This window comes from Actinomadura formosensis NBRC 14204 (assembly GCF_001552155.1).
In the GTDB taxonomy this organism is placed as follows: Bacteria; Actinomycetota; Actinomycetes; order Streptosporangiales; family Streptosporangiaceae; genus Spirillospora; species Spirillospora formosensis.
Genome location: NZ_BCQQ01000016.1, coordinates 1 through 57,671, shown reverse-complemented (window position 1 = coordinate 57,671; position 57,671 = coordinate 1). Strand labels below are relative to the sequence as shown.

The following is a 57,671-nucleotide window of genomic DNA, read 5'->3' as shown; positions in this document are numbered from 1 at the left end:
TGTTGTAGGCGATCACCAGCGCGCGGCCCGAGTCGACCACCATCGAGATGATCCGCAGGTCCTGCTCGGCGAGCGGCTGGTCGGCGTCCACCAGCACCACCGCGACCTCGGCGCGCTCCAGCGCCGACTGCGTGCGCAGCGTCGCGTAGAAGTCGGCGCCCTGGTTCTCCCGGTGCCGCCGCCTGATCCCGGCCGTGTCGATGAACCGCCACGTCCTGCCGCCCAGCTCGATCAGCTCGTCCACCGGGTCGCGGGTCGTCCCGGCCACCGAGTCCACGACCGCGCGGGCCTCCCCCGCGAGCTTGTTCAGCAGGCTCGACTTGCCGACGTTCGGACGCCCCAGCAGCGCGATCCGGCGCGGGCCGCCCTCCGCGCCGAACGTCTCCGGCGGGGCCTGCTCCGGCAGCGCCTCCAGCACCGCGTCGAGCAGATCACCGCTGCCGCGCCCGTGCAGGGCGCTGACCGGGTGCGGCTCGCCGATGCCGAGCGACCACAGCAGCGCCGCGTCCGACTCGGCGCCCGCGTCGTCGACCTTGTTGGCGACCAGCACCACCGGCTTCCCGGACCGGCGCAGGATCTCCACCACGGCCTCGTCCACGTCGGTGGCGCCCACGGTCGCGTCCACCACGAACATGACCACGTCGGCCAGGTCGACCGCCAGGCGCGCCTGCTCGGCGATCGCCGCGGCCAGGCCGGAGGAGTCGGGCAGCCATCCGCCGGTGTCGACGACGGTGAACCGGCGCCCGCTCCATGTCGCGTCGTAGGCGACCCGGTCGCGGGTCACGCCCGGGACGTCCTCCACGACGGCCTCGCGGCGGCCGAGGATCCGGTTGACGAGGGTGGACTTGCCGACGTTCGGCCGCCCCACCACCGCCACCACCGGCGCCGGTCCCGCGTCCCCGGCGGCGTCCTCGGCGACGTCCGCCGTCTCGATCTCGTATTCGCTCAAATGCTCACTCATGCTCTTTGGCGAGGCGGACTACCGCCTCGATGACCTCGGCGAGGCTCAGCTCCGTCGAGTCGATCTCGTGCGCGCCGGCCGCCTTCGCCAGCGGCGACGCCTTCCGGGTGGAGTCGAGCCGGTCCCGGCGCGCCTGCTCGGCCTGCGTGACCGACACCGACGCGCCCGGGTCGGCCGCGAGGTCCTTCGCACGGCGCGCGGCGCGCGCCTCCTCGCTGGCCGTCAGGTACACCTTCACGGGCGCGTCCGGCACGACGACCGTGCCGATGTCGCGGCCCTCCACCACGATCCCGCCGGCGCCGATGATCTCGCGCTGCAACTCGACCAGCCGGGCCCGGACGGCCGGGACGGCGCTGACCGCGCTGACCGCGTTCGTCACCTCGCGGGTGCGGATCGGGCCGGACACGTCCGTCCCGTCCACCGTGATCGCGGGCGCGTCCGGGTCGGTGCCGCACGCGATCTCCGGGTCGAGGGCGCGGGCCGCGACGGCGGCGCCGTCCTCGACCGGGACGCCGTTCTCCAGCATCCACCACGTCATGGCCCGGTACATCGCGCCGGTGTCGAGGTACCGCAGCCCGAGCGCACGGGCGACCCCCTTGGACGCGCTTGACTTGCCCGAACCGGAGGGTCCGTCCATGGCGATGACGAGCGGCACGATCGCTCCCTCTCTGTTTCGTTGGAGCGCCCGCCTGCGAAGGGCGGGCGAAGCGGGCGGCGCTCGTCGCCGCACCGGCGCAGGAATCCCCCCGGACAAGCCCCGGCGAACCAGGCTACCGGTCCCGCAGACTAGCCGGGGACCGACCAGCCGCGGGCGCGCAGCTCGGCGGCGAGCCGTTCGGCGGCCTCCGGCACCACCGACAGCTCCAGCACCCCCACCGGGCGGCCCGGCGAATGCTCGATCGTCACATCCTCGATGTTGACCTGCGCGATCCCCGCCGCCTGGAAGATCATCGCCAGCTCGCCCGGACGGTCCGGGATGACCACCTGGACGGTCGCGTAGGCGGGCTGGCGGCCGCCGTGCTTGCCGGGGATGCGGGACCGGCCCGCGTTCCCGCGCAGCAGCAGGTCCGCGACGTGCGCGGCGGCCTCCTCGCTGCCGTCGCGCAGCAGCGAGGAGGCCACCGCCAGATCGGTGGCGACGGCCTCCAGGACGTCCGCGACCGGCGCGGAGTTCGCCGACAGGATGCCGATCCACAGCCGCGGGTCGCTCGCCGCGATCCGCGTCACGTCCCGGACGCCCTGCCCGGCCAGGCCCAGCGCCACATCGTCCGCGCCGGTCAGCCGGGCCGCGACCGCGGCCGACACCACGTGCGGGGCGTGCGACACCAGCGCCACGGCCCGGTCGTGCTCGGCGGCGTCCACCTCGACCGGCATCGCCCCGCACGCCCGCACCAGCCCCGTGACGATCCGGACCGTCTCCGGCGTCGCCTCCGGGGGCGCGCACAGCGCCCACGGGCGGCCGAGGAACAGGTCGGCGCGCGCGGCGCCCGGCCCCGACCGCTCGCTTCCGGCGAGCGGATGGCCCGCCACGAACGTCGTCAGGTCGCAGCCCAGCTCGGCGGCCTGCGCCAGCGGCAGCGCCTTCACGCTCGCCACGTCGGTGTAGGCGGTCGCGAGGCCGCGCTTCTGCGCGTCCAGCAGCGTCACCGCCACCGCCGCGGGCGGCACCGCCAGCACCGCCAGGTCGGCGGGCTCCTCGTGCGCCCCGTCCGGCAGCGCCTCACCGGCGCCCAGCTCCACGGCAAGGCCCAGCGCCGCCGTGTCCCGGTCGGTCAGCAGCACCTCGGCGCCGCGCTCCCGCATGGCCAGGGCGATCGACGTGCCGATCAGCCCCGTCCCGACCACGACGATGCGCCGCGCCACCACGTCCTCACTCACGCCGCAACCCTACTGCGCCCCATGCCCTGCCTCGCTCCGCCCGGGCGCCACCGCGCCCCGCACCCTGCCTCGCTCCGCGAGGGCGCTACTGCGCGATGTCGAGCCGCAGCGCCGTGGCGCCGCGCAGGTACACGTGCTGGACGTCCGAGCGGGGGCGGTCCGTCTCGATGTGCGCCATCAGCCGGATCACCCGCGGCAGCGAACCGGGAACCCCGATCTCGGTCGCGCACAGCAGCGGCACCTCGTGGAAGCCGAGCTTGCGGGCGGCGAGCGCCGGGAACTCCGCCGTCAGGTCCGGTGTCACCGTGAAGATGACGCTGATCACGTCGTCGGTGCTCAGCCCGTTGCGGGCCATCACCTCCGAGACCAGCTCCGTCGTCGCCTCCAGGATCTGGTCCCGGTCATCGGCGTCGATCTGCGTCGCCCCGCGGACCGCGCGTACCGCCACAGTCGTCTCCTCCTCGTCTCCGGTGCCGCTACAGCCCCACGGCCTTGTACAGCTCGCCGACCTCCCGCACGGTCAGCGCCCGCATCGTGCCCGGTTTCAGCGACCCCAGCCTGATCGGCCCGAACTCTATGCGGGCCAACTGCTGGACGGGGAACCCGGCCTCCTTCAGCAGCCGCCGCACGATGTGCTTGCGTCCCTCGTGCAGCGTGATCTCCACCAGGACGCGGCGGCCGACCTGGTCGAAGATGCGGAACCCGTCGGCCTTGGCGGGCCCGTCGTCCAGCACCACCCCGGCCTTCAGCCGCCTGCCGAGGTCACGCGGAACCGGGCCGTGGATCTCCGCCAGGTACGTCTTGGACACCCCGTAGGACGGGTGGGTCAGCCGGTGCGACAGCTCCCCGTCGTTGGTGAGCAGGATCAGGCCCTCGGTGTCGGTGTCGAGCCGGCCGACGTGGAACAGCCGCTCGGGCACCTCCACATAGTCGGCGAGGGACTTGCGGCCCCGCTCGTCCGACATCGTGGACACCACCCCGCGCGGCTTGTTGATCGCGTAGTACCGCATCTCGGCGCGGGTCTCGACGCGCTTGCCGTCCACGTGGATGACGGCGGTCCGCGGGTCGACGCGCTCGCCGAACCGGAACACCTTCTTCCCGTTGACGGTGACGCGGCCCTCGCCGATCAGCTCCTCGCAGTGGCGGCGGCTGCCGACCCCGGCCTCGGCCAGAACCTTCTGCAGCCGCACGCCCTCGTTGTCGCTCACGAATCCTCAACTATGTCTTCTGGCAGGTCATCGGGAAGATAGGGGGCGAGCTCCGGCAGCTCGTCGAGATCGCGCAGACCGAGCCGTTCCAGGAAGTACCCCGTCGTCCGGTACAGGTGCGCCTGCGACTCCGGGTCCTGCCCGGCGTCCTCGATCAGGCCGCGCAGCGTCAGCGTCCGCATGACGCCGTCGCTGTTGACGCCGCGGATCGCCGACACACGGGCACGGCTCACCGGCTGCCGGTAGGCGACGACGGCGAGCGTCTCCAGCGCGGCCTGGGTCAGCCGCGCCTGCTGCCCGTCGGTGACGAACCGCTCCACGACCGGGGCGCACACGTCCCGGGTGTAGAACCGCCATCCGCCGGCGACCTCCCTGAGATCGAACCCGCGGCCCTGCCCGGTGTATTCCGCGGCCAGTTCCCGCAGCGCCCCGGCGACCTCGTCACGGGGACGCTCCAGCAGCTGCGCGAGCGTCAGCACCGTGATCGGCTCGTCCGCCACCAGCAGAAGCGCCTCGATCGAGGCGCGCAGCCCCGGAAGCTCCGGCACACCCGCGCCGGATTGCTCACTCATCGTCGTCCTCGTCCTTCGTCTGGGCCTCGTCCTTCTTCGGGGCCCCCTCGTAGTCGTCGCCGACCTCGACGTCGCCCTCGTCGGTGCCGGTCCAGATCACGTGCAGCTCACCGAGGGGCTCGTCCTGCTCGAACGTGACGGCCCGCTCCCGGTACAGCTCCAGCAGCGCCAGGAACCGCGCGACGACCTCGAAGGTGCCCTCCGCGTCGGAGGCGAGAACGCGGAACGTCGTGCGGCGCAGCCGGCGGAGCCGCTCCACGACGATCGCTGCCTGCTCCTTGACGCTCGCCTTCGGCTGGTACATGTGCTCGACCGACACCGCGGGCGGCGCCTTCGGCGCGAGGGCCCTGGCGGCGAGCCGCGCGAACTCGTCCGGGCCGAGGCCGAGCAGCACCTCCGGCAGCAGGTTCGCGAATCTCGGCTCCATCGGCACCAGGCGCGGGAACCGGCGGCTCGCCTCCGCGATCCGGCCGGCGAGCACCTGCGCGACCTCCTTGTAGGCGCGGTACTGCAGCAGCCGCGCGAACAGCAGGTCGCGGGCCTCCAGCAGCGCCAGGTCCTCCTCGTCGTCGACCTCGCCGGACGGCAGCAGCCGCGCGGCCTTGAGGTCGAGCAGCGTCGCGGCGACCAGCAGGAAGTGGCTGGCCTGGTCGAGGTCCCACTCCCTGCCGTAGGAGCGGATGTGCGCGATGAAGTCGTCGGTGACCTTGTGCAGCGACACCTCGGTGATGTCGAGCTTGTGCTTGGAGATCAGGCCGAGCAGCAGGTCGAACGGGCCCTCGAAGTTGTCCAGGTGGACGCGGAACCCGTGCTCCTCCTCGGCCTCCCGCTCCGGCTCCGGCGACGTCTCGTCCACGTCGCTCACGGTAGCGGAGAACTCCTCCCGCGCTGTGCTCACCGGCCCCATCGTCCCATGCCCGGCGCGTGCTCGCACCACGGACGATCACGAGCGGTGACGGGGGCGTCCGGCCGCTACCGCCCGGTCAGCCGGCGGGTGAGAAGCTCCGCCTCGCTGCGGGTGCCGGACCCGGCCGCCCCACCGTAGATCTCCATCGCACCTCCCGGGATGGCGCTCATCACCTGCGGGGGCTCGGAGAGGAGCGTCCCGCCGACGAGCATCCCCATCCGGCCGCTCGGCAGCCCGTCAGCGGACGCCTGGGCGGCCCTGCCGGTCAGCGCGGCCAACCCGGACCTGTCCGCCGGCGCCAGCGTCACCGACACGCTCCAGCCGGTGCGGCCGGTCGCGGGGTCGGGCGCGAGCGTCCCGACCTTCTCCAGTCTCCGCACGGTCAGCCGGTCCGCGCCGAACGTGTAGCAGGAGGACGCCCCGGCGACCGTGACCGCCGGGGCGGAGCACGGCGGGTCGGAGACCTGCTCGACCAGCGCGAACGTCAGCGGTTCCCGCAGCTCGACCGGGCCGACCGAGACGAGCGGCGCGGGGTCGCCGTCGGCGGCGGTGACGACGAGGTAGCCGACGGCGCCGCCGATCACGAGGAGGACGGTGAGGAACGCGGCGAACAGCACGACGACCATCGCGCCCCCGCTCCGCCTGGGGGCGGGCGAAGGGACGCCTGGCGGCGGATCGTACGGAAGTGGCGGGGGGTGCCCCATAGGTGCGCTCCGTGGGGGGTCAGGAGCCGCCGGACGACCTCACCCGGCGCTCATTCGGCATCGTCGGCCCATCGCACCAGGACCTCCCGCGCAAGGCTCCGGTACGCGTTCGCACCCATCGAACTGGGGTCGAAGAACGTGATCGGCTCCCCGGCGACGGTCGCGTCGGGGAAACGCACCGTCCGGTTGATGACGGTATGGAAGACCTTGTCGCCGAACGCCTCGACGATGCGGCCGAGAACCTCACGGGTGTGCAGCGTCCGCGAGTCGTACATGGTGCCGAGGACCCCGTCGATGACGAGGTCCGGGTTGATGCGGCCCTGCACCTTGTCGATGGTCTCCATCAGCAGCGCGACGCCGCGCATCGCGAAGTACTCGCACTCCAGCGGGATCAGCACGCCCTCGCTGGCCGCCAGCGCGTTCACCGTCAGCAGGCCGAGCGACGGCTGGCAGTCGATGAGGATGCAGTCGTAGTGCGGGACGGCCGACTTCAGCACCTGCTGCAGGATGTACTCCCGCCCGACCTCGTGGACGAGCTGGACCTCCGCGCCGGACAGGTCGATGTTGCTCGGCAGCAGGTCCATCCCGTCGACACCGGTCTCGATGACGACGTCCTCCCACTCGGTGTCGTGTTCGAGCAGCAGGTTGTGGATCGTCACGTCGAGCTGGCGCGGATCTCCTTTGCCGAGACCGACCGACAGGGCGCCCTGGGGGTCGAAGTCGACGAGCAGGACCCGGCGGCCGTACTCGGCGAGCGCCGCGCCCAGATTGATCGTCGTGGTGGTCTTGCCCACGCCGCCCTTCTGGTTGCAGACGGCCACGATCCGCGCGGGCCCGTGCTCGGCCGGCGGCTCCGGCTCCGGGAACACCGGAACGGGTCGCTGAGTGGGTCCGAGGGCCCGGCTCGGATCGGTCTCTATGGTGGCGGAGGAAAGGACTCCATCCGCACGGTTGGTGCTGGTCACCAGATCCCTCCCCGGCGGCCCGGAAATGCCATCCAGAACGGGGACTCTAGGGCCGTCCGTCCCCGGGCCACAAGCCGACGCGCGCCGAACGTCGCGATTTGTCAGTGTGCCGGTCCGTCCGGTTCGTCCCCTGGTGCGCCTCTCGGCGGGCCGCTCCGGGCGCGCGGATGCGACGTCGCGTAGACCTCGCGCAGCAACTGGACCGTCACCAGCGTGTACACCTGCGTGGTGGTCACGGACGCGTGCCCGAGCAGTTCCTGGACGACGCGGACGTCGGCTCCGCCGTCCAGCAGATGGGTCGCGAAGGAATGCCGCAGCGTGTGCGGGGACACCTGCGACAGCCGCGCCCGGTCGGCGGCGGCGCGCAGCACCATCCAGGCGCCCTGCCGCGACAGCCGCCCGCCGCGCGCGTTCAGGAACAGCGCCGGGCCGCCCCGTCCCGCCCCGGCGAGTTCCGGCCGCGCCCGCACCAGGTAGGCGTCCACGGCCTCGCGGGCGTAGTCGCCGATCGGCACCACCCGGGCCTTGCCGCCCTTCCCCGCGACGCGGGCGAACCCGTCCCGCAGGTCGAGGTCGTCGACGTCCAGGCCGACGGCCTCCGAGATGCGCGCCCCCGACCCGTAGAGCAGTTCCAGCAGCGCGCGGTCGCGGAGCCCGCGCGCGGTGCCGGCATCGCCGGGCGGGCCGGCCGCCGCGGCGAGCAGCCGCTCCACGTCCGCCAGGGAGATCGCCTTCGGCAGCCGGCGCGGCGGCGCCGGCGGCTTGACATCGTGGGCGGGATCCCCGGCGGCCAGGCCCTCCCGCAGCGCGAACCGGTGCAGGCCCCGGACGGCGACGAGCGCGCGCGCCGCCGAACCCGCCGACAGCGGCGGATGGTCGTCGTCGCCCTCCCGCAGCCCCATCAGGAACGCGCGGACGTCGTCCTCGGTGATCTCGCCGATCGCCGCGCGGCCCCGCGCGTCCTGCATCTCGACGTAGCGGCGCAGGTCACGCCGGTAGGAGCTGAGCGTGTTGGCGGCCAGGCCCCGCTCGACGGCCAGATGCCCCAGATAGGCGCGCACCGCCGAGCCGAGCGCGGGACCCGCGCCCTGCGCGGTGCTCCGGGGGGACGGGGTCGGGGACAGTGCGCCACCTCTTCCGGCCGTGGACTCCGGGGACCCGCCCATCATGCCCCCTCCGGCGACCGGAGGGGGATCTCATCCGGCTCAGTCCTCGGGCGCGTCGGCGGGCCGCAGGCCCCGGAAACCGGAGTCGCGCGCCGCCCGCACCGCCAGCACCCCCATACAGGCGATCATGTTGTGCAGCTCGCCCGCCAGCACCTTGCGGACCGCCTCGTCCAGCGGCACCCACACGACCGGCATGTCGGCCTCCTCGTGGACGCGCTCGAAGCCGATCTGGTCGGCGGGCACCTCGGTGAGGCCGCGGGCCAGGAAGATCCGGACGCGTTCGTCGGTCATGCCGGGCGAGGGGAACACGTCGAGCAGCGTGTCCCAGCGCTCGGCGCGGTATCCGGCCTCCTCCAGCAACTCCCGCGCGGCGAGTTCGTGCAGCGGCTCGCCGTCCACGTCCCGCAGCCCGGCGGGCGTCTCCCACAGCAGCCGCCCCACCGCGTGCCGGTACTGGCGCAGCAGCAGCACCCGGTCGCGGTCGTCGAGGGCGAGGACGCCGACGGCGCCGATGTGCTCGACCACGTCCCGGCCGACGACCTCGGTGCCGTCGCCGTTCGGCAGCTCGACCTGGTCGCGGCGGACCCCGAACACCGGTCCCCGGAACACCGGGGACGACTCCACGACGGGACGGCGTTCGGGACGGTCGCGGACGTCGTCCACGCCGAGGCCGCCGCTCACGACGCGGTCACCGTCCCGCCCTCGCCCGCGCGGGCCTCGGCGTAGTCGAGGGCGGCGGCGATCAGGCCGGTGAACAGCGGGTGCGGGCGCGTCGGCCGGGACCGGAACTCCGGGTGCGCCTGGGTGCCGACGAAGAACGGATGCACCTCGCGGGGCAGCTCGACGTACTCGACGAGCCGGCCGTCCGGGGACAGGCCGGAGAACCGCAGCCCGGCCCGCTCCAACTGCTCGCGGTAGGCGTTGTTGACCTCGTAGCGGTGCCGGTGCCGCTCGGAGACCTTCGCCTCCCCGTACAGCTCCCGCACGACCGACCCCTCGGCCAGGTCGGCGGGGTACAGGCCGAGCCGCATCGTCCCGCCCATGTCGCGTTCGCCGGCGACGACGTCGAGCTGGTCGGTCATCGTCGCGACGACCGGGTGCGCGGTGGTGGCGTCGAACTCGGCGCTGCCGGCGTCGGCGAGCCCGGCGAGCGTCCGCGCCGCCTCGATGACCATGCACTGCAGGCCGAGGCAGATGCCGAGCAGCGGGATCCGGTTCTCCCGGGCGTGCCGGACGGCGCCGAGCTTGCCCTCGATGCCGCGCACCCCGAACCCGCCCGGGACCAGGACGCCGTCCACGCCGTCCAGCTCCCGCTCGGCGCCCTCGGGCGTCTCGCAGTCGTCGCTCTTCACCCAGCGGATGTGCACCTTGGCGTCGTTGCCGAACCCGCCGTGCCGCAGCGCCTCGGTGACCGACAGGTACGCGTCCGGCAGGTCGATGTACTTGCCGACCAGCGCGATCGTGACCTCGCGGGCGGGCTTGTGGACGCGCCGCAGCAGCTCGTCCCAGGCGCCCCAGTCGACGTCGCGGAACGGCAGGTCGAGCCGCCGCACCACGTACGCGTCCAGCCCTTCGGAGTGCAGCACCTTCGGGATGTCGTAGATGGACGCGGCGTCCACCGCCGACACGACGGCCTCGCGGTCGACGTCGCACATCAGGCTGATCTTGTGCTTGAGCCCGTCGGTGATCGGCCGGTCCGACCGGCACACGATCGCGTCGGGCTGGATGCCGATGGAGCGCAGCGCGGCGACCGAGTGCTGCGTCGGCTTGGTCTTCAGCTCCCCGGACGGGCCGATGTAGGGCAGCAGCGACACGTGCAGGAAGAAGCAGTTCTCCCGGCCGATCTCGTGCCGGATCTGCCGGACCGACTCCAGGAACGGCAGCGACTCGATGTCGCCGACCGTCCCGCCCACCTCGGTGATGACGATGTCGACGTCGCCGTCCTCGGCCCAGTCATTGCGGGGGGAGGACCCCCCGGCCCCCCCGGCGACCGCCATCGCCCGGATCCGGTCCTTGATCTCGTTGGTGATGTGCGGGATCACCTGGACGGTGTCGCCGAGGTACTCGCCGCGCCGCTCCTTGGCGATCACGTTGGAGTAGACCTGCCCGGTGGTGACGTTCGCGGATCCGTGCAGCTCGGTGTCGAGGAAACGCTCGTAGTGCCCGATGTCCAGGTCCGTCTCGGCGCCGTCGTCGGTGACGAACACCTCTCCGTGCTGGAACGGGTTCATCGTGCCGGGGTCGACGTTGAGGTAGGGGTCGAGCTTCTGCATGGTGACCCGGAGGCCGCGGAGGGTGAGAAGCCGTCCCAGGCTGGACGCCGTCAGCCCCTTGCCGAGGCTGGAGGCGACACCGCCGGTGACGAAGAGATGCTTGGTAGGACGCGCCCTACCAGTGGCTGCCGAAGGCAAGAAGATGCTCCCGTGGTCGTTGCGAGGCGGACGAGGCTCACTGTCCACGGGCCACCAGAATAACAAGTGCGCCGACCTAAAGAGACGTCACCGGCAGTCCCGCGCCGGGTTCACCGCCGTTTCGTCCCCGGACCCGGGCCCCGGGCCCGATCGCGGCGCCGGGGGCGCCGCGTGGGCGCGGCGACGGCCGAGGCCGCCGCGCCCAGGGTGGCACCGGACGTCCGAGACGGCGCCGCCGGCCGCTACAGGCGGGGTGTGGCGGCGGAGGGCATGATCGTGCGGAGCTGGCGGGTGAGCTCGTCGATCAGGGAGCGGGCCTGGTCGGCGGCCTGGCGGGCGGCGTCGCGCTCCTGGGAGAGCTCGGCGATCTGGGCGCGCTGCTCGGTGACGGCCTGGGCGAGCTGGTCGACCCACTGGTCGCGTTCGGCGAGCTTCTCGGCGATGGCGTCGCGTTCGGCGGCCATCTGCCGCATGCCGGTCACCGCATTGTCGCGTTCGCGGCCGGCCTGGTCGGCGCGGCCGCGGGCGAGGGTGAGCTCGGACTCGGCGCGGGCCTGGGCCTGGACGGCGGCCTCGCGGGTCCGCTCGGCGGCCTCCCTGGCCTTGGCGCCGGCGTCGCGTTCCCGTTCGGCCTTCTTGGCGGCCTCCAGGGACTGGGCGGCGGTGTCCAGGGCCTGCTGGCGCTCGGCCTCGGCGACGTCGGCGCGGGCCACCGCCTCCTGGGCGCGGCGCTCGGCGTCCTGCGCGCGGCGCTCGGCCTCCTGCGCGCGGCGCTCGTTCTCCTGGGCACGGCGTTCGGCGACCTCGGCGCGGCGGCGTTGGTCGTCGGCCTCCTTGCCGGCGGCGACGACGGCGTGCTGGAGGTTCTGCGCGGTCATCTCGGCGTCGGTGACCTTGGCGCGCAATGCCGCCAGCTCGCCGTGCGCGGTCTCCAGCGCGCGGGACAGCTCCGCTGCCTGCTCGGCGAGGCGGTCGCGATCGGCCTCGGCGGAGCGGCGGGCGCCGGCGGCGTCCTCGACGGCGCGCAGCGCGTCGTCACGGGCCTCGCTCATGGCGTCGCGCTGCTGGATCGCCTGGCGGACGGTGGCCTCGGCCTCGGCGACCCGGCGCTCGGCCTGCTCGACCTGGGCCTGCAACTGTTCCATCTGCGCGCGCGCCTGGTCGGCTTGAGCCCGTGCCTGGTCGGCCTGGGCTCGTGCCTGGTCGGCCTGGACGCGTCCCTGCTGGGCCTGGTTCCAGGCGGCGGCGGCGTCGCGCTGCGCGTTCTCCTTCTCGGTCTGGAGCGCGCCGATCTGCGCGACGGCGTCGTTCTGGACCTCGGTGGCGCGGCGTTCGGCGTCGGCGGCCTGCCGTTCGGCCTCGACCGCACGGCGCTCGGCCTGCTCGGCCTGGCCGCGGGAACGCTGCACCTCACCCCAGGCGGCGGCCGCGTCGCGCTGCGCCGACTCCTTCTCCTGCTGGATGGCCGCGACCTGCGCGGCCGTCTCGGTCTGCGCCTCGGTGAGGCGGCGCTCGGCCTCGACGGCGCGCCGGTCGGCCTGCTCGGTCTGGCCGCGGGCGCGCTGCACCTCACCCCAGGCGGCGGCCGCGTCGCGCTGCGCCGACTCCTTCTCCTGCTGGATGGCCGCGACCTGCGCGGCGGTCTCGGTCTGCGCCTCGGTGACCTTGCGCTCCCCGGCGGCGAGCGCGTCACCGATGAGGTCGGCCATCTGGCGGAGCCGCTCGACGATGTCCCAGGGCTGGGCCTCGGGCTGCTCGACGTCGGGGCGCACCATCTCGCCTGTCGGGCCGTGCCCGCCCTGCCCCGGTTTGGCCATCTGGATGGGCTGCTGGGCGGCCGGCAGAGTGCCCTCGGGCGCGCGGCCCGGGTCGCGTCCCATCGCGGGCCAGGGCTGGGCCGCGTCCGGGATGCCGCGGTTGCCGCCCGATCCGTTCAGCTCGCTCACCGTTCTCCTCGCCTCACGGCCGGGAGCCCGGTGACCGGCGTGACACCGCTCGTTCCGCCGGCCCTGCGGCTCCTCGCTTCGCTCACTGAAGGCACTCTAGTCCCGACCAGCGGAGCGTTTGCCCTGTTTGGGGTTTACTTTCTTCTCTCTCGTGCGGTGTTCTCGCACGCAGGGTGCCGGTTGGCGGCCGATGAGGAGCGCCGCACGGTGCCATGGGTCACATCCGCGCGCGGGGCGGAACAAGTGGGACAATCGCGCCTCATGGAGCTTCGCACCCTGTATCCGCCGATCGAGCCGCATGAATCCGGGCTGCTCGACGTCGGCGACGGCAATCGGATCTACTGGGAGGTCTGCGGGAACCCCGCCGGCAAGCCCGTGGTCATGGTGCACGGCGGGCCGGGCGCCGGATGCGGCCCGGCGCACCGCCGGCAGTTCGACCCGGACGCGTACCGGATCGTCCTGTTCGACCAGCGCAACTGCGGGCGCAGCCTGCCGCACGCGAAGGACCCGGGGGTGTCGCTGGAGGCGAACACCACCTGGCATCTGGTCGCCGACATGGAGCGGCTGCGGGAGCACCTGGGCATCGAGCGGTGGCAGGTGTTCGGCGGGAGCTGGGGCAGCGCGCTGTCGCTGGCGTACGCGCAGACCCATCCGGAGCGGGTGACCGAACTGGTGCTGCGCGGCATCTTCATGATGCGGCCGTTCGAGCTGTACTGGTTCTACCAGGAGGGCGCCTCGCTGCTGTTCCCCGATCTGTGGGAGAAGTACGTCGAGCCGATCCCCGAGGACGAGCGGGAGGACCTCATCTCGGCGTTCCGCGAGCGGCTCGACTCCCCCGACCGGGACGTACGGATCGCGGCGGCGAAGGCGTGGTCGACCTGGGAGGGGTCGACGATCACACTGCGGCCGGACCCGGAACTGGCGGCCGGGTACGCCGACCCGGACTACGCGGTGGCGTTCGCCCGCATCGAGAATCACTACTTCATCAACGAAGGGTTCTTCGAGGAGGACCAGCTACTCAGGAACGTTGACAAGATCCGCCACATTCCGGCGGTGATCGTGCAGGGCCGCTATGACGTCTGCACGCCGGCGGCGACGGCGTGGGATCTGCACCGCGCGTGGCCGGAGGCGGAGTTCCACATCGTCGACGACGCGGGCCACGCATTCACCGAGCCGGGCATATTGCATCACCTGATCGAGGCGACCGACCGCTTCGCCGCGGCAAAGAACCAGTAAGCAGAGCCTCATAATTCGGTCGCACCACAACACGGTCATCAGTGCGGCCGTAATGTGGCCGGGGTTCGGCGGTAACGCCGGGCCCCGGCCGGCTCGTCCGCAGCTCCGATCCGCCCCGGAGCGCGCGCGAGCGGACGACCTCGCACAACGCGACGTGACGCCCATCGCACCGGTCACGTTGACACCAAATCTGAGTGACTTACCTCACACAACCGATACACAAAAGCCCTCCTTCCCCGGCACCGGAACATTAAGCTGACATTCAGGAAGCGTCCTGTCAGGCTCTCCGGCGCACCCGGCCGTACCTCCTGCTTATCAGCGGGAAAGGCGGATCGCCGCCCGCATGGGGCTCATTCAAATTGCACCGAATTCAGCAAAGCAATTAACCCTACCCAGCTGACCGCGCCACTAAACATCCCGTAGATAACATTCCTCTGCGATCACGGCGCGCGATTCGCTAAGTTGCCTGGACATGGCAGCGCAATCCCTGGAAACACCGACTCGACGCCCCGACACGCACGAGACGAACGCGGAAGTGCAACTCCAGGAGCCGAGCCTGACCGATGGCCCAGGGCTGTGGCGGCTCGCCCGGGACTCACAGGTCCTGGACGTCAACTCGCCGTACAGCTACACCCTTTGGTGCCGCGATTTCGCGGAAACGTCCGTGGTGGCGCGCGATGCCGCCGGCGCGTGCGGTTTCATCACCGGCTACGTCCGGCCCGGTCGTTCGGACACGTTCTTCGTGTGGCAGGTCGCCGTCGACCACGACCACCGCGGCCAGGGCCTCGCCCGCCGCATGCTCGACCACCTCGCCGACCGGCTCGCCCCCCGCGGGCACCGGTACATGGAGGCCACGGTCACGCCGGACAACACCGCTTCCACCGCGATGTTCGAATCGTTCGCCCGGGACCGCGGGTGCGAGCTCGTCCGCAGCCCGCTGTTCGGCGCGGAGCACTTCCCCGAGGGGGGACACGAGCCCGAGGTGCTCTTCAGGATCGGCCCGATCGCCGACGCGAACTGATCCCGCCCACTCCCCCATCCGCTCCATCCCGACCTGTCTGGAGGCAGACATGGACGTTTTCGCCAGTCTGGAATCGGAAGTCCGCGGCTACTGCAGGGGCTGGCCCACGGTGTTCACCACCGCGCGGGGCAGCCACATGACCGACGAGAACGGTAAAACCTATCTTGATTTCTTCGCCGGTGCCGGGACGCTCAACTACGGGCACAACAACCCGCAGCTGAAACGCCGGCTGCTGGACTACCTCGCCGGCGACGCGATCGTGCACAGCCTGGACATGTACACCGCGGCCAAACGCGAGTTCCTGGAACGCTTCAAGGAGTACGTGCTGCGTCCGCGGGAGCTCGACTACAAGGTGCAGTTCCCAGGCCCCGCGGGCAACCACTCGGTCGAGGCGGCGCTGAAACTCGCCCGCAAGTACACCGGCCGGGAGACCGTCGTCAGCTTCACCAACGCCTTTCACGGGATGACGCTCGGCGCGCTCGCGGTGACCGGTAATTCGATGAAGCGCACCGGCGCCGGCGTCCCGCTCGGCCACGGGGTCGCGATGCCCTACGACAACTACCTCGACGGCCGGACGCCCGACTTCCTGCTGTTCGAGACGATGCTGGACGACAGCGGCAGCGGCCTGGACAAGCCCGCCGCCGTCATCGTGGAGACCGTGCAGGGCGAGGGCGGCATCAACGTCGCCACCGCCGAGTGGCTGCGCCACCTGCAGGACCTGTGCCGCCGGCACCACATCCTGCTCATCGTCGACGACGTGCAGATGGGCTGCGGCCGCACCGGGCGGTTCTTCAGCTTCGAGGAGGCCGGGATCGTCCCGGACATCGTCTGCCTGTCCAAGTCCCTCAGCGGCTACGGGCTGCCGTTCGCGGTCACGCTGATGAAGCGCGAGCTGGACGTGTGGGACCCGGGCGAGCACAACGGCACCTTCCGCGGCTTCAACCCCGCGTTCGTCACCGCCGTCGCCGCGCTGGAGCGCTACTGGACCGGCGACGACATGGAGAAGCAGACGCTCTCCAAGGGCCAGCAGGTCCAGGCGGCGCTGGAGGAGATCGCGCTCGCGCACGCCGGCGCGATCAGCACGATCCGGGGCCGCGGCCTCGCCTGGGGCCTGGTGATGAACGACCCGGAGATGGCGTCGAAGGTGTGCGCCGAGGCGTTCGACCGCGGCCTGCTGATGGAGACGTCCGGCCCCGAGGGAGAGGTCGTCAAGCTGCTGCCGCCGCTCACCACGACCGAGGCCGAACTGGCCCACGGCCTTGAGATCATCGCGGACTCGGTCGAGGCCGTCCGCGAGAAAGTCACCGTCTGAGCCGCCGCCGGTACACCTGGAAAGAGGAGATTCATGATCGTTCGTTCCCTTGACGAGATCGTCGGCTCGGAGCGCGACGTACAGGCGCCGACCTGGTGCAGCCGCAGGTTCGTGCTGGCCAAGGAGGGCGTCGGCTTCTCCCTGCACGAGACGATCCTGTACGCGGGGACCGAGACGAAGATGTGGTACGCGAACCACATCGAGGCCGTCTACTGCATCGAGGGCCACGGGGAGCTCACCAACGACGAGACCGGGGAGAAGCACGAGATCCGGCCCGGCGTGATGTACCTGCTGGACGGCCACGAGCACCACACCTTGCGCGCGCACACGGACGTGAAGACCGTGTGCGTCTTCAACCCGCCCTGCACCGGCCGGGAGGTCCATGACGAGAACGGTGTCTACCCCCTGCTGACCGAGGAGGACGCATGAGCATCATCGAGTCCCATCCGACGCTCGACGACGCCTACCCCACCCGGAAGGCCGTCGAGGCGGCGCTGCTGTACCGGCAGGACCCGGTCGTGTACGGCGGGCCGCAGGACGGGCCGATCGACGAGGCCACCCTCGACTCGTTCGAGGCCGGCGGCTTCCTGACCGTCGACCAGCTGCTCGCGCCGGAGGAGGTCGAGGACTACCGCGCCGAGCTGCGCCGGCTGTCGTCCGACCCGGAGATCCTGGCCGACGAGCGCACGGTCACCGAGCGCGGCTCGGACGAGGTCCGCTCCATCTTCGAGGTCCACAAGATCAGTGAGGTCTTCGCCGAACTCGTCCGCGACCCGCGCGTCGTCGGACGGGCCCGGCAGATCCTCGGCTCGGAGGTGTACGTGCACCAGAGCCGGGTCAACTACAAGCCGGGGTTCACCGGCAAGGACTTCTACTGGCACTCCGACTTCGAGACCTGGCACGCCGAGGACGGCATGCCGCGGATGCGCGCGGTGAGCATATCCATCGCGCTCACCGAGAACTTCGTGCACAATGGCGGGCTAATGATTATGCCTGGTTCGCACAAGACCTTCGTGGCGTGCGTGGGAGAGACCCCGGCCGACCACTATAAGGAGTCTCTGCGGGGGCAAGAGATCGGCACCCCCGATCCCAACAGCCTCTCGATTCTGGCTGACAAGCACGGGATCGAGCTGTTCACGGGACCGGCGGGCTCCGCGACCATGTTCGACTGCAACTGCATGCACGGCTCAAATGGGAACATCACCCCGTTCCCGCGCTCCAACGTGTTCATCGTGTTCAACAGCGTGGAGAACACGTGCGTCGAGCCGTTCTCGGCGTCCGCGCCCCGGCCGACGTTCATCGGCGCGCGTGATTTCACGCCGGTCGCCGGCTGACCGGCCGGCAACAATTCGATAACCCCGACCGTTCGCCCCGCGCCCGCGGGGGCCGCGCATGGCCCCCGCGGGCGCGATGGCACACCCACAGGAGTTCAACGATGACCTCTTCGAGAAGAGACTTCCTCCGCACCGCCGTGCTGCTGTCCGCCGCGGCCCCGCTGGCCGCGGCGGGCTGCTCCACGACGGATCCGGAGGCGGAGCAGGCGGGCGGCGGCACGCTGCAGAAGGCCAAGAACGCGGGCTCCATCACGGTGGGTTTCGCGAATGAGGCGCCCTACGGTTACACCGACAAGTCCGGCAAGCTGACCGGTGAGGCGCCCGAACTGGCCCGCACCATCTTCAAGAACCTCGGCATCGATGAGATCAAGGGCGTCCAGGTCGACTTCGGCGGCCTGATCGGCGGCCTGAACGCCAAGCGGTTCGACGCGATCGCCGCCGGCATGTTCATCACGCCCGAGCGGTGCGCGTCGGCGGCGTTCGCCAACCCCGAATACGTCGCCAAGAGCGCCTTCATGGTGAAGGCGGGCAACCCGAAGGGTTTGACGACCGCCGAGGACCCGGCCAAGAAGGGTGTCACGGTCGGTGTCCTCACCGGCGCGGTCGAGGCCGGGTACGCCGAGAAGACCGGCGTGAAGAAGGGCGACATCAAGTCGTTCGCCGACCAGGCGAGCGCGTTCGAGGGCCTCAAGGCCGGGCGCATCGACTGCATCTGGCTGACCCGCATCTCGCTCGCCGACCTGCTGTCCAAGCACAAGGGCGAGGGCTTCGAGGTCACCGCGCCGTTCGTCCCGGTCATCGACGGCAAGGAGCAGCTCGGCGCCGGCGCGTTCGCGTTCCGCAAGGCCGACTCGGACCTGGTGAGCGCATGGAACACCGAACTCGAAAAGCTCAAGCAGCAGAACGGGCTGCTGCCGATCCTGCAGCCCTTCGGGTTCACGCAGGCGGACATGCCGGGCCCGGACGACACCGCGGCCAAGTTCTGCAAGGGCTGATCGCCCGTGTCCGACGTCCTCGACAGCTACCCGCAGTGGCTGGACGGCGCGTGGGTCACGGTCCGGCTCACCCTGCTCGGCGGCGCGCTGGCGCTGGTGCTCGCCCTGCTCTTCGGCATGGCGGGCACCTCGCGCCACGCGTGGGTACGGGTGCTGAACCGGGTGTACGTGGAGTTCTTCCGCGGCAACGCCACGCTGGTGCTGCTGTACTGGTTCTTCTACGCGCTGCCGCTCCTCGGCCTGCGGTTCACCACGTTGTCCGCGGCGGTGCTGGCCCTCGGCCTGAACGTCGGCGCCTACGGCGCCGAGGTGGTGCGCGGCTCGATCAACGCCGTCCCGAAGGCCCAGTACGAGGCGACGGTCGCGCTGAACTTCACCCCGTTCCAGCGGATGCGGCGCGTCCTGCTGCCGCAGGCGTTCGCGCTGATGCTGCCCCCGTTCGGCAACCTGCTCATCGAGCTGATGAAGGGAACGGCGATCGTGTCCCTGGTCGGGCTCGTCGACCTGACCCGCGTGTCGAAGAACATCCAGGGCAGCACCGGCCAGACCGTCGCGGCGTTCTCGGTCGTCCTCGTCCTGTACTTCATCATCGCGCAGGTGCTGCAACTGTTCGTCCGCTACGCCGAACGCCGGGTGGACCGCATGCTCGGCCGCCGGCTGCCCAGTGAGCCGTCCCTCGAGACGGTCGCGGCGGGCGCTCCCGGAACGGGGGTGACCGGCTGATGAACTGGGACTGGCACTACTCGGGGGAGATCCTCCCCGACCTGCTGGACGGCCTGCGCTACACGGTCATCGCGACGCTGGCCGGCTATGTGATCGCGGTCGTCCTCGGCCTGGTGTGGACGCTGCTGCGCCGCACCCCCAGCAGGATCTTCAACCAGGTGATCCGGTGGATCACCGAGTTCATCCGGTCCACGCCGCTGATCCCGCAGCTGTACTTCGTGTTCTTCGTCCTGCCCGCCTGGGGCATCACGATCGGGTCGCTCACCGCGGGCATCATCACGCTCGGCCTCCACTACTCGACCTACACGGCCGAGGTGTACCGGGCCGGGATCGCCGACGTCCCGAAGGGGCAGTGGGAGGCGTGCACCGCGCTGAACCTGCCGAAGTCGCGGGTGTGGCTGGACGTGATCCTGCCGCAGGCGATCCGCCGGGTGATCCCGACGCTCGGCAACTACCTGATCGCGATGTTCAAGGACTCGCCGATGCTGCTGGCGATCAACGTCTCGGAGCTGCTGTTCTCCGCGTACAAGGTCGGCGCGAAGACGCTGCAGTTCCTGGAGCCCATCACGATAGTCGGGCTGTTGTTCGTCGTGGTCAGCGTCATATCTTCGATACTCGTCCGCCGCTTGGAGAGGCGTTATGCCACCATCTGATACAGACGAAGCCGGCCCGGGAGGAGTGGGGGATCGCCCCCCTTCCGAAATACCCGGCGCACCGAAAGCCCCGGCGCCCGGGGACGGCGGGTCCGGCTCCGCGCCGAACGTCGTCACCGAGAAAGGCGTCGCCACGCAGAAGGGCGAGGTTCCCGGGGGCGAGCAGGCGGCCGAGCTTCCGCGCGGCACCGCGCCGGGAATCCGCTTCGAGAAGGTCGTCAAGCGGTTCGGCTCCAACGTCGTGCTGCGCGAACTCGATTTCACCGTGGCGCCCGGCGAGCGCGTGACGCTCATCGGGCCGAGCGGGTCGGGTAAGACCACGATCCTGCGGTTGCTGATGACGCTGGAGAAACTGGACGGGGGCCTCATCTGGATCGGCGACGAGACGCTGTGGCATAGGGAGCGCGGCGGTAAACGCGTCCCGGCCGACCAGAAGCACCTGCACGAGATGCGCAAGCAGGTCGGCATGGTGTTCCAGCAGTTCAACCTGTTCCCCAACATGAACGTGCTGCACAACCTCACCGAGGGCCCGGTACGGGTGCTCGGCCTCTCGAAGGACGAGGCGGTCGAGCGCGCCCGCGGCCTGCTGGACATGGTGGGGCTCACCGACAAGGAGAACGCGCACCCGACGCAACTGTCGGGCGGCCAGCAGCAGCGGGTCGCGATCGCGCGGGCGCTCGCGATGCAGCCGAAGGTGCTGCTGCTGGACGAGGTCACCTCCGCGCTCGACCCCGAACTCGTCGTCGGCGTCCAGGACCTGCTGCGCGACATCGCGCGGCAGAGCGACCTGACCCTGCTGTGCGTCACCCACGAGATGGGCTTCGCCAAGGACATCTCCAACCGGGTCCTGATGTTCGACCAGGGCCAGATCGTCGAGGAGGGTCCGCCGGACCAGATCTTCGGCGAGCCCTCGGAGCAGCGCACCCGGGACTTCCTGCAGGCCGTGCTGGCATCCTGACGAGGATCTCCCGAGACCGCGGGCCATCCCGCGCGTCGCCCGCGCCCCCGTCGCCCCGGGGGCGCGGGCGACTCTCGTTTCAGCGCACCCCGGGCCAGGCGGCTGCGACGATCTCCGCCCAGCCGGGGACGGGATCGCCGGCGCCGTGCTGGCGGGCGATCTCGGCGGGGAACGTGCCCATCGGGGCCTTGGCCGGGTTCCGGGCGATCTGGTCGACGATGATCTCGGTGAGCCCGCGGCCGGCTTCACCGCGGGGGAACGCGGCGTGCACCCGTCCCGCCAGGTCGCCGGGGAGCGCGCCGGCGCCCAGCCCGGTGACGTCGGCGGCGGTTCCGGCGTGGGTGAGGGCGATCTCGGGACGCATCCGGTGCGCGATGCCGCTGCTGGTGTGCAGCGCGATCGCCTCCCAGACGACACGGGTCCGCTCGTCGTCCAGGCCGTTCTCGCGCACGAACCCGGCGGCGAGGTCGGCGCCGTCCACCTCGAAGCGCCCGCCCCGGTCGCCCTGTTCGGTGAGGCCGACGTCGTGCAGGACGCTCGCCAGGAAGAACACCTCGTCGTCGTAGTCGGCGCCCGCACGCGCGCCCCGCGCCTCGCCGAGGGCGCGGCCGAACAGGTAGGTGCGGACGCTGTGGTGGGTGAGCGCCACCGGCGCCATCGAGGACACCAGGTCGTACGCCATGCGGGTCAGGTCGGTGTCGGGCATCGAGAACTCGGCGAAATGGTCGGACACGAAAGCTCCTCGGACGTGGTGCTGCGAACGCTCCTGATCGTCCGATGCCGCCGGATGTCTCCGACAGTGTCCGGACTGCCGATATGCGCTACGTTCTGGCCATGCACGTAGTGGCCGTACTCGCGCTTGACGGCGTGGTCGCGTTCGACCTGGCCGTCCCGGGGCAGGTGTTCGGCTCGACGACCACCGCCGGGAACGTCCCGCTGTACGAGACGCGGGTGTGCACGCCGCCCGGCGGCGCGGAGACGTCGGCCATGCTCGGCCGGATCCGGGTGGACACCCCGTTCGGGCTGGACGCACTGGCCACGGCCGGCACCGTCGTGGTGCCGGGGCACGAGGACGTCCGGTCCGATCCGCCCGCCGAGGTGCTGGACGCCCTGCGCCACGCGGCGTCGCGCGGCGCCCGGATCGCGTCGATCTGCGTCGGCGCGTTCGTCCTCGCCGCGGCCGGGCTGCTGGACGGACGGCGCGTCACCACGCACTGGCGCTACGCGAGGGCGCTGGCCCGCCGGTTCCCGGACGTCGAGGTCGATCCGTCCGTGCTCTACGTGGACGGCGGGCAGATCCTCACCTCGGCGGGGGTCGCGGCCGGCATCGACCTGTGCCTGCATCTCGTCCGGCGCGACCACGGCTCGGCGACGGCCGCGCGCACCGCCCGCCGGATCGTCATGCCGCCGCAGCGGGACGGCGGGCAGGCGCAGTTCATCCGGCGCGAGGAGCCGCCGGACGGCGAGACGGCCCTCCAGCCGACGCTGGCCTGGCTGGAGGCCAATCTGCACCGTCCCCTGACGCTGGACGACATCGCGCGGCACGCGTCGGTCAGCGTCCGGACGCTGACCCGGCGGTTCCGCGACCAGGCGGGAACGACGCCGCGGCAGTGGCTGGCACGCGCCCGCGTGCACCGCGCGCAGGAACTGCTGGAGAGCACGGACCTGCCGGTCGAGCGGGTCGCCGCCGAGGCCGGGTTCGGTTCGCCGGTGACGCTGCGCGCCCACTTCGCCCGCCGGGTCGGCACGTCCCCGCTGGCCTACCGCAACGCCTTCCGCACCCGCCCGTGATCTCCCGGCCCGCCCTCCACCGAACGACATTCTGTACCGTAGCGCTTACGGACGAGGAGAGCGGGGCCATGCGCACTTCGAGGGGCACGTCGATCGTGGGGCTCGGCATGACCGAGCTCGGCAGGGTGTACGGGCGGAGTCCGCGGCGGCTCGCCGCGGACGCGGTGCGGCTCGCCGCCGCCGACGCGGGGCTGGCGCTCGGCGACCTGGACGGGCTGCTGGTCAGCCATGGCGTGAGCGGGTCCCCCGGCATCGAACTGGCGGGCACGCTCGGGCTCGGTGACCTGCGGCTGCTGGCGCAGGTCAACGCGTTCGGCGCCACGGCCGGGGCGATGGTGTCGTACGCGGCCATGTCGGTGCTGAATGGGACCGCGACCACCGTGGCCTGCGTGTTCGCGGACGCGCCGCGCAAGCCGAAGCAGTCGGCGGGCGCGGCCTACAACCGCAGCGCCCGCGAATGGCACGGATTCGCGGGGATGACGGCGGCACTCGGGCTGCGCAGCGTCACCTCCTTCTACGCGCTCGCCGCCCAGCGGCACATGGCCCGCTACGGGACGACCAGCGAGCAGCTCGGCGCGATCGCCGTCTCGACCCGCGCGTGGGCGGCCGGCAACCCGCTCGCCGAGATGCGCGACCCGATCACCCTCGACGACCACCAGAACTCCCGCTGGGTGTCCGAGCCGCTGCACCTGCTGGACTGCTGCCTGGTCTCCAACGGCGCCATCGCCGTCATCGTGACGGGCGACGACCGGGCCCGCGACCTCGCCCGCCCGCCCGTCCACCTGTGGGGATGGGGGCAGGGCCATCCCGGGCACCGCAAGGAGCGCGGCAGCGACTTCGGCCTGACGACCGGCGCCGCCTCCGCGGGGGCCACGGCGATGAAGATGGCCGGGATCGCCCCGTCCGATGTGGACGTGTGCGAGCTGTACGACTGCTACACCTACACGGTCCTGGTGTCGCTGGAGGACTACGGGTTCTGCGCCAAGGGCGAGGGCGGCGCGTTCGCCGCGTCCGGCGCGCTCGGTCCCGGCGGGTCGCTGCCGACCAACACCGGCGGCGGGCAGCTGTCGGCGTACTACATGTGGGGCATGACCCCGCTGTCGGAGGCCGTGATCCAGGCGCGCGGGGACGGCGGCGAGCGGCAGGTGCCGGCCCGCGACGTGATCCTCGTCAGCGGGAACGGCGGCATCCTCGACCACCACTCCACGCTGATCGTCAGCCCGCACCCGAAGGGGGCCTAGCCATGGACATCGGGATTCTGCGCCGCGACGGGCGCACCGACCCGTTCTTCGACGGCACGGCCGCCGGGCGGCTCGTCATCCGGCGGTGCGAGGCGTGCGACCGCTGGTTCGCGCCGGACGCGTCCGGCTGCCCCGGCTGCGGGGAGGAGGACCCCGGCTGGGCGGAGGCGAGCGGCGAGGCGACCCTGGTGACCTGGACCGTCCTGCCCGAGGAGCCCCCGGCGTACCTGGCCCTGGTCGAGCTGGCCGAGGGGCCGTGGCTGCACGCCCGGCTGGACGGGGTGACCCGCGGCGACCTCCGCGAGGGCCTGCCGCTGCACGTGACGTTCGAGCGGCCGGACGAGGGCGAGACCTACATCCTGTTCCACCCCTGACCCACTGGACCGAATGGCATTCGGTCCATTAGCGTCGGGGCATGAACACCGAGGTCTGCGCACGGTTCGGCATCGAGTTCCCGCTGTTCGCCTTCAGCCACTGCCGCGACGTCGTCGCCGCCGTCACCAATGCCGGCGGGCTCGGCGTCCTCGGGGCCGTCGCGTACACCCCCGACCGGCTCGAAGAGGAGCTGCGCTGGATCGACGACCACGTGAACGGCCGCCCCTACGGCGTGGACGTCCTCGTCCCCGGCAAGATCGACAAGGCGGCGGAGAGCGGCGGCGGCCTCGACGCCATGCTCGCCGCGATCCCGGACGAGCACTGGACGTTCCTCACCGGCCTGTTCGCCAAGTACGACGTCCCGCTGCCCGACTTGGACAGGGCCAGGCACGCCAACGCACGCGGCGGCGGCCAGGTCACCAAGGAGGGCGCGACCGAGCTGATCGACGTGTCACTCGCCCACCCCATCGGGCTCATCGCCAGCGCGCTCGGCACCCCTCCCCCGCTCATGGTGGAGAAGGCCCGTGCGGCGGGCGTCCCCGTCGCCGCGCTGGTCGGGACGCCCGAGCACGCCCGCCGCCAGGTCGCCGCGGGCGCCGACCTGATCGTCGCGCAGGGCGGAGAGGCCGGCGGGCACACCGGCGAGATCTCCACGATGGTGCTCGTCCCCGAGGTCGTCGACACGGTCGCGCCGGTGCCCGTCCTCGCCGCGGGCGGCATCGCCACCGGACGCCAGATGGCCGCCGCGCTCGCCCTCGGCGCGTCCGGCGTCTGGTGCGGTTCGGTGTGGCTCACCACCGAGGAGGCGGAGACGTCCCCGGCGGTGAAGGAGAAGATGCTCGCCGCCACCTCCCGCGACACGATCCGGTCCCGGTCCCGCACCGGCAAGCCCGCCCGCCAGCTCCGCTCCGCCTGGACGGACGAGTGGGAGGGCCCCGCGAGCCCCGGCCCGCTCGGCATGCCGCTGCAGATGATCGTGGCCGAGGGCGCCATGCGGCAGATCACCAAGGTGGCCGAGTCCGGCAACCCCGGCGCCCGCGCCCTCGCCAACTACTTCGTCGGCCAGTGCGTCGGACTCATGAACACCGTCAAACCCGCCCGCCAGGTCGTCTACGACATGGTCGACGACTTCGCCGGCGCCGTGGAGCGCCTCAACACCATCACCGGCGAGAGCTGAACGGCCGGAACCGGACGCCGCGACGGGGGCGCCCCTCCTGCCACGGCGTGGCACCCCGCCGCCACGGCCTTACGCTTTCGCAGCGAGAGCCGAGATCCGTCCCTGGACAGGGAAGGACCAGCCGTGGGCAACCCCCGACCCGCCGACTCCGAGCGCGATCTCGCGCTGTTCGACTGGTTGACATCCTCCGCCTGCCTAGGGGCAGGGGATTCCGACCGTCGCCGATCGGGTTTCCCGCTTCGTCGCCGTCCGCCCGCCGGGCCTGCGCCGTTTGGGTCTTACGTCGGCTCCACAGGCCGATACCGCCGGCCCGGCGGCCAGAACGTTCTTCACGGCGTTGACGTCCCGGTCATGCCGGACGCCGCACCCGCCGCACTCCCATTCCCTCACCTCAAGGGGCAACGTGTCGGTGATGGTTCCGCATTTTGCGCACGTCTTGGTGGAGGGGAACCACCGGTCGACCACGATGAGTTCACGGCCGTACCAGCCGGCCCTGTACTCCAGCATCGACCGCAACTGGTGCCACGCCGCGTCTGAGATCGCACGCGCCAGCGAGTGATTCTTGACCATGGTGCGCACGTTCAGGTCCTCGATCACGACCGTTTGGTTCTCACGGACGAGCCGAGTGGTCAGCTTGTGCAGGAAGTCCCGGCGCCGGTCGGCGATCCGGGCATGGATCCGCGCCACCCGCATCTTGGCCTTGTCCCGGTTCGCCGAGCCCTTGGCCTTGCGGGACAGGTCCTTCTGCGCTCTGGCCAGGCGTTCGCGGTCGCGGCGCTCGTGCCTGGGGTTGGCGACCTTCTCCCCGGTGGACAGGGCGACCAGTGAGGTGATTCCCGCGTCCACCCCCACCGCCCGCTCCACCGGCTCCAGCAGGGCGATGGTGTCGGTGCACAGGATCGAGACGAACCAGCGCCCGGCCGCGTCCCGGCTGACGGTCACCGTGGACGGCACCGCCCCCTGCGGCAGGGGCCGCGACCACACGATCGCCAGCGGCTCGGACATCTTGGCCAGCGTCAGGCACCCGTCCTGCCAGCGGAACGCCGAGCGGGTGTACTCCGCCGAGGCACGCGACTTCTTGCGCGACTTGAACCGCGGGTACCTGGCGCGCCCGGCGAAGAAGCCGGTGAACGCGGTCTGCAGGTGCCGCAGCGCCTGCTGCAGCGGCACGCTGGACACCTCGCCCAAAACGCCAGCTCTTCGGTCTTCTTCCACCCGGTGAGCATCGCGGAGGTCTCCACATAGGAGACCCGCCGCCGCTCGGCGTACCAGGCGCGGGTGCGTTCCTCCAACGCCCGGTTGTACACCAGCCGCACACAGCCGAACGTGCGGGCGAGTTCCGCCGCCTGTCCGGGAGTGGGATAGAAACGGTACCGAAACGCCCGCTTCACCTGCCGCGCCATGCCTTGCACCCTAACGGTTCTCCTGTGCATGAAGGGAGGAAGCGGCGGTTCCTCCCCCGGCAACACCGGCGCCCGTCTCACCCTCGCCGACCTGCAGCGCCGCATCGAGGACGAGAACAAGGCCGTCATCGACTCGCCCAAGCCGTACGTCACCGTCGTCTACGCGGGCGTGTTCACCGCCAGCCCGGGGCAGAGCGATCTCACGGTGAGCAGCATCCGGGAACTCGCCGGCGCCTACCTCGCCCAGATGCGCAACAACCGCTCCAAGCACCCCGGCGAGGTCAACAACTCCCTCAAGCTGCGCCTGCTGCCCGCCAACACCGGGCAGAACATGGCCTTCTCCGCCGAGACCGCCGACCGCATCCTCGACCTCGCCCGCCGCGCCCCCAGCCTCATCGGCGTCGTCGGTTTCGGCCGCAACACCGAGCATTCCCGGGCGGCGATCGAACGGCTGATCGCCGCCGGGCTGCCGATCATCGACACCGTCAACTCCTCCGACCAGCTCCCGGCCCTGCCCCACTACTACGGTCCCGCGTCCACCAACTACCAGGAGGCCGCCGCGACCCGCGCCGCCGTCCGCATCGAACTGAAGGGCCGGCCGATCTCCCGCCTGATGCTCGTCCACCGCAAACCCGGCCCGTCCCGGGACGCCTACAGCAGCGAGATCGCCGACGACGTCACCCGCGCGCTCAAGCCCCGCGCCGTCGACCCGGTCAACTACACCGGCACCGACGACATCGCCGGCGGGGTCAAGAAGGTCTGCGAGAAGGCCCCCGCGCCCCTCGTCTACTTCGCCGGACGCTCCGAAGACCTCCCCGGACTGATGAACGGCCTCGTCCAGGGCGGCTGCACCCGGCACCGCCTCGTCCTCCTCGCCGGCGACGACGTGACCAAGACCCGGTTCGGCACCAGACCGCACGAGGTGCCGATCCCCGACAACACGGTCATCTACCACACCGCCTTCGTCCACCTGCCGTTCCTGGTCGCGGGCAACGCCGACCAGACCAACGGTTTCTTCCTCCTCGCCCGCAACCTCCTCGGCATCGGCGCGCCGCACGTCCGGCCCAACGAACCGCTTCTGGTGGACGGCCAGATGGCCCTCACCTACGACGCCACCGTCGCCCTGAGCCAGGCCGCGCAGGACGTCTTCAAGGGCCTCGGCCTCACCGACACCGGACCGCCCCGGGTCACCGGCAGCCGCTCCGTGACGTCCGGCACCGTACTGCTGGCACTGCGTCACCTGCACGTCCGCGAGGCGGCCACCGGCGAGATCGACTTCCACCGGGACCCACACGAGGACAACGACCCGCACAAGGACGACGGCCCGCCCAAAGCACCGGACAACCGCGGCCTCACCCTGATCAAGGTCACGCTGAAGACCCGCACCCCGATCTGCGGCTGCCTGAACGGCGGCGACGCCGCCCCCGGACTGCGCCCCTGCCCCCGCTGAGGTCACCGAAGCGACGGCCCGGGAAACCGCGTCCACTCCGCCTTCCGTCCCGCCTTCAGGACCCGGGACGCTTGACCACCACCGGCGTGCGGTCCACCAGGTCGGCCTCTGCAGAGGTGATCTCAAAGGTGGTGTCACATCTGCCTTGGATATAGTCACTGTGGGTGGCGATGATCACGGTGCAGCCGGTGTCGCTCAGCTGCCGCAGCGTGTCGATGACCATGGCGGCGTTGGCGCTGTCGAGGGCCCCCGTCGGCTCGTCCGCCAGGATCAGGGAGGGCTGCTTGACCAGGAGGCGGGCGAGGGCGACGCGCTGCTGTTCGCCGCCGCTGAGATGGTGGACCTTCTCCTTCTCCCGTCCGACCAGACCCACGCGGTCGAGCGCGTCGAGGTGGCGCGCATGGCGGTCGCGTCGGTTGGGGGACGCGATGTCGAGGTTTTCGGCGACGGTGGCGTTCTCGATCAGCGCGTAGTTCTGGAACAGATAGCCCAGGACGTCACGGCGGAAGCGACGCGCGGCCCGCCTGCCGAACCGCGTCGTGTCGGTGCCCTCGTAGAGGATCTGTCCGCTGGTCGGCGACTCCAGCAGGCCGATACAGTTGAGCAGGGTCGACTTGCCTGATCCGCTGGGGCCGGTCACGGCGAGCATCTCGCCCGCCTTGGCCGTGAGAGCGAGGTCGGACCACAGCGTACGGCGGCCGAAGGACTTGGACAGGTTCTTAACGGTGATCATGGGCGGGCTCCCGGTGTGCTCAGACATCGGCGGCGTGTTCGGTCACGATGCGGCGGTGGGCGAAGGCGAGCCCGGCCGTCAGCAGGATCGTCGCCAGTGCGGCCACCCCCGCGGCGGGCGCCAGTTCCCACCAGTCGGCCGGGGGCAGGCTTGGCGGCGCCGGAACGCCCCTGGCGGTGAATCGGTCGAGCGCTTTGACCCTGGTCCAGATCCCCCAGCCGACCCAGCCCAGCAGCCCGCAGGCGACGAGGGCGTCCAGGGCGAACAGGCGGCGATGGTTCGTCCAGAACGACCAGCCGTTGATGTGCTTGGCGAAGATGGCCTGGGCGTTCTTGCGGGCGTAGATCATGCACACCCCCAGCCCGGTGGTGAACAGCACAACTAGGGCCGCAGTCAGACTCAACCCGCTGACCCGTAACTCGCGCGCAGATTCGGCGTATTCCCCAGCGGCGTTCTGACCGACCGGATTCATGTCCGCGATGTCTTCTCTCGGGATGTCCCGTCCGAGGGCGGACAGAAGATCCTGAGGGTTCTTGAAGATGATCCCGTTATGGGTCGCCATCGCCGTATAGTCGGCGCCCGAGGTGAGGGACGATCCGTTGGGAATGACAACGAGAACGGGATCGTGTAGCAGGGGTTCGTCCAGCCCTTCGCTCTCGGAGCCGAAGGTGAAGACCGTCTGGCCGTCTTTCGCCCACACCTGGTCCACACCGGCCCTGCGCACCAGCTTCCCGCCGTCTGCGGGGTGAACTCCCGCCGGAACGTTGTCGATGATGGTCTGGGCGTATTCACGCAGGCGCTCCGGGATGATGACCCGCAACCGCCCCCGAGGATCCGGGCCGTATCGCCTCCCTGACGGGTCCAGGATCGGCTGCTCGGCGAGAAAGGTGTCGTTGACGAACAGCAGTTCACCTTCGGGAAGTCTTTGCTTCGCGGAGCTGAAATCGTTCAGGTACCACCGGTAGATCGCGATGACCTGCCCCCGCTCATCGACCCGCCGTAACCACCGGCCGACCCGCGCCGCCGCCTCCTCGGAGGCATTCTCCGTCCGGCTGCCGGGAAGCCTGATGTAATTGGCCTCTCCCAGCGCGGCGAAGCGCTGCTGACTCGCCTGCCGCTGCGCGAAATCCCGTGCGGACGCCAGGGCGGCACCGCCGATAATGAGGACCAGAAGCGCGGCGATGACCCGCAGCAGATAGACGCTCCCCATCGCCGGCCTGGCCGTCACCTCCCCTTTCAGCCCCCGCAGCACACCGGTACGGGTCACCAAGGCCAACGCGCCCAGATGGGTGATGAGGGAGAGCAGGCACAGCACTCCCGCCAAACCGCCCGCGACCATGGCGAACAGCCCGACGTGAGCGAAGCCGTTGTACATGCCGAGAAAGACCAGTGTGATCGTCGTGACCACCGCGACGGCGATGAGCCAGAAGGGCGCCGACCGGCGCAGATCCAGCCGGAGAATCGCCGGGAACGACATGCCCTGAAGCCGCAGCACTCCGTAGCCCTTGGCGCTCAGCAGCACGCTCGCGCCCACGGTCAGCACCACGGTCAGCGCGACGACGTAATAGGCCGATCCCAGCGAAGAATGCGCGTAACGCACGAGACGCTCGCCGAACCCGACAGGCTCGACCAACTCCCCGACGAGGCCGATCCCGGCGAACTCGGCGCGTAGTTCCTCGATGGCGCGACGAGAGCCGTACACCTTGTACATGCCCCTGGGGTCGAGAAAGCCGCTCTCCTTCAACGGATGGGTTTCGGTACGGATGCCGTGCCCGAAGGAGGAGACCCCCCGCCGCGCCCATGACTCCGGAGCCGATCCGGCGTCGCCTGAGGCGATGTAAAGATGCAGGAGGCGATCGGGTTCCCGGAAGTCCTGGACCTCCCGCACGACCGACACCCGATGCCCACGCGCGAAGGAGTCCACCATCCGTGCGGTCTGTGCACCACTCACGGCATCACGATTATCCAGAATCCAGATCGAGGCCGCCTCGCCCGTTGCGGGCTCCTCGTCGAGATCCTGCAATACGAAGAACGCGAGCAGCACCGAGACGGCGAGCATGACGGCATGGACGATCTTCAAACCGGGGTGACGCATGGGAGCATTCCCTCGCAATCCAAGGTCGTTCACTGGCACACAGGGGTGACGCGATGACTTCTGTCACCCCGTCACCCCTGCGGCGCGCTCACTCAGACAGATCGGCCGTAGGCGGCCTCACCGAGGATCAGCACTTGTTCGTCCAGTACACCTTGACCGTGCCGTCCTTCGTGACCGTGGCCTCGGACCACCGCTTCGCCGCGACGCCGTGATCCGCGGCGTAGTGCCTGCCCGACCTCGCGGACGAGCCGTGGCAGTTCGTGGGGTGGTAGTAGTCCGACCAGCCGTAATCCTGAACCCGGTTGGAGCCGTAGTTCCACGTGCCGCCGCCGACGTTCTTGGTGCCCTGGGCGGTCACGTCACCGGTGCCCGGGTCCAAGGTGACCGAGCCCTCGGTGGCGGTCGGGTCGGGGGCAGGTGCGGCGTTCCCCTCGGCCATGGCGGCACCGGCCCCGCCGAGGATGATGACGCCGGCCGTGGCGGCCATGACCAGGCCGCCCTTCAGTGTCTTTCGCATGGAGACCCTCTCCGTGATGCGGACATGGCATTGCCCACCGGACAGGGAGTACTCTGGGAGTGCATGTATGCCCAGCGCGGCGGCCTTTCGGCCGCCGCGTTCGGCGTCTCTCAGGGTCCACCCGCTGTTTCCGTCACCTCCGGCACCTCGATTGGTTCACCGGATGGTCGGAATTTCCGGAAAGCATGGAGACCATAACAACAGCAGTGATCTTGAGCAAAGGTCTTGTCAGGAGAACCGAAGAGTTACGGGTCACCCCCCCTTTTTTTGTAGGGGTTTTCCACGATGCTCCAGTTGAGCAACTTCTGGTACCGGCCCATGAGGACGCGGCACACATAATGCAAGGTCGCGGAAACGGTCCTGCAGGAGCGTCAGGGCTGTCCACAGCCGTGTTCTCGGTCCGGCTTCGCACATGCCGGTCAGGCGGTGGAGTGGGCGGGGAAGCGCATCACCGGGTTCGTGCGTCCGGCCAGGAGGAGGAAGAGCACGATTCCGGCGGCGGCGTAGGCGGCGAGGACGAGCAGGGGGCGCGTCAAGGCGTGGCCGTCGAAGTAGACGGCGTTCCGTACGGCTTCCGTGCCGGCCCAGTTGGGCAGCCAGGGGCCGGCCGTCCGCCAGAACGCCGGCAGGAGCGGCAGCGGCCACGGGCCGCCCGCCGAGGGGTTGCCGAGCACCACGAACACCAGGATCGTCAACGCCGTCCCGATGATCCCGAGCAGGCTCTCGGCCGCGGCGGTCGCCGCCGCCACGGCGAAGACGCACAGGGCGCCGACGCCGGTGAGCGGCCACGGGCTGTCGGGCAGGTAGCCGTAGCCGGTTTCCACGATGAGGGTGCCCATCGCGCCGGCCACCGCCGAGTACACCGCGAAGGCGGCAAGGCGGACGAGGGCGTCGCGGAGCGTGATGGCCGCCATGCCGCGGTAGAGGCCGACGATCGCGGCGACCAGGTAGGCGCTCACGATCCATCCGATCACCAGGTAGAACGGGACGAGTCCCTCCGGGTCGCCGGGGTCGGCCGGCACCACGTCCTGCACGGACAGGCGCAGGCCGTCGGCGGCGGCCACCGGGGCGAAGGCGCTGCGCAGGAGGCCGCTGGTGGTCGGGCCGAAGGCGGAGGTGATGAGCAGCCGGCCCTGCTGGGGCAGGTAGGCGCCGTACACGTCCCGGTGCTGGATCGCCTGGCGTGCGGACGCGGTGGTCGGGTAGGTGCGCAGGTCGAACGCGTCGCCCTCGCGGCGCAGTGCGGCATCGACCCGTGCGGTGGCGTCCGCCGGGCCGGCCACCGCCACCGGCACCCGGTGGGGATGCGGTGCGTGGAGTCCGCCCACGTAGGAGGCGATGAACGCCGCGCCGAGCAGGAAGACGCCCACCATGAACAGCGCGGTGACGGGATAGGAAACACCGCGTGCGGGATGGACCGGACCTGCCATTGCGCTTAGCTACCAATTGAGTGCATTCGGTAACATTGCGGTCGCGGTGAGGGACGCTGCCGGAACGGCTCCGGCGCGAGATCGGCCGACGCGCTGGCGGACGAGTACCCACCCCTCGGCGATCCGCTATGGCGCGCCGGACCTTGACTCAAGGACGAGCCGGTCGCCCCGGACGGTGACCTCCGTCCCGAAGGCGGCACAGGCCGCGGTGAAGCGGTCGACGATCCAGGCGCGGTCGGCGCCCTCGGCCAGCCGGGTGTGCGCGAGGTCGAGCCGGACCGGCACCGCCTCGATCCGGGACGGGCCACCGCCGTCCACGGTGACCAGGAACACCAGGCCCAGGTCGTTGCGGAGCTGCCGGTCAACGACGTAATCGTCGATGAAATCCCCCATGTCGAACATGACCGGCCAGGAAACACCGTGGAACACGTGCGCCGAACTCCCTGCGATGAGCGACGCGCCGGCGTCCACCAGCGCCTCGGCCGCACGCCGGACGTAACCCAGCGGCTCATCGGTCATGTTCGGCCCCCAGTGCGGCATCACCAGTACCGCATCGGCCTCGTCCCGAAGCCGGCGGATCCGCCTCACCAGGTCATCGGGGACGCCGCCCCACAGATCGACGTGCGCGACACCGGGACGATCGGGCCCGGCGGCGAAATCGGCCGGATGATCGGTGATGCCCACGACCGCGATCCGGGTGTCCCGGGCTTCCAGGACGACGGGCTCCCGCGCCTCCTCCAGATCGGCACCGGCCCCGACCGTCCGGACGCCGGCCCGCCGCAGAATGGCGAGTGTGTCCGCCAGCGCGTCGGGCCCGAAGTCCAGGGCGTGGTTGTTGGCGAGCGTCACGCAGTCGACACCGAGGTCGGTGAGGGCTTCGGCGGCGGCCGGCGGCGCCCGGAAATGGAAGGGCTTGCCCGGGGCGCCCCAGGGCCGTCCGCGCTCGGAGATGCAGCATTCCAGGTTCAGCAGCACGAGGTCGGCCTCCGCGAAGACCTCGCGCACCCCCTCCGAGAACAGGCCGTGCGGACCGGACACCGCGATCTCGTCCGCCACGCCGCGTCCCAGCATGGTGTCCCCGGCGAGCGCCATCGTGACGGCCATCGGCTCCTCCCCTCCACGGACCCCCTGGTTTCCACACTACGGAACGCGGGTGAACCAGGTGACCTGGGCGCCGTTGCCGAACGGCTTCCGCTCGGCCGGCGCGAACCGGGTCGGTCGGAACCCGCCGGAGAAGGCGGAGATGCCGTCCCCGGCCACCACCGGATACGACTTGACGATCAGTTCGTCGATCTCGGGGAGGAGGGCACCGGCGAGCCTGCCGCCACCGGCGAGCCAGATGTCCATGTCACCGTCCTCGGCCTTGAGTTCGCGGACGACGTCGAGCGGCTCTCTGACCAGTTCCACGCCGGGGTCGGCGATCTCGTCGAGCGTGGTGGAGACGACGTACTGCCGAAGGTGCGCGTACGGGCTGGTCACGTTGATGTCGAGGGCCGGCCGGTAGGTGCCGAGCCCCATCACCAGCGTGTCGAACCGCTTGTTCGGCGCTCCCTCAAGGCCGAAATGCGGACGGACGTGCGTGGGGATCGTCTCCGGGTAGCGCTCGTTGATCCAGGCCGCCATGTCGTCCCCGAGCGGGTAGAAGTCGAACTCGCCGCCCGGCCCCGCGATGTAGCCGTCGATGCTGACGCCGACGTAGTAGACGAGCTTTCGCATAAATGAACTCCATACGTAGTACTCTGCTTGTAGTGGCTAGAACGTAGTACTACAATTGGAGTGGTGTCAACATGCGGCGGAACACCGAACGGCGGGCGGCACTGGTCGACGCCGCCATCGAGGTCCTGGCCAGGGAGGGGGCGCGCGGGCTGACGTTCCGGGCGGTGGACGCCGAGGCGAGCGTCCCGGCCGGCACCGCGTCCAACTACTTCGCCAACCGGGACGACCTGCTCACCCAGGCGGGCGGCCGGATCTACGAGCGCCTGCAGCCCGACGCGTCCACCGTGGCCGGGACCCTGGAGGGGCCCCGCGACATCGCCAAGGTCACCGAACTCCTCCGCGACGTGATCGGACGTATCTCCGGCTTCCGCACCGGCTACCTGGCACTGCTGGAACTGCGCCTGGAGGCGACCCGGCGCCCGGAACTGCGCGCCGTGCTGACCGAGCGGGTGCGGGCGGACATCGACGCCAACATCGCCTACCACCTGGACAGCGGCCTGCCCGGCGACGCCACCTCCGTCCGGCTGCTCTACCTCGCCCTCAACTGGCTGATCGTCGAGCACCTCACCCTCCCGGGAGTGTTCTCCGACGAGGAGGTACAGGACCTTGTGGCGATCGCGGTGGAACGCGCCGTCCCGCGCTAGGACAGCGGGCGGCCCGGTCCCTTCTTGATCTGCTCGGTGAACAACTGGGCCAGGGCGTGCTGCCCGGCGATCGTCGGGTGGTAGCTGCGCGGCTCGGCCTCCAGCGCCGACAGGTTCAGTGTCAGGCCGTTCATGTACGCGTTCGGGCTGCCGACCTCGTGGCCGGCGAACGCACTGTAGGCGTCGACGAACTCGACGCTGCCGCGGCCGTGCGTCGCGGCCTTGCGCGCGTCCGCCTCGATGACGGACTGGCGGATCAGCCGCCCCAGATCGTAGGCGCGCGCATTCAGCCAACGCTGGTCCGACACCGTGATGTTGTCCCCGTCCACGCCGCTGACCTCGGAGAACGCCTTCGGGTACCCCATCACGATCACCCGCGCGTAGGGGGCCCGCGCGGTGATCTTCGCGAGCAGGGCCGGAAGATCCTGCCGCAGTTCGGACATCTTGCCGGCGATCTCCTCGCCCTGCGAGGTGCAGCCCCTGCCCCACGGCAGCTTGACGACGCATCCGGCGAGCACCTTGGAGAACCCGACGTCGTTGCCGCCGATGCTGATGGTGATCAGGCTGGTGTCGCGTCCGATCCGCCCGATCTGCGGGGGCTCACCGCCCCGCCCGTCCAGGACGTCGTCGGTCGTCGCGCCGGAACACGCCCAGAACGACGTGCCCCTGGCGAAACGAAACGCCTGGGAGACCTCGTGGTAGTACGCCTTGGACGTCCGATGGCAGCGGTCGAGCGGGTTCTGGTCGGCCACCGTCGCCTCCGCGCCGACGCCCGCCGAGTACGAGTCCCCCAGCGCGACATACGAACCCCGCGTGGCCACTTCGAGCGGCGTGGGTCCCCTGCGGACCGCGACCGGGTCGGTGCGCTTCTCCGGTGCGGGCCTGGGGCAGCCGCCGCCGAAGACCTCGCAGCGGACCGCGGGCATCGCCGCCAGCGGGACGACGGCCAGTGCCAGCAGCACCACCAGCAGGACGAGCGCGGCCCTTCGTTCGCCGAGACGGGCCCGCATCCATGCCACCGGGCTGGTCATCGTCCTCCTTGTACGTCCCTGGGGCAGACGTCCACGAGCCGCTCCCGGTTCCCGCCTTTACATTGTAGATCATCAGCCGGATGCCGCGGATGATCGGCACCGGGGCGCCGGTGCCGAGGCTACCGCTCCCCGGCCGGCGCCCACATGACGACCCGCGGACCCAGCTCGTGCAGCCCGGCCTCGACCTCGGCGTCCCAGTAGGACCTGAGGCCCGGCCCCCACCGGTCCTCGGGCAGCTCCGCGAACCCGTGCCGCGCGTACCAGGGGCCGTTCCACGGGACGTCCCGGAACGTCAGCAGGCTGACACCGGGCGATCCGGCCGCCGCCGCCCGCGCCACGACCTCCTCCAGCAGCCGGACGCCGATCCCCCGCCCGGTCAGGTCGCCGCGCACCGAGATCTGCTCCAGGTGCGCGGCGCCATCGACCTGCCGGGTCGCCGCGAACCCGACCGGCGGGTCACCGGCGACCACGATCCCGGCGCCCTTGCCGATCACCTGCTCGATCACGGTCGGACCGGGCGGGAACACGATCCCGATCTCCTCGAACATCGGGTCGCCCGAGTTCTCGATCTCCGCCAGCCCCGGGAGATCCTCGGGCCGCGCCGGCCGAACCTCATGCCCCATCCCGCGATCGTAGGCCGCGCCCCGGGCCGCGTCCTCCCATTAATGTCCGGGCCGCGGGCGAGGGTGCCGGGCATGGCCGCCGCCGGAAAACGGGGTGCGAGGCGGGCAGGGGTGTGCGCATGCTCGGGTATGGGATGGACGCTGACCGATGATCTTGAGGAGTTCCTCACGCGGGCGAGCGGTTTCCTGCGCGGTGATCCCGTCGCGAACACCGTGGCGCTGACCGTGGCCGAGGCCATGCGAACGCAGGGCCCCGGCCTCTACGGGGAAACGCTGCTCGGATGGTGGACGGCGGCGGGGCGTGTGGCGGGCGTGTGCATGTGGACCGGCGCACATCCGCTGCTGCTGAGCGCGATGCCGCAGGCGGCGGCCGCGGAACTGGCGGACGCGCTGGCCGGGCGGGACGCGAAGGTGCCGGAGGTCAACGGGGCACGGGCGGCGGCCGGGGCGTTCGCCGAGGCGTGGACGAGCAGGACCGGGGCCGCGAGCGGCGTCAGGATGCGGCAGCGGCTCTACCGGCTCGACAGGCTGGACGTCCCCGATCCGCCGCCGGAGGGCGCCGCGCGCACGGCCGGCGGCGGCGACCGCGAGCTGGTGCTGGAATGGTTCGCGACCTTCTACCGCGACGCCGGCCAGTCCCGGCCCGTGAACACCGAACTGGTCGACGGCAGGCTCGCGGAGGGCGGGCTCACACTGTGGGAGGCCGGCGGCCGTCCGGTGTCGATGGCGGGGCGGACGCCGGTCGTCGCCGGCATGGCGCGGGTCGCGCCCGTGTACACCCCCGCCGCGCACCGGCGCCGGGGCTACGGAGCGGCGGTCACCGCCGCGGTGACCGCGGGTGCGCTGGACGCGGGCGCCGCACACGTCGTGCTGTTCACCGACCTCGCCGACCCGACGAGCAACGGCATCTACCAGGGGCTCGGCTACCGGCCCGTGGAGGACCGCGTCGCGCTCTCCTTCACCTGACGGCGCCGATCGCCCGACGCGGGCACGGGGAGAACGCCGCCTTCCGCACGCGCGCCCCGGCGGTCACCTGACACCGGCCTCCTTCATGTCGCGGAGTTCGCGTTTGAGTTCCTTGATCTCGTCGCGGAGGCGGGCGGCGAGCTCGAACTGCAGGTCGGTGGCGGCCTGGTGCATCTGGTCGGTCATCTGCTCGATGAGGGCCTCCAGCTCCTCGCGGGGCCGTTCGCCGACGAGGTCGGCGGCGTGGCGGCCGACCTCCCCCGAGCGCGAGGCCGCCTTGGACGCCAGGCCGGGGACGGGGGCCTTGCCGCGGGACTGCTGCCGCCCGGCGCCGCCGATGAGGGTCTCGGTGTCGGCGTCCTCGCGGGCGAGGGAGTCGAGGATGTCGGCGATGCGCTTGCGCAGGGCCCGCGGCTCGATGCCGTGCTCGGCGTTGTAGGCCTGCTGCTTGGCGCGGCGCCGGCTGGTCTCGTCGATCGCGCGCTCCATCGACGGGGTGACCGTGTCGGCGTACATGTGGACCTGGCCGGAGACGTTGCGGGCCGCGCGGCCGATCGTCTGGATGAGGGACGTCTCGGAGCGCAGGAAGCCCTCCTTGTCGGCGTCCAGGATCGCGACGAGGGAGACCTCGGGCAGGTCGAGGCCCTCGCGGAGCAGGTTGATGCCGACCAGGACGTCGAACTCCCCGGAGCGCAGCTCGCGGAGCAGCTCGATCCGGCGCAGGGTGTCGACCTCGCTGTGCAGGTAGCGGACCTGGATGCCGAGTTCGAGGAGGTAGTCGGTGAGGTCCTCGGCCATCTTCTTGGTGAGGGTGGTGACGAGGACGCGCTCGTCGCGCTCGGTGCGCTCGCGGATCTCGTGGATGAGGTCGTCGATCTGGCCCTTGGTGGGCTTGACGACGATCTCGGGGTCGATGAGGCCGGTCGGGCGGATGACCTGCTCGACGACGTCGCCCTTGACGCGGTTCATCTCGTACGGGCCGGGCGTCGCCGACAGGTACACGGTCTGGCCGATGCGGTCGAGGAACTCCTCCCACTTCAGGGGGCGGTTGTCCATCGCGGACGGCAGCCGGAACCCGTGCTCGACCAGCATCCGCTTGCGGGACGCGTCGCCCTCGTACATGGCGCCGATCTGCGGGACGGTCTGGTGCGACTCGTCGATGACGAGGAGGAAGTCCTCCGGGAAGTAGTCGAGGAGGGTGTTGGGGGCGGTACCGGGGCCGCGGCCGTCGATGTGCCGGGAGTAGTTCTCGATGCCGGAGCAGGCGCCGACCTGGCGCATCATCTCGATGTCGTAGGTGGTGCGCATGCGCAGCCGCTGCGCCTCCAGCATCTTGCCCCGCCGCTCCATCACGGCGAGGGTCTCCTCCAGCTCGGCCTCGATGTCGCGGATGGCCCGCTCCATGCGCTCGGGGCCGGCGACGTAGTGGGAGGCGGGGAAGACGTACAGCTCGTCGTCCTCGGTGATCAGCTCGCCGGTGAGGGGGTGCAGGGTCGCGAGCTTCTCGATCTCGTCGCCGAACATCTCGATGCGGACGGCGAGCTCCTCGTACTGCGGGATGATCTCGATGGTGTCGCCGCGGACCCGGAACGTCCCGCGGGTGAAGGCGAGGTCGTTGCGCGTGTACTGCATGCCGACGAGCCGGCGGAGCAGGTCGTCGCGGTCGATCTCCTGGCCGGTGTGCAGCCGGAGCATGCGGTCGACGTACTCCTGCGGGGTGCCGAGGCCGTAGATGCAGGACACCGACGCGACGACGATGGTGTCGCGGCGGGTGAGCAGCGAGTTGGTCGCCGAGTGCCGCAGCCGGTCGACCTCGTCGTTGATCGAGGAGTCCTTCTCGATGTAGGTGTCGGTCTGCGGGATGTACGCCTCGGGCTGGTAGTAGTCGTAGTACGACACGAAGTACTCGACGGCGTTGTGCGGCAGCATCTCGCGCAGCTCGTTGGCGAACTGGGCGGCGAGCGTCTTGTTCGGCTGCATGACCAGGACCGGCCGCTGCAGCTTCTCCACCAGCCACGCGATCGTGGCGGTCTTGCCGGTGCCGGTGGCGCCGAGCAGCACCGCGTCCTTGTCGCCGGCCTCGATCCGGGCGGTCAGCTCGGCGATCGCCTGCGGCTGGTCGCCCGACGGCGTCATCTCGGTGACGACCTCGAACGGCGCCACGCGGCGCCGCAGATCGGTGACTGGGCGCATCGGCACTCCCCTGGTCCGGCCTGGTCCGGCGTACTCCCCTGCTTTCCACCACTGTATTCAGGGGCCCCGACATTCCGCGTCCGCGCCGTCAGGACGCGGGCAGCGGCAGCCTCGCCCGGACGGCGTAGCCGCCTCCGCGGGGCCCGGCCTCGAAGCTGCCGCCGAGGGCGGTGACGCGCTCGCGCAGCCCGACCAGGCCGTTCCCGCCGCTCGGCAGCCGGTGCTCGGGCCGTGCGGTGGGCGGGTCGTTGACGATCTCCACTTCGATCGCCTCGGGCAGCAGGCCGAGGCCGACGCGGGTGTCGGCGGCCCCGGCGTGCTTGTGGACGTTGGTGAGGGCCTCCTGGACGAGGCGGTACACCGTCCGTCCCACGGCGATCGGCATCGGGCGCTCCTCGCCGCGGACCGCCAGGTCGACGCGGAGGCCGGCGGCGCCGGACTGGCCGACGAGCTCGCGGACGTGGGCGAGTGTCACCGCCTCCTGGGGAAGGGCCTCCTCGCCCTGGCGCAGGACCCCGATGACGTGGCGGAGCTCCTCCAGGGCCTGCCGCCCCATGTCCCCGATGATGGTGGCGGTCTCGGCGGCCCGCTCGGGGTCGCGGGCGGCGATCGCCTTGAGCGCGCCCGCGTGCACGACCATGACGCTGATCCGGTTGGCGACCACGTCGTGCATCTCCCGCGCGATGCGGGTGCGTTCCTCGCCCCGCGCGCGCTCTGCGAGGAGGTGCTGTTCACGTTCGAGCCTCGCCGCGCGTTCCTGGAGCGAGGCGAGGAGCTGCTTGCGCGCCCCCATGTAGAGGCCCAGCAGGACGGGAACCGCGATGAACGCGATGCCGAAGATGGCCTGCACGGCGAAGTTGTCCGCCGTCGCCGTCGGGGACGGGAAGGCCAGCGCGGCGATGTAGGTGACGGCGGCGATCGTCAGGACCGTCCAGCGGGACGCGGTGTAGGCGGCGAGCGAGTACAGCACGACCAGGACGGCGAACACGCCCGCGCCGGTGATCGTCCCGAACACGAGCAGGAACAGGGCGAGCCCCACGGGGTGGGAGCGCCGCACGACGAGCGCCAGGCCGAGGACGACGCTGCACGCCGACACGACGGGCGGCGGCAGCCAGAACTTCTGGTCGGCGAACCACAGGAACACGCCGTCGCCGGCGGCCAGGGACACCGCCAGGAAGACGTCGAGCGCGCGCGAACGCCGGGTGGGCCATGCCCCCGTCCACCAGCCCCGCACGTACATGCGATGAGCCTATAGCGCATGGGGGCCGAACCCGGTCGCGCAAGGGACCAAAGCCCTCACCCGCGGGGCTTTTCCGCGGTCCATGCGCTGTGGTTACGATGACGGCGCCGACCGTGCCGTCCGAGGCGGATCCCGTGGGTCCTCCGGGTCCCTTGGCCCCCCTGGACGCCCGCGGCGCCGACTAGGACGGGATGACCGCAGAAGATGACCCGCTTCGCCAACTGGTTCGGGAAGAACGCCGACGCAGTGATCGCGCTGGTGCTGGCGATCGTCGTGGCGGTGCTGGGTCTCGGGGTGAACCTGCCGCACGAGGCCGACATCACCAACAGCGGGATCCTCGCGGTGATCGGCCTGCTGGCGACGTCGGTGCTGCGGGACCGCGGGCGCCGCATCCCGGTCGAGGCGGAGGTCCGCGACACGCTCCGGGCGTCCTCGGCGACGCTCGACGACCTGAGCGGCAGGCTGGCCCACATCGAGGGGTTCGAGAACGTCCTGGCCGACACCAAGCACACGCTGGACGAGACCACGGTCGTCCGTGTCATCAGCGGGGCGCAGGTGGCGCAGGTCCTGGAAGAGGCCCGCCGCGACACCGACCGGTGGTTCTTCAAGGGCGGGACGGGGACGTACATACGCGCGCGCACGCTGCCGGAGTGCGTGGCGGCGGCCCGCAGGGAGCGGCGCACGCTGCTGTTCCGCCTGGAGATCCTCGACCCCACCGATGTGGAGGTGTGCGAGGCGTACGCGCGCCACCGCCGTTCGGTGTCGGACGGCCCGGACGCGACCGGTGAGCCGTGGACGCTGGAGCGCACCCGCAAGGAGGCGTACGCGACGATCCTGGCGGCGTGCTGGCACAAGCAGCGGTTCGCCATGCTCGACATCGACATCGGCCTGGCGCGGACGATGACGACGCTGCGCTACGACCTGGCGGCGTCGCGGGTGGTGGTGACCCGCGACGATCCGCGCGGGGAGGCGCTGGTCGTCGACAGCGCCAAGTTCTACTACAGCTGGGTGAGCGCGGAGCTGCAGACCAGCCTGGACCAGGCGCGCCGCGTCCCGGTCGAGCAGGCCAGGCTGGCGCCGCTGGACGACGAGCCGACCGTCGAGGAGGTCCGCAAGCTGTTCGAGGTGCTCGGCATCGGCCTCGCGCGGGACTACACCGACCGGGACGTCATCGAGATCATCCGTAAGGCGCTGCGGGCGAAGGACCCGTACGAGTGAGCCGGGAGCGCGGAGGGGCGAGGCCGCCGGGGTGAAGTACGAGGAGATCCGCGGGGAGATCCGCGCCGGGACGGCGGCGCGGACGCTGCCGGCGTGGGCGAGGGGCGTCCTCCGCGGCATCCTGGACGGCATCGCGGCGGACGGCGGGCCGCCGGTCCCGGCGGTGCGGCACCCGCTGGGCTTCCTGTGCCTCCCGGTGGAGCGCAGCGGTGGTCTCGGCGTGTGCCTGCACCTCTGGACGCCGGAGGTGCGTCCGGCGCCGTCCACCACGTCCGCGGTCCACTGCCACAGCTGGGATCTGCTCAGCTTCGTCCTGTACGGGACGGTGCGGAACGTGCGGATGGACGTCCAGGAGGCCGCCGGGGAGGCCGCCGGAGGGGCGGCGCGGCAGGTGTTCGAGGTCGTCAGCGAGGGGGACGTGGACGAGCTGAGAGCGACGGGGCGCGCCGTCCGCTGCTCTCCGAGGCGTTCCACCGCGCACCGGACCGGGGAGTCGTACACCCTCCCGGCGGGCGTGTTCCATAGCACGCTGATAGAGGACGGCATGGACGCGGCCACGATCGCCTTGGGCCGCCAAATACCGGGTGGCGGCGACCTGTCCCTCGGCCCTCTGGGCACGCCCACGCATAGCGTGCGTCGTTCTCGTTCCGACTTCGCCGACACGGTGCGCGCCCTGCGTCGTTCCGTGCGCAGGATCGCCGCCGCCCAATGCTCGGCGCGCCGGTAGGCCGCCGCCGGAACCCGACTGGAGAGGCCCCGATGAAACCCACGACCCCGTCAGCGGCCCTTCCGGTCGATCTCTGCCAGGCCCGCGGCGTGGCGGTGGACGCCGCCGAGGCGGCGGGCGCCCTGCTGAGCGCGGGCATGGGCGGTCCCCTGGAGGTCCGCCCGAAGGGCGCGGGCGGGGACGTGGTGACGGCGCTGGACACGGCCGCCGAGGAACTGATCGTCGGGCGGCTGCGGGCCGCGTATCCGGGGCATCGCATCATCGCGGAGGAGTCCGGTGTCCTCGACGGCGCGCCCGGCGAGGACACCGGCGGAGGCGAGGAGCTGGTGTGGCTCGTCGATCCGCTGGACGGCACCAACAACGTGGCGATCGGCATGCCGGTCTACGCGGTGGGGCTGGCGCTGTGCGCGCACACCCGGCCGGTCTTGGGCGTCGTCCACGACCCGGTGTCGGGACGGACGTGGTCGGCGATGCGCGGGAAGGGCGCCCTGGGGCCGGACGGGGCACCGCTGAGGCTGCCTGACCGTCCGCGGCCCGGCCGGGCTGAGAACCCCGTGCTGGCATGGACGCAGGGGCACCAGGTCAAGTCGGACGATCCCGTCGCGTTCGCCTTTCGCACATCCTTGGAGAAGCAGTGCGCCCGCATGCTCCAACTGTGGGCGCCGCTGGTGGCGTGGACGATGCTGGCGCGCGGTGACATCGACGGGATCGTCGGCTATCTGCCCGAGATCGTGGATCTGCCGGCCGGGGCGCTGGTCGCCGCCGAGGCGGGCGCGGAACTACGCCGCCTGGACGGCGGCCCGTACGAGATGGGCATCGACCGCCCGGCGTCCGAGCTGGGGTTCGTGGCCGCGCGTCCCGACCTCCTCGGCCGCCTCCTGGAGACCACGACGCGGATAGCCCGCCCTGACGGCCGCTTCCACGTCGCCCTGTGAGCCGTCCTGCAAGCCGCCTTGCGGGGCGCCTACCGGGTCAGCGGAAGAACACCGACGGCGGCTGCGCAGCCCAGCACCGCCAGGACGGTCCCGGTGAGCACGAACTTGCGGATCGGGACGCGGACGTCCCACCGCCGGCACCATTCGAACCACAGCAGCGTGGCGAGCGAGCCCCACGGCGTGATGACCGGCCCCACGTTGGTCCCGATGAGCAGGGAGAGGAGCTGGTCCTTGTTGGAGGCCGGTACGGCCGACTCTCCCGCCACATAGGCGGGAAGGTTGTTGAGGACGTTCGACAGGCCCGCCCCGGAGAACGCCGCCCGGAGCGCCCCCGCCGCGTCGCCGTCGTGGCCGACGAGGGCGCGCATGACATCGTCCAGCCCGAACCGTTCGAGCGTGGGAACGACCAGGAACAGCCCGGTGACGAACACCATGAGCTGCCACGGGATGAGGACGGGGCGCAGCGCCGAACGGTCGCGCACGGCGAAGGCGGCGACGGCCACGACGGCGGCGACGGCCGCGGCGATGCCGAGCTGGATCCCGGTGTGCACGCCCGCCAGGATCGCCCCGATGAACAGCAGGCACGCGATCCCCGTGGCGGAGAACAGCACCCGGTCGCGCACGGGCGCGAGGTCGGGCGGGTCATAGGCGTCCTCACCGCGCATGGGCCGCCGCCAATAGAACACCCACAGCAGCGCCATGGTGACGGCCAGGGCGGCCAATTGCGGCATCCACATGCGGGCCGCGAAAGCACGGGTCTGCAGAGCCACCTGGTCGGCGGCGAGGAGGTTGGTCAGATTGGACAACGGGAGCAGAAGGCTCGCGGTGTTGGCCAGCCACACCGTCGTCATGGCCAGCGGCAGGGTGACGATCCGCGCGCGCGCCGCCAGCGCCAGCATGACCGGCGTCAACAGCACGGCGGTCGTGTCGAGGTTGAGGAAGATGGTGGTGAGCGACGCGAACACCACGCACAGCAGAAAGAGCGCGACGTAGTTCCCGCGTCCGGCCCGCGCCATCCGCTCCGCGATCGCGTCGAAGACCCCGGCCTCTTTGGTGAGTTCCGCCAGGACGATGACGCTGAACAGGAAGAGCAGCAGGGGCGCGATCCGCCCGATGCTGGACCGGGCCGTGTCGGCGGGCAGCAGGCCCGTGGCGACGAACACGAGCCCCAGCGCGAGCACCCCGATGCGGATCCAGTCGAGCACGCCCAGGGCGCCGGCGGCTCGGCGCAGGGTCTTCATCGGGGGCGGCACGGCCGTCATGATCCCACAGCCCGCCCGCCCGGACGGCCCGGTCTTCGGGCGGCGCGGATCGCTGCTTTCCGCACGCCGCCGCGCGATACTGGCGGCATGACTCCCCCCGGCGGCCACCCCAGGCAGGAGCGTCCGACCGACTTCTTCGTCAGCTACTCGCCCGCGGACGAGCGATGGGCGTCCTGGATCGCCTGGCAGCTGGAGGCCGCCGGGCACCGGACGATGATGCAGGCGTGGGACTTCGTGCCCGGGACCAACTTCATCGACTTCATGGACCGGGGCCTGTCGGAGGCCAAGGCCGTGGTGGCGGTGCTGTCGCGCAACTACCTGCGCTCCCGGTACGGGCGGCTGGAGTGGATGGCGGCGCTGCGGGCCGATCCGGACGACCCGGCCCGCAAGCTCGTGACGGTCCGGATCGAGGACTGCCCGATCGACGGGCTGCTGTCCACGATCACCTATGTGGACCTGGTGGGGATCGACGATCCGGACGAGGCGCGCGGGCTGCTGATGCGGCGCATCCGGGAGGCCCTCGCCGGTCACGCCCGGCCCCTCAACGGCCCCGGCTTCCCCGGCGGCTTCTCGCCGCCGGGCGGCGGTGACGTGCTGCCGGGCCGCCTGGAACCGCCTGACGGGCCGCAGGAGCCGGTCGGGGAGCGTCCCGTCCGGCGGGCGCCCGTGGCCGCGCCCGCGTTCCCTGCCGCGGGCACCGGGCACGAGGCGCGCGAGGAGCTGAGCGTCCTGCACGTCTCGGGGCCCCGGTTCGGCCGGACGCTGGCCGAACCGGGCGAGCCGACGACCGCCACCGAGCTGCAGGACCGCATCTGGAGCGATGTGACGCGGCTGGCCGACTCCGGCGTGCCGCGGCCCGACCTGCTGGTCGTCACCGGCAACCTCACCCACTCGGGGAGCCGCAAGGAGTTCGCCGAGGCGCTGTCGTTCCTGACGAGCCTGCGGGCGCTGCTCGGCCTGGAGGCGCAGCGCGTCGTCATCGTGCCGGGCACCCACGACGTCACCCGCGCCGCGTGCCGGGCGTACTTCGCCGGCTGCGAGGCCGACGACATCGAGCCGCAGCCGCCGTACTGGCCGAAATGGCGGCATTACGCGGGCCTGTTCAAGGAGTTCTACCAGGGCATCGACGCGCTGATCTTCGACAGCGCGCAGCCGTGGACGCTGTTCCCCGTCCCGGACCTGCGGGTCGTGGTGGCCGGTCTCAACTCGACCCTGCCGCAGACCCACCGCGAGGAGGACCGGTACGGACGTGTCGGACAGGCCCAGGCCGCCTGGTTCAACGAGCGGCTGCGCCATTTCGAAGACGAGGGCTGGCTCCGCCTGGGGGCGATCGAGCACACGCCCATCTCCGGTGAGCCCGGGGCGCTGCGCGACCCCGAGACGGTGGAAACGCTTCTCGGCGGCCACGTCAACCTGTTCTTCCAGGGGACGGGATCGGAGTTCGGTGCGATTCCGCAGCTCGGCGGCGGCGTCCCGGCCGTCCCCGCGCTCGGCCCCGGCCGCCACCAGATCGTCGTCCTGCGCCGGGACGGCCTGGAACGGTGGATTCCCGAGGACGCCGCCCGCCGCGGCCCGGAGCGGCTCGAACGGTCATGGCCGAACGTCCGGGGAACGTTCCCGCCGCCGCGTGCCGAGACCCCGCCCGCCCCGCCCGCCCCGGAACTGGGTCCGGCCGGCGACGGCGCCGCCGATCCGGTGCCCGATCCCACGGCGCGGCTCCTCGACCGGCTGACGGAGGCGTGCGAGACGCGGTTCGAGCGCGCGACCATCCGCCGGATCGTCCCGCCCGCGCGCGAGGAGGGCCGGTCCGACCCGCCGCACCTGCTGCTGACCCACCTGGAGGACGGGTTCGTCCGCCAGTACCGCATCGGCGCCCACGTCGGGCAGGTGACCGAGGCGGACGTGGACGCGTTCGTCCGGCACGTGCACGCCGACGGGGCCGACCACGGGTCCGAGCTCGTGTACCTGGGGCCGGCACCGCCTCGTGCCCTGCGCGACGACGCGCTGCGGCGCGGCATCCGGGTGCGCAGCCTCACCGAGTTCCAGGGGCTGCTCGACCTGTCGGAGTACGTGACGGCGCAGACGCGGCGGCTGGCCGGCGACGGGCTGTATCCGCCGTCCCTGTACGTCCCGCAGCGGTACCGCGAGCTCGACCGGTTCCGTTCCGGGACCCCGGCCGGCGACGACGCGCCCGCCGGGGGCGCCCGCGAGGACGTCGTCGCCGAGATGCTGCGGCTGCTGGCCGCCGACCACGGCCGGTTCCTGCTGCTGCTCGGCGACTTCGGGCGCGGCAAGACGTTCGCGCTGCGCGAGCTGGCCCGCCGCATCCCCGAGGAGCTGCCGCACGTCATCCCGATCCTCATCGAGCTGCGGGCCCTCGACAAGGCGCACTCGGTGGACGGCCTGGTCGCCGCGCACCTGGCCAACCACGGCGAGGAGCTGATCGACCTCAAGGCGTTCCACTACATGCTCCGCCAGGGACGCATCGTCCTGCTCTTCGACGGGTTCGACGAGCTGGTGACGCGGATGACCTACGACCGGGCCGCCGACCACCTCGACACGCTGCTGCAGGCCGCCCGGGACAAGGCGAAGATCGTGGTGGCGAGCCGCACCCAGCACTTCAAGTCGCAGGCACAGGTGCTGACCGCGCTGGGCGAGAAGGTCGGCGTGCTGCCGCACCGGCGCGTCCTCGGCCTGGAGGAGTTCACGCCGCCGCAGGTCCGCTCGTACCTGGTGAACCGGTACGGGGACGAGGGCGCGGCCGAGGCCCGGCTGAGCCTGCTCGCGGGCATCGAGGAGCTGCTCGCGCTGACGCCCAACCCGCGGATGCTCTCGTTCATCGCCGACCTGCCCGAGGACCGGCTGCACGCGGTCGCGCAGGCCCGCCGCGCGGTCAGCCCCGCCGACCTCTACCACGAGATCCTGTCGTCCTGGCTCGCCCACGAGGCCGACCGGGTCGGCGGCGCCGGCGGGCCCTCCGGGCTGAAGGCCGAGGACATGTGGCGGGCCGTGGGCACGCTCGCGCTGCGCCTGTGGGAGGGCAACGAGCAGTTCCTGCGGCTCGCCGAGCTCGCCGACGTCGCCGACACCCTCACCGGCCTCGCCGGCGGCCGGATGTCCCCGCACCAGGTGACGCACGCCGTCGGCGCCGGGAGCCTGCTGGTCCGCACCGACGAGGGCCTGTTCGGGTTCATCCACACCTCGGTGATGGAGTGGCTCGTCGCGCGGCACATCGCGGACGAGTTCGCCGGCGGCGCGGCCCCCGCCGCCCTGGGGCATCGCACGCTCACCCAGCTCACCGTCGACTTCCTGTGCGACCTGGCCGACACGCGAGCCTGCCAGGACTGGGCGGCCGGCGTGCTCGCCGACCCCGACGCCGACGACATCGCCCGCGCCAACGCGATCCGCATCACGACACGGCTGCGCACCCCCGCGCGCACCGACCTGCGCGGCGCCCGCCTGCAAGGCGAGGACCTGTCCTACCGCGACTTGCAGGAGGTCGACCTGACGGGCGCCGACCTCACCGACGCGCAACTCGTCGGCGCGAACCTGTCGCGCGCCGTCCTGCGGGACGCGTCGCTGGCCGGGGCCCGCCTGGACGAGGCGCGGCTCACCGGGGCCGACCTGCGCGGCGCCGACCTGTCCCGGGCCCGCCTCGCCCGCGCCGACCTGCGGGACGTCGCCGTCGACGGCAGCCGCTGGACCCGCGCCGCCCTCGTGGACGCCGCGCTCCCCGCCCGGATCGCCGCCGCGCCCGAGCTGCGCGAGGCCGCGATCGCCCCCGGGCATCCCATCGACATCCAGCTCGCACCGCCCGCGGTGGGCGTCCCCTACGGTTTCCACTTCCAGACCAGCCGCCTCCCCCAGCCGCTCGTCTACAGCCCGGGCGGCTCCGTACTGGCCGTGGGCAGCGAGGACGGCGGCGTCCTCGTGTGCGACGCCGTCTCGGGCACTCCCCTGCGCACGCTCCAGGGCCACACCGACCGCACCTACGCGGTGGCGTTCGACGCGGAAGGCAACCTCCTGGCGAGTGGTTCGGCGGACGGAACCGTCCGGATCTGGGACCTCGCCACAGGGCACTGCGCGCACATCCTCACCGTCCATCCCGAAGGGGTGTGGCCGGTCGTCACCGGCGGGCTCTCCCCCTCCGGGGCCGGCCTCCTCGCGGCGGGCGCCGCCGACGGGACCGTCCGCGTGTGGGACATCGCGTCCGGTGCCCTCCTGCACGAGCTGCCCGGGCACACCGCGCCCGTCTACACCGCCGTGTTCGACTCCGCGGGCTCCCTCATGGTCACCGGCGACGCGGGCGGAACCCTGCGCGTCTGGGACCTCGCCACGGGCGCGCTGCGGCGCGAGCTGACCGGCCACCGGGGCGCGGTGTTCCGCGCCGTCTTCCACCCGGACGGCTCCGTCCTCGCCGCCGGTGACGAGGCCGGCGTCGTCCGGCTCTGGGACATCCGCACCGGCGAGATCCGGCGGGAACTCCTCGGCCACACCGGACGCGTCTACGCCATCGCCTTCCACCCCGGCGGGAACCTCCTCGTCACCGGCGACACCGACGGGTCCGTCCGGATCTGGGCGGACGGCCGGCAGCGCAGCGTCCTGCCGGGCCACGAGGGCGCCATCTACCAGGCGGCGTTCAGCCCGGACGGCGGACGTCTCGCCACCTCCGACAGCGCCGGCTCCGTCCGGCTGTGGGACCCCGGGACCGGGCGGCAGCGCCTCGAACTCGCCGGGCACCGCGGCGCCGTGTGGCCGTTCGCGTTCCGTCCCGACGGCACGCAGCTCGCCACCAGCAGCAACGACGGCACCGCCCGGCTGTGGGACGCCGAGACCGGGCGGTGCCGCGTCGTGCTGCGCGGCCACGGCCGCCGCGTCACCGGCGTCGCGTTCAGCCCGGACGGCGGCATGCTCGCCTCCAGCGGCAACGACGGCCTCGTCCGGCTGTGGGAGCCGCGCACCGGCCGGATGATCCGGGAGCTGCGCGGCGTCGCCGACAACCTCACCTCCGCCGCGTTCAACACCCGCCACACCCAGCTCGCCACCGCCACCAACGACGGCGGCGTCCACCTGTGGCAGGCGGGGACGGGCACGTTCGAACGCGAGCTGAACGTGGAGACCGACCACGTGTGGGCGCAGGCGTTCGCGCCCGGCGGCGACCTCCTCGCCACCGCCAACGACGACGACTCCGTCCGCATCTGGTACTGGACGACCGGCCGCGAGATCGTCGAACTCGCCGACCACCGGGGCCGCGTCCGCTCCATCGACTTCCACCGGAACGGCGACCTGCTCGCCACAGGCTGCGACGACGGCCTGGTCCGGCTCTGGCACCCCCGCACCGGCGCCCTCGCCGCCGTCCTGCGCGGCCACACCGACCGCGTCTACCAGGTGGCCTTCTCCCCGTCCGGTGAGATCCTCGCCAGTGCAAGCAACGACGGCACCGTCCGGATCTGGGACCCCGCCACAGGCGACGTCCTGCACATCCTCACCGCCCACACGGGCCGCCTGTGGACCGCGGCGTTCCACCCGTCCGGCACGATGCTCGCCAGCGCGGGCGACGACCTGGTGGTGCGCCTGTGGGACCCGTCCGACGGGCGTCTCCTGCACACCCTCCCCGGCCACACCCGCCGCGTCTGGTCGGCGGCCTTCAACCCCGACGGCGACCTCCTCGCCACCGCGGGCGACGACGGCGCCGTCATCCTGTGGGACGTCGCCGGCCGCGCGGCCCCCACCCGCCGCGCCACCCTCCTCGGGCTGCCCGAAGGCTGGGCCGCCCTGGCCCCCGACGGCCGCTACAAATCGGAGGGCAACGCCACCGCCGAATTCTGGTACGCGGTCGGCATGTGCCGTTTCGAACCAGGCGAACTGGACCCCTACCTCCCCGAAGTCCACCGCCTCCCCCTCGACGCCCCCTTCTAGGGCGCGGCACGGCGGGTGAGGGTCTCCCAGAGGGCGTCGACCTGGGTTCTCAGGTCGTCCAGGGTGCCGGAGTTGTCGATGATGTGGGTGGCGATCGCGCGGCGGTCCGCGCGGGACGCCTGGTTCGCCATGCGGGCGCGGGCGTCCTCCTCGGTCATGCCGCGGCGGGCGACCAGGCGGTCCAGCTGGGTCTCCTCCGGCGCGTCCACCACGATGACCTCGTCGTACATGGGGGCCAGGCCGTTCTCCGCCAGCAGGGGGACGTCGTAGACGACGACCGCGCGGGCGGGGGCGGCGTCCATCAGTTCCTGCATCCGCTCCCCCACCAGCGGGTGGACGATCGCGTTCAGCGCGGCGAGCCGGGCGGGGTCGCCGAACACGATGCGGCCGACCTTCTCGCGGTCCAGGCCGCCGGACGGCAGCAGCACGTCCCCGCCGAACTCCGCCACGACGGCGGCGAGGCCGGGCGTGCCCGGCTCGACGACCTCCCGGGCGATCTTGTCGGCGTCGATGACCACGGCGCCGCGCTCGCGCAACCGCGCCGACACCTCGCTCTTGCCCGACCCGATTCCGCCGGTGAGTCCCACTTTCAGCACGGGAGTCACCCTAGCGGCGCGGCCGCTACGCGGTTCCGGCGGGGACGAGCGGCTTGCGCATGTGGACGAGGGTGAGGTGCGCGGCGACACGCTCGCGGCGCGTCTCGGTGTAGCCGAGGCGGCGGTACAGGCGCAGGTTCGCCTCGCTGAGATGCCCGGTGAACAGCACGCACGCGTCGGCGCGGCCGGCGGCCTCGTCCTCCAGCGCCGTCAGCAGGCGCCGCCCGATGCCGCGGCCCTGCAGGTCGGGGGCGACGACGAGCCGCCCCACCAGGCACGTGCGGTCACTGAACCGGGCACGGGCCGCACCGGCGAGACGGCCGTCCAGCACCGCCTTCAGCACCACCGCGTCCCCCGCGAGGACCTTCCGCAGCTGCTCGATCGACTCGACCAGCGGCGGGATGAACGGGTCGCCGTACAACTGCGCCTCCGCGACGTACGCGGCGCGCTGGACGGTCAGGATCTCCCCGGCGTCGGCGGGGACCGCCCGCTCGATCCTCATGCCGCACACCCGGGCGGCGGCCCGCCGCCGGGTCCGCTCACCGCCCGACCCGGACGGTGATCGCGACCGGATAGTGGTCGGACGCGTCCGACTTCGGCACGTCGTAGTCGGTGACGAGGACGCCGTCCGAGCCGAAGATCCAGTCGTTGGTGGCGCCGTCCGGCCGGGTCGGGTACGCCTCGCCGCCGAGGGCGGCGCTGCGCAGGTCGGTGCCCTCGGTCATCGCGGCCAGCTCCGGGCTGCCCGCGTCGGTGTTGAAGTCGCCGCCGATGAGGGTGCGGGGCGCGCCGCCCCAGGCCCGCAGCAGCGCCGCGATCTCCCGGGACCGCTCACCGGCCCGGTCGTCGCCGCCCTCCAGGTGCGTCGACCACACGTCCATCGTGGTCTTGCCGACGGCCAGCCGCGCCCACACGTACCCGCGGATCTGCGACCAGTCGCCGCGCGGCATCCGGCCCGTCCCCGAGCTGCGCACCGGCAGCGACGTCAGGATCGCGTTGCCGAACTGGCCGTCGGCGGCCGGGCCCCAGATCAGCTTCATGCCGAGCCGCCGCGACAGCCACACGCCGACGTCGGTGGTGCCCGACGTCAGCGACCCCCGCCCGGCCTCCTGCAGCAGGACGACCTGGGCGCGCTGCCCCTCGATGACGCGGGCGATGCCCTCCGGGTCGAGCCGCCCGGACTGGTCGACCGCGTCGTGGATGTTGTAGCTCACCACGCGGACCTGGCCGGGGCCGGGCGCCGCCGGCGCCTTCCCGTCCGGCGCCACCACGGTGAACACCAGCGTGCCGATGAGCAGCAGGGCGGCGGCGGTGAGGGCGGTCAGGGCGCGCAGCGGGGCGCGGGCGGGCAGCGGGCCGCCGCGGGCCGCCGCGATGGCCGCGAGCGCGCCGAGCGCGATGCCGGCGAGACCGGGCAGCAGGTTGTTCGGGAACGGCAGCGGCGACACGGCGCTGACCTGGTACGGGATGAGGATCACCGCGATGAGCAGGCCGCCGAGCGCGGCACCCGCGTCGACCCGCCAGACCGGGCCGCCGGTCCCGGCGCGGCGCAGCGGCGCCCGGCACGCGACGGCCAGCAGCCACGCCGCCATCACCTGCCCGACGATCACGACGGGGACGACCTCGATGCCGGAGATCGCGTACGTCCCGGCGACGGCGCCCGCGCCGACCCCGAGGACGGTTCCGCCGAGCACGCACACGCCGCCCGGCACCGCCCGCACGGCGAGGCCGGACGCGAGGAACGCCAGCGCGAGGCCCTGCCCGATGACGATCGCGACATGCGCCCCGGTCAGCGACTGCCAGCCGGACGACGCCACGAACGCGGGGCTGGCGAGGACGAGGACCTGCAGCGCCAGGAACGGCCCGAGCGCGGCGGCGCCCAGTGCGTCCCGCCAGGACACCCCGGGCGCGGCGACGGGCCCGGACACCAGCTCGCGGTAGAGCGCGGCGGCGCCGACGCCGACGAACGCCAGGCACGCCAGCCACGGGCCGATGCCGTCCCGCCACACCGGGTCCCAGGTGGCGAAGCACATCCGCACGGCGCTGTCGATGGACAGGCCGGCGACGACCGCGGTGGCGAACCCGACGCCGGACAGCCCGCGGGCGCCCTCGTACAGCGCCGCGACGGCGATCATGCCGATGGCGGTCCCGGCGAACGCCAGCCAGGTGCCCGGGTCGATGGCCTGCGCGAGGAGCCGGACGGCGAACAGCCCGCCGACACCGGCGAGCAGCAGCCCGCGCGGCCCGGCGGCGCGGCGGATCAGCGGGGCGGTGAACCCGGCGAGGTAGACGACCAGGACGCCGAGCGCGGCGACCGCGGTGCCGGTCTGGTCGGCGAAGTGGTCGAGCTGCGGCAGCGAGAACCGCAGGGTCTGCGCGAGCACCGCGACCGTGACCGCGATCAGCGCGATCCGGGCGGGGCCCTGCGGGACGATCGACGGGCCGGCCGCGGCGGGGTCGCCGGTCCTGGTGCCGACGGCGGTGTTGGCGTCTGTGCTGGCCAATTGAACGACTGCTCCCGGGGGACGAGCGTGACGAGCGGACCTTCGGGATGACGCGGCCCTCCGCGGACGCGAGGCTGCGGCGACGCGGTCCGCACGGCAATGGTGGCGCAACCGAAGCACGGCCGGAGGCCGATCCAGAAAGATCGTTCTCCGGCCGTGCCCGGAATTGCGCCGGTGTCGCCGCGCGGGCGGCCGGGCCCGCGGTCAGCGGGCCGTCACCGGATCCATCTCGTCCGCGAGGGGCTCACTGACCGCCGGAGAGCTTCTCCCGCAGCGCGGCGAGCGCCTCGTCGGTGGCGAGGGCGCCACCGCCGGACTCGCTCTCACCGCCGCCGGAGTAGGAGGTCTCGCCGCCGGCCGCGGGCGCGGTGTCGGCCTCCGCCTCGGCCTTGCGGGCCTCCTCGATCTGCTTGCGGTGGGCATCGAAGCGGGCGCGGGCCTCGGCGTACTGCCGCTCCCAGGTCTCGCGCTGCTCGTCGAAGCCCGGCAGCCACTCGCCGGTCTCGGCGTCGAACCCCTCGGGGTACTTGTAGTTGCCCTGCTCGTCGTACTCGGCGGGCATGCCGTACAGCGTCGGGTCGAAGTCCTCTTCCTCGATGCCGACGGCGCCCTCGTTGGCCTGCTTGAGCGACAGGCTGATACGGCGCCGGTCGAGGTCGATGTCGATGATCTTCACGAAGATCTCGTCGCCGACCTGGACGACCTGCTCGGGGATCTCCACGTGCCGCTCGGCGAGCTCGGAGATGTGCACCAGGCCCTCGATGCCCTCCTCGACCCGGACGAACGCGCCGAACGGCACCAGCTTGGTGACGCGACCCGGAACGACCTGGCCGATCTGGTGGGTGCGGGCGAACTGCTGCCACGGGTCTTCCTGGGTCGCCTTGAGCGACAGGGAGACGCGCTCGCGCTCCATGTCGACGTCCAGGACCTCGACCGTGACCTCCTGGCCGACCTCGACGACCTCGGAGGGGTGGTCGATGTGCTTCCAGGACAGCTCGGAGACGTGCACCAGTCCGTCGACGCCGCCGAGGTCGACGAACGCGCCGAAGTTGACGATCGAGGACACGACGCCCTTGCGGACCTGGCCCTTCTGCAGGGTGTTGAGGAAGGTCTGGCGGACCTCGCTCTGCGTCTGCTCCAGCCAGGCGCGGCGCGACAGGACCACGTTGTTGCGGTTCTTGTCCAGCTCGATGATCTTGGCCTCGAGCTCGCGCCCGACGTAGGGCTGCAGGTCGCGGACCCGGCGCATCTCGACGAGCGAGGCGGGCAGGAAGCCGCGCAGGCCGATGTCGAGGATGAGACCGCCCTTGACGACCTCGATGACGGTACCGGTGACGATGCCGTCCTCGTCCTTGATCTTCTCGATCGTGCCCCAGGCGCGCTCGTACTGGGCGCGCTTCTTGGACAGGATCAGCCGTCCCTCCTTGTCCTCCTTCTGGAGGACGAGGGCCTCGACGTGGTCGCCGGTGGAGACGACCTCGTTGGGGTCGACGTCGTGCTTGATGGACAGCTCACGCGAGGGGATGACCCCCTCGGTCTTGTAGCCGATGTCGAGGAGGACCTCGTCACGATCGACCTTGACGACAGTGCCTTCGACAATGTCGCCGTCGTTGAAGTACTTGATGGTCTCGTCGATCGCCGCGAGGAAGGCTTCCTCGGACCCGATGTCGTTGACCGCTACCTGCGGGGTGGTCGAGGTGGCCTCGGTGCTGCTCGTCATATGTCGGCTGGCTCCGGTACGGACATGGAAGTCGTATGGGTTGTGCGCGGAGGGCCGTTATCCGCCCTGCCGAAGACCGGAATGGGACGCGGACAGTGCCGTGTCAGTGAACCGAACCGTTGTCGCCGACCTGACCGAGCGCGAGCCTGCTCCGTCCGAAGCACGCGCAAGCCCACAGCGCAGCGCTCAGGATATGGGACCAGGTCTCCCGTGGTCAATCCGCCCGGGGCGGCGATGATCAGTATGTTCGCGCACGGCCCCGGTACTCCTTGGCGAGCCGGTCCTCGGCGCTCTTCGGAAACGTCACGGTGTTCGGATCTCCGTCAGAGGTGTACCGCTCATCGGGGTTCTTGTCCAGATAGTCGAGCCACGCGACCGAGCAGTACTTCGTGCAGTCGTTCTCCTTGATCTTGCCCTCGGAGCGGATCCGGTCGATCTGCCACCGGTCGAAGTCGCCGTCGAACGGCGACACCGACGGCCGCCAGCCCGCGAGGAACATCCCCTGGAAGGCGTACCGCCCGTCCTCCTTCTCGGCCCACGCCTTCTTCTTGGGGACGGCCCCGAACGGGTACGCGAAGGTCGTCGTGTGGGCACCGGCGAGCTTGACGATCCGGTCCTCCATGTCCCCGATCTCCTTGCGGACGCCCTTTTCGGACATGCCGGAGAGGCTCGGGTGGTTCACCGTGTGGTTGCCGAGCTCGTACCCGTGCTGCCGCAGCCACGCGAGCCCGGCCGCCGCCTGGGCGTCGTCCATCCCGAACAGGTCCTTGTTCAGGTAGAACGTCGCCACGGGCCGGAATCCGGGGTTCTCCCGCGCGACCTGCTCGATGACCCCCACTGCGGTGTCGGGCTTCGGACCGCCCTGCGCGTCGAGCCCGAAATGCCCCGGCGTGCTGTCGTCGAACGTCAGGACCACCGGGTGCCTGCCCGCCGGCACGTTGAACCGCCCGCCGACGAACTCCGCCGCCGTGATCGGGCAGTATCCGTCCTTCGCGAGCCGTGTCAGCTCGTCGTGCAGTTCCTTGGTCGACCGGTCCAGCGACATCTGGGGCTTGTTCAGGATCCGGTGGTACATGAGCACCGGGACCTGCCCCAGCTCGTTGGCCTTGACCGCCACAGCCCCGGCGGCGGCCGCCGCGATCGGCGTCGGCGGCGCGGACGTCGGTGCGGACGCCCGCGGCGAGGCCGACCCCGTCGGCGGCACCGTCCCGCCCG

General features: G+C 71.7%; 50 protein-coding genes and 1 pseudogene (1 of these 51 running past the window's edge). 20 read left to right on the top strand and 31 right to left on the bottom strand.

Annotation, left to right across the window (positions count from 1 at the left end; translation table 11 throughout):
* The 13 genes from der to AF1_RS06375 form a co-directional block, all read right to left on the bottom strand.
* Nucleotides 1–961, bottom strand: partial view of a ribosome biogenesis GTPase Der gene (gene der, locus AF1_RS06435; protein WP_067794077.1) — the 5' portion only. The gene continues 437 nt to the left of window position 1, outside the view; only the first 961 of its 1,398 coding nucleotides appear in the window; it begins with the start codon at nucleotides 959–961; the stop codon falls past the left edge of the window.
* Nucleotides 954–1,616, bottom strand: a complete 663-nt coding sequence (cmk, locus tag AF1_RS06430) for a (d)CMP kinase (protein ID WP_242608683.1) — start codon at nucleotides 1,614–1,616, stop codon at nucleotides 954–956. Before cmk ends, der begins: the two co-directional genes overlap by 8 nt.
* A gap of 131 nt (nucleotides 1,617–1,747) precedes the next feature.
* Complete coding sequence (locus AF1_RS06425) at nucleotides 1,748–2,839, bottom strand: prephenate dehydrogenase (protein WP_255218783.1); 1,092 nt, start codon at nucleotides 2,837–2,839, stop codon at nucleotides 1,748–1,750.
* A gap of 85 nt (nucleotides 2,840–2,924) precedes the next feature.
* On the bottom strand, nucleotides 2,925–3,287 hold the full coding sequence (gene aroH, locus AF1_RS06420) for a chorismate mutase (RefSeq protein WP_067794076.1): 363 nt from the start codon (nucleotides 3,285–3,287) through the stop codon (nucleotides 2,925–2,927).
* A 28-nt stretch (nucleotides 3,288–3,315) separates the two neighbouring features.
* Nucleotides 3,316–4,047: a pseudouridine synthase gene (locus AF1_RS06415; RefSeq protein WP_067794075.1), complete on the bottom strand. Its 732-nt coding sequence runs from the start codon at nucleotides 4,045–4,047 to the stop codon at nucleotides 3,316–3,318.
* Nucleotides 4,044–4,619, bottom strand: coding sequence for an SMC-Scp complex subunit ScpB (gene scpB / locus AF1_RS06410; protein WP_067794074.1), 576 nt, complete (start codon nucleotides 4,617–4,619; stop codon nucleotides 4,044–4,046). The genes AF1_RS06415 and scpB overlap by 4 nt, the downstream gene beginning before the upstream one ends.
* Nucleotides 4,612–5,475, bottom strand: a complete 864-nt coding sequence (locus AF1_RS06405) for a segregation and condensation protein A (protein ID WP_067794095.1) — start codon at nucleotides 5,473–5,475, stop codon at nucleotides 4,612–4,614. The genes scpB and AF1_RS06405 overlap by 8 nt, the downstream gene beginning before the upstream one ends.
* 116 nt (nucleotides 5,476–5,591) lie before the next feature.
* The gene (locus tag AF1_RS06400; RefSeq protein WP_067794073.1) at nucleotides 5,592–6,152 is read right to left on the bottom strand and encodes a hypothetical protein; all 561 of its coding nucleotides are present in this window, start codon (nucleotides 6,150–6,152) and stop codon (nucleotides 5,592–5,594) included.
* Nucleotides 6,153–6,280: 128 nt separating this feature from the next.
* Entirely contained in the window at nucleotides 6,281–7,150 is an 870-nt protein-coding gene (locus tag AF1_RS06395) for a ParA family protein (RefSeq protein ID WP_242608688.1), read from the bottom strand.
* Nucleotides 7,151–7,296: 146 nt separating this feature from the next.
* Nucleotides 7,297–8,364: a site-specific tyrosine recombinase XerD gene (locus AF1_RS06390; protein ID WP_242608684.1), complete on the bottom strand. Its 1,068-nt coding sequence runs from the start codon at nucleotides 8,362–8,364 to the stop codon at nucleotides 7,297–7,299.
* A gap of 36 nt (nucleotides 8,365–8,400) precedes the next feature.
* Complete coding sequence (locus AF1_RS06385) at nucleotides 8,401–9,042, bottom strand: NUDIX domain-containing protein (protein WP_067794071.1); 642 nt, start codon at nucleotides 9,040–9,042, stop codon at nucleotides 8,401–8,403.
* Complete coding sequence (locus AF1_RS06380; protein WP_067794070.1) at nucleotides 9,039–10,772, bottom strand: CTP synthase; 1,734 nt, start codon at nucleotides 10,770–10,772, stop codon at nucleotides 9,039–9,041. Before AF1_RS06380 ends, AF1_RS06385 begins: the two co-directional genes overlap by 4 nt.
* A gap of 242 nt (nucleotides 10,773–11,014) precedes the next feature.
* Nucleotides 11,015–12,718, bottom strand: coding sequence for a coiled-coil domain-containing protein (locus tag AF1_RS06375; RefSeq protein ID WP_067794069.1), 1,704 nt, complete (start codon nucleotides 12,716–12,718; stop codon nucleotides 11,015–11,017).
* A 261-nt stretch (nucleotides 12,719–12,979) separates the two neighbouring features.
* On the opposite strand from AF1_RS06375, the gene pip reads away from it, so the two are divergent.
* The 9 genes from pip to ehuA all read left to right on the top strand — a co-directional run bounded on the left by pip (nucleotide 12,980) and on the right by ehuA (nucleotide 20,950).
* Nucleotides 12,980–13,954, top strand: a complete 975-nt coding sequence (pip, locus tag AF1_RS06370; protein ID WP_067794068.1) for a prolyl aminopeptidase — start codon at nucleotides 12,980–12,982, stop codon at nucleotides 13,952–13,954.
* A 472-nt stretch (nucleotides 13,955–14,426) separates the two neighbouring features.
* On the top strand, nucleotides 14,427–14,975 hold the full coding sequence (ectA, locus tag AF1_RS06365) for a diaminobutyrate acetyltransferase (protein WP_174548825.1): 549 nt from the start codon (nucleotides 14,427–14,429) through the stop codon (nucleotides 14,973–14,975).
* Between the two features lie 49 nt (nucleotides 14,976–15,024).
* On the top strand, nucleotides 15,025–16,287 hold the full coding sequence (ectB, locus tag AF1_RS06360; protein ID WP_067794066.1) for a diaminobutyrate--2-oxoglutarate transaminase: 1,263 nt from the start codon (nucleotides 15,025–15,027) through the stop codon (nucleotides 16,285–16,287).
* Nucleotides 16,288–16,320: 33 nt separating this feature from the next.
* On the top strand, nucleotides 16,321–16,716 hold the full coding sequence (locus AF1_RS06355; RefSeq protein WP_067794065.1) for an ectoine synthase: 396 nt from the start codon (nucleotides 16,321–16,323) through the stop codon (nucleotides 16,714–16,716).
* The gene (gene thpD, locus AF1_RS06350) at nucleotides 16,713–17,621 is read left to right on the top strand and encodes an ectoine hydroxylase (RefSeq protein ID WP_067794064.1); all 909 of its coding nucleotides are present in this window, start codon (nucleotides 16,713–16,715) and stop codon (nucleotides 17,619–17,621) included. Before AF1_RS06355 ends, thpD begins: the two co-directional genes overlap by 4 nt.
* A 101-nt stretch (nucleotides 17,622–17,722) precedes the next feature.
* Complete coding sequence (gene ehuB / locus AF1_RS06345; protein WP_067794063.1) at nucleotides 17,723–18,616, top strand: ectoine/hydroxyectoine ABC transporter substrate-binding protein EhuB; 894 nt, start codon at nucleotides 17,723–17,725, stop codon at nucleotides 18,614–18,616.
* A 6-nt stretch (nucleotides 18,617–18,622) separates the two neighbouring features.
* A complete protein-coding gene (ehuC, locus tag AF1_RS06340) occupies nucleotides 18,623–19,339 on the top strand; it encodes an ectoine/hydroxyectoine ABC transporter permease subunit EhuC (protein ID WP_067794062.1) in 717 nt (238 codons plus the stop codon).
* Nucleotides 19,339–19,992: an ectoine/hydroxyectoine ABC transporter permease subunit EhuD gene (ehuD, locus tag AF1_RS06335; RefSeq protein ID WP_067794061.1), complete on the top strand. Its 654-nt coding sequence runs from the start codon at nucleotides 19,339–19,341 to the stop codon at nucleotides 19,990–19,992. The genes ehuC and ehuD overlap by 1 nt, the downstream gene beginning before the upstream one ends.
* Nucleotides 19,993–20,191: 199 nt before the next feature.
* Complete coding sequence (gene ehuA, locus AF1_RS06330) at nucleotides 20,192–20,950, top strand: ectoine/hydroxyectoine ABC transporter ATP-binding protein EhuA (RefSeq protein WP_067794093.1); 759 nt, start codon at nucleotides 20,192–20,194, stop codon at nucleotides 20,948–20,950.
* Between the two features lie 79 nt (nucleotides 20,951–21,029).
* Here ehuA and AF1_RS06325 read toward each other — a convergent pair whose 3' ends face one another.
* Nucleotides 21,030–21,683 (bottom strand): HD domain-containing protein, encoded by a 654-nt coding sequence (locus AF1_RS06325; protein ID WP_067794060.1) that lies wholly within the window; start codon nucleotides 21,681–21,683, stop codon nucleotides 21,030–21,032.
* A 101-nt stretch (nucleotides 21,684–21,784) separates the two neighbouring features.
* Here AF1_RS06325 and AF1_RS06320 point away from each other — a divergent pair, with 101 nt between their 5' ends.
* From AF1_RS06320 to AF1_RS06305, 4 genes are all read left to right on the top strand, one after another.
* The gene (locus AF1_RS06320; RefSeq protein WP_067794092.1) at nucleotides 21,785–22,741 is read left to right on the top strand and encodes a GlxA family transcriptional regulator; all 957 of its coding nucleotides are present in this window, start codon (nucleotides 21,785–21,787) and stop codon (nucleotides 22,739–22,741) included.
* Between the two features lie 68 nt (nucleotides 22,742–22,809).
* Complete coding sequence (locus AF1_RS06315) at nucleotides 22,810–23,982, top strand: thiolase family protein (RefSeq protein ID WP_067794059.1); 1,173 nt, start codon at nucleotides 22,810–22,812, stop codon at nucleotides 23,980–23,982.
* Nucleotides 23,983–23,984: 2 nt separating this feature from the next.
* Nucleotides 23,985–24,356 (top strand): Zn-ribbon domain-containing OB-fold protein, encoded by a 372-nt coding sequence (locus AF1_RS06310; RefSeq protein ID WP_067794058.1) that lies wholly within the window; start codon nucleotides 23,985–23,987, stop codon nucleotides 24,354–24,356.
* A 41-nt stretch (nucleotides 24,357–24,397) separates the two neighbouring features.
* Nucleotides 24,398–25,534, top strand: coding sequence for a nitronate monooxygenase (locus AF1_RS06305; RefSeq protein WP_067794057.1), 1,137 nt, complete (start codon nucleotides 24,398–24,400; stop codon nucleotides 25,532–25,534).
* Between the two features lie 195 nt (nucleotides 25,535–25,729).
* Here AF1_RS06305 and AF1_RS06300 read toward each other — a convergent pair.
* Nucleotides 25,730–26,937, bottom strand: a pseudogene (locus AF1_RS06300) (RNA-guided endonuclease InsQ/TnpB family protein).
* A gap of 28 nt (nucleotides 26,938–26,965) precedes the next feature.
* On the opposite strand from AF1_RS06300, the gene AF1_RS06295 reads away from it, so the two are divergent.
* Complete coding sequence (locus AF1_RS06295) at nucleotides 26,966–28,387, top strand: type 1 periplasmic-binding domain-containing protein (protein WP_067794056.1); 1,422 nt, start codon at nucleotides 26,966–26,968, stop codon at nucleotides 28,385–28,387.
* 55 nt (nucleotides 28,388–28,442) lie between these two features.
* Here the strand turns inward: AF1_RS06295 and AF1_RS06290 are convergent, their stop codons facing one another.
* The 6 genes from AF1_RS06290 to AF1_RS06265 all read right to left on the bottom strand — a co-directional run bounded on the left by AF1_RS06290 (nucleotide 28,443) and on the right by AF1_RS06265 (nucleotide 34,878).
* Nucleotides 28,443–29,120: an ATP-binding cassette domain-containing protein gene (locus tag AF1_RS06290; protein WP_067794055.1), complete on the bottom strand. Its 678-nt coding sequence runs from the start codon at nucleotides 29,118–29,120 to the stop codon at nucleotides 28,443–28,445.
* 19 nt (nucleotides 29,121–29,139) lie between these two features.
* Nucleotides 29,140–31,215, bottom strand: a complete 2,076-nt coding sequence (locus tag AF1_RS06285) for a hypothetical protein (RefSeq protein ID WP_067794054.1) — start codon at nucleotides 31,213–31,215, stop codon at nucleotides 29,140–29,142.
* Nucleotides 31,216–31,342: 127 nt separating this feature from the next.
* Nucleotides 31,343–31,732 (bottom strand): lactococcin 972 family bacteriocin, encoded by a 390-nt coding sequence (locus tag AF1_RS06280; protein ID WP_067794053.1) that lies wholly within the window; start codon nucleotides 31,730–31,732, stop codon nucleotides 31,343–31,345.
* 419 nt (nucleotides 31,733–32,151) lie between these two features.
* Nucleotides 32,152–33,162, bottom strand: a complete 1,011-nt coding sequence (locus AF1_RS06275; protein WP_067794052.1) for an ABC-2 transporter permease — start codon at nucleotides 33,160–33,162, stop codon at nucleotides 32,152–32,154.
* Between the two features lie 126 nt (nucleotides 33,163–33,288).
* Nucleotides 33,289–34,266, bottom strand: coding sequence for a CapA family protein (locus AF1_RS06270; protein ID WP_067794051.1), 978 nt, complete (start codon nucleotides 34,264–34,266; stop codon nucleotides 33,289–33,291).
* 36 nt (nucleotides 34,267–34,302) lie between these two features.
* Nucleotides 34,303–34,878: a dihydrofolate reductase family protein gene (locus AF1_RS06265; protein WP_067794050.1), complete on the bottom strand. Its 576-nt coding sequence runs from the start codon at nucleotides 34,876–34,878 to the stop codon at nucleotides 34,303–34,305.
* Nucleotides 34,879–34,949: 71 nt separating this feature from the next.
* Between AF1_RS06265 and AF1_RS06260 the strand changes: the two genes are divergently transcribed.
* Nucleotides 34,950–35,522, top strand: coding sequence for a TetR/AcrR family transcriptional regulator (locus AF1_RS06260; RefSeq protein WP_067794049.1), 573 nt, complete (start codon nucleotides 34,950–34,952; stop codon nucleotides 35,520–35,522).
* On the opposite strand, the gene AF1_RS06255 is transcribed toward AF1_RS06260, so the two are convergent.
* On the bottom strand, nucleotides 35,519–36,553 hold the full coding sequence (locus tag AF1_RS06255) for an SGNH/GDSL hydrolase family protein (protein ID WP_067794048.1): 1,035 nt from the start codon (nucleotides 36,551–36,553) through the stop codon (nucleotides 35,519–35,521). The genes AF1_RS06260 and AF1_RS06255 overlap by 4 nt on opposite strands.
* A 119-nt stretch (nucleotides 36,554–36,672) precedes the next feature.
* Nucleotides 36,673–37,176: a GNAT family N-acetyltransferase gene (locus AF1_RS06250; RefSeq protein ID WP_067794047.1), complete on the bottom strand. Its 504-nt coding sequence runs from the start codon at nucleotides 37,174–37,176 to the stop codon at nucleotides 36,673–36,675.
* Between the two features lie 129 nt (nucleotides 37,177–37,305).
* Here AF1_RS06250 and AF1_RS06245 point away from each other — a divergent pair, with 129 nt between their 5' ends.
* A complete protein-coding gene (locus AF1_RS06245) occupies nucleotides 37,306–38,142 on the top strand; it encodes a GNAT family N-acetyltransferase (RefSeq protein WP_067794046.1) in 837 nt (278 codons plus the stop codon).
* Nucleotides 38,143–38,205: 63 nt separating this feature from the next.
* Here the strand turns inward: AF1_RS06245 and uvrB are convergent, their stop codons facing one another.
* Both uvrB and AF1_RS06235 read right to left on the bottom strand, forming a co-directional pair.
* Nucleotides 38,206–40,335 (bottom strand): excinuclease ABC subunit UvrB, encoded by a 2,130-nt coding sequence (gene uvrB, locus AF1_RS06240; RefSeq protein ID WP_067794045.1) that lies wholly within the window; start codon nucleotides 40,333–40,335, stop codon nucleotides 38,206–38,208.
* An 88-nt stretch (nucleotides 40,336–40,423) separates the two neighbouring features.
* Complete coding sequence (locus AF1_RS06235; protein ID WP_067794044.1) at nucleotides 40,424–41,575, bottom strand: sensor histidine kinase; 1,152 nt, start codon at nucleotides 41,573–41,575, stop codon at nucleotides 40,424–40,426.
* A 204-nt stretch (nucleotides 41,576–41,779) separates the two neighbouring features.
* Here AF1_RS06235 and AF1_RS06230 point away from each other — a divergent pair, with 204 nt between their 5' ends.
* From AF1_RS06230 to AF1_RS06220, 3 genes are read left to right on the top strand one after another with little or no spacing between them, the layout of a single operon-like run.
* Entirely contained in the window at nucleotides 41,780–42,793 is a 1,014-nt protein-coding gene (locus AF1_RS06230) for a hypothetical protein (RefSeq protein ID WP_067794043.1), read from the top strand.
* Nucleotides 42,794–42,824: 31 nt separating this feature from the next.
* Nucleotides 42,825–43,520 carry a hypothetical protein gene (locus tag AF1_RS34140; RefSeq protein ID WP_067794042.1) on the top strand — a complete coding sequence of 232 codons (696 nt, stop codon included), beginning with the start codon at nucleotides 42,825–42,827 and terminating at the stop codon, nucleotides 43,518–43,520.
* A gap of 32 nt (nucleotides 43,521–43,552) precedes the next feature.
* On the top strand, nucleotides 43,553–44,455 hold the full coding sequence (locus AF1_RS06220) for an inositol monophosphatase family protein (RefSeq protein WP_067794041.1): 903 nt from the start codon (nucleotides 43,553–43,555) through the stop codon (nucleotides 44,453–44,455).
* Between the two features lie 29 nt (nucleotides 44,456–44,484).
* Here the strand turns inward: AF1_RS06220 and AF1_RS06215 are convergent, their stop codons facing one another.
* A complete protein-coding gene (locus AF1_RS06215) occupies nucleotides 44,485–45,708 on the bottom strand; it encodes an ArsB/NhaD family transporter (protein ID WP_407642204.1) in 1,224 nt (407 codons plus the stop codon).
* Nucleotides 45,709–45,804: 96 nt separating this feature from the next.
* Here AF1_RS06215 and AF1_RS06210 point away from each other — a divergent pair, with 96 nt between their 5' ends.
* On the top strand, nucleotides 45,805–51,636 hold the full coding sequence (locus tag AF1_RS06210; RefSeq protein WP_067794039.1) for a WD40 domain-containing protein: 5,832 nt from the start codon (nucleotides 45,805–45,807) through the stop codon (nucleotides 51,634–51,636).
* Here AF1_RS06210 and coaE read toward each other — a convergent pair.
* The 5 genes from coaE to AF1_RS06185 all read right to left on the bottom strand — a co-directional run.
* Nucleotides 51,633–52,232 carry a dephospho-CoA kinase gene (gene coaE / locus AF1_RS06205; protein WP_067794038.1) on the bottom strand — a complete coding sequence of 200 codons (600 nt, stop codon included), beginning with the start codon at nucleotides 52,230–52,232 and terminating at the stop codon, nucleotides 51,633–51,635. The genes AF1_RS06210 and coaE overlap by 4 nt on opposite strands.
* 25 nt (nucleotides 52,233–52,257) lie before the next feature.
* Nucleotides 52,258–52,734, bottom strand: coding sequence for a GNAT family N-acetyltransferase (locus AF1_RS06200; RefSeq protein ID WP_067794037.1), 477 nt, complete (start codon nucleotides 52,732–52,734; stop codon nucleotides 52,258–52,260).
* A 37-nt stretch (nucleotides 52,735–52,771) separates the two neighbouring features.
* On the bottom strand, nucleotides 52,772–54,736 hold the full coding sequence (locus AF1_RS06195; protein WP_242608685.1) for an endonuclease/exonuclease/phosphatase family protein: 1,965 nt from the start codon (nucleotides 54,734–54,736) through the stop codon (nucleotides 52,772–52,774).
* Between the two features lie 244 nt (nucleotides 54,737–54,980).
* Entirely contained in the window at nucleotides 54,981–56,456 is a 1,476-nt protein-coding gene (gene rpsA, locus AF1_RS06190; protein WP_067794036.1) for a 30S ribosomal protein S1, read from the bottom strand.
* A gap of 238 nt (nucleotides 56,457–56,694) precedes the next feature.
* Nucleotides 56,695–57,671 (bottom strand): polysaccharide deacetylase family protein (locus AF1_RS06185; RefSeq protein ID WP_067794035.1); only part of this gene is annotated, 977 nt, incomplete at its 5' end.

Bases quoted from the DNA above. Each gene is read 5' to 3' on its own strand.
- scpB (WP_067794074.1), bottom strand. From the start codon at position 4,619: ATGAGTGAGCAATCCGGCGCGGGTGTGCCGGAGCTTCCGGGGCTGCGC.
- AF1_RS06400 (WP_067794073.1), bottom strand. From the start codon at position 6,152: ATGGTCGTCGTGCTGTTCGCCGCGTTCCTCACCGTCCTCCTCGTGATC.
- AF1_RS06390 (WP_242608684.1), bottom strand. From the start codon at position 8,364: ATGATGGGCGGGTCCCCGGAGTCCACGGCCGGAAGAGGTGGCGCACTG.
- pip (WP_067794068.1), top strand. From the start codon at position 12,980: ATGGAGCTTCGCACCCTGTATCCGCCGATCGAGCCGCATGAATCCGGG.
- ectA (WP_174548825.1), top strand. From the start codon at position 14,427: ATGGCAGCGCAATCCCTGGAAACACCGACTCGACGCCCCGACACGCAC.
- ectB (WP_067794066.1), top strand. From the start codon at position 15,025: ATGGACGTTTTCGCCAGTCTGGAATCGGAAGTCCGCGGCTACTGCAGG.
- AF1_RS06355 (WP_067794065.1), top strand. From the start codon at position 16,321: ATGATCGTTCGTTCCCTTGACGAGATCGTCGGCTCGGAGCGCGACGTA.
- thpD (WP_067794064.1), top strand. From the start codon at position 16,713: ATGAGCATCATCGAGTCCCATCCGACGCTCGACGACGCCTACCCCACC.
- ehuB (WP_067794063.1), top strand. From the start codon at position 17,723: ATGACCTCTTCGAGAAGAGACTTCCTCCGCACCGCCGTGCTGCTGTCC.
- ehuD (WP_067794061.1), top strand. From the start codon at position 19,339: ATGAACTGGGACTGGCACTACTCGGGGGAGATCCTCCCCGACCTGCTG.
- AF1_RS06320 (WP_067794092.1), top strand. From the start codon at position 21,785: ATGCACGTAGTGGCCGTACTCGCGCTTGACGGCGTGGTCGCGTTCGAC.
- AF1_RS06315 (WP_067794059.1), top strand. From the start codon at position 22,810: ATGCGCACTTCGAGGGGCACGTCGATCGTGGGGCTCGGCATGACCGAG.
- AF1_RS06310 (WP_067794058.1), top strand. From the start codon at position 23,985: ATGGACATCGGGATTCTGCGCCGCGACGGGCGCACCGACCCGTTCTTC.
- AF1_RS06305 (WP_067794057.1), top strand. From the start codon at position 24,398: ATGAACACCGAGGTCTGCGCACGGTTCGGCATCGAGTTCCCGCTGTTC.
- AF1_RS06295 (WP_067794056.1), top strand. From the start codon at position 26,966: ATGAAGGGAGGAAGCGGCGGTTCCTCCCCCGGCAACACCGGCGCCCGT.
- AF1_RS06290 (WP_067794055.1), bottom strand. From the start codon at position 29,120: ATGATCACCGTTAAGAACCTGTCCAAGTCCTTCGGCCGCCGTACGCTG.
- AF1_RS06285 (WP_067794054.1), bottom strand. From the start codon at position 31,215: ATGCGTCACCCCGGTTTGAAGATCGTCCATGCCGTCATGCTCGCCGTC.
- AF1_RS06280 (WP_067794053.1), bottom strand. From the start codon at position 31,732: ATGCGAAAGACACTGAAGGGCGGCCTGGTCATGGCCGCCACGGCCGGC.
- AF1_RS06275 (WP_067794052.1), bottom strand. From the start codon at position 33,162: ATGGCAGGTCCGGTCCATCCCGCACGCGGTGTTTCCTATCCCGTCACC.
- AF1_RS06270 (WP_067794051.1), bottom strand. From the start codon at position 34,266: ATGGCCGTCACGATGGCGCTCGCCGGGGACACCATGCTGGGACGCGGC.
- AF1_RS06265 (WP_067794050.1), bottom strand. From the start codon at position 34,878: ATGCGAAAGCTCGTCTACTACGTCGGCGTCAGCATCGACGGCTACATC.
- AF1_RS06260 (WP_067794049.1), top strand. From the start codon at position 34,950: ATGCGGCGGAACACCGAACGGCGGGCGGCACTGGTCGACGCCGCCATC.
- AF1_RS06255 (WP_067794048.1), bottom strand. From the start codon at position 36,553: ATGACCAGCCCGGTGGCATGGATGCGGGCCCGTCTCGGCGAACGAAGG.
- AF1_RS06250 (WP_067794047.1), bottom strand. From the start codon at position 37,176: ATGGGGCATGAGGTTCGGCCGGCGCGGCCCGAGGATCTCCCGGGGCTG.
- AF1_RS06245 (WP_067794046.1), top strand. From the start codon at position 37,306: ATGGGATGGACGCTGACCGATGATCTTGAGGAGTTCCTCACGCGGGCG.
- uvrB (WP_067794045.1), bottom strand. From the start codon at position 40,335: ATGCGCCCAGTCACCGATCTGCGGCGCCGCGTGGCGCCGTTCGAGGTC.
- AF1_RS06235 (WP_067794044.1), bottom strand. From the start codon at position 41,575: ATGTACGTGCGGGGCTGGTGGACGGGGGCATGGCCCACCCGGCGTTCG.
- AF1_RS06230 (WP_067794043.1), top strand. From the start codon at position 41,780: ATGACCCGCTTCGCCAACTGGTTCGGGAAGAACGCCGACGCAGTGATC.
- AF1_RS06220 (WP_067794041.1), top strand. From the start codon at position 43,553: ATGAAACCCACGACCCCGTCAGCGGCCCTTCCGGTCGATCTCTGCCAG.
- AF1_RS06210 (WP_067794039.1), top strand. From the start codon at position 45,805: ATGACTCCCCCCGGCGGCCACCCCAGGCAGGAGCGTCCGACCGACTTC.
- AF1_RS06200 (WP_067794037.1), bottom strand. From the start codon at position 52,734: ATGAGGATCGAGCGGGCGGTCCCCGCCGACGCCGGGGAGATCCTGACC.
- rpsA (WP_067794036.1), bottom strand. From the start codon at position 56,456: ATGACGAGCAGCACCGAGGCCACCTCGACCACCCCGCAGGTAGCGGTC.